This window comes from uncultured Gilvimarinus sp. (genome assembly GCF_963975215.1).
Lineage (GTDB): Bacteria > Pseudomonadota > Gammaproteobacteria > Pseudomonadales > Cellvibrionaceae > Gilvimarinus.
In genome coordinates this window covers 1-57,671 of record NZ_CAXBFW010000015.1, presented here as the reverse complement: position 1 = coordinate 57,671, position 57,671 = coordinate 1, and the positions used below count along the sequence as shown (strand labels likewise).

At 53.3% G+C, this 57,671-nt stretch carries 48 protein-coding genes (1 of these 48 running past the window's edge); 20 read left to right on the top strand and 28 right to left on the bottom strand.

Features of this window, described 5'->3' with window-relative positions; translation table 11 throughout:
- From AAC019_RS11165 to AAC019_RS11150, 4 genes are all read left to right on the top strand, one after another.
- A protein-coding gene (locus AAC019_RS11165) for a TonB-dependent receptor (protein ID WP_339898961.1) crosses the window boundary here: on the top strand, positions 1 to 1,333 show its final stretch. Its footprint begins 1,493 nt before the window's first position; only the last 1,333 of its 2,826 coding nucleotides appear in the window; its start codon lies off the left edge, out of view; its stop codon occupies positions 1,331 to 1,333.
- 69 nt (positions 1,334 to 1,402) lie between these two features.
- Positions 1,403 to 3,004: a discoidin domain-containing protein gene (locus AAC019_RS11160; protein WP_339898960.1), complete on the top strand. Its 1,602-nt coding sequence runs from the start codon at positions 1,403 to 1,405 to the stop codon at positions 3,002 to 3,004.
- A gap of 100 nt (positions 3,005 to 3,104) precedes the next feature.
- Positions 3,105 to 5,639 (top strand): family 20 glycosylhydrolase, encoded by a 2,535-nt coding sequence (locus tag AAC019_RS11155; protein WP_339898958.1) that lies wholly within the window; start codon positions 3,105 to 3,107, stop codon positions 5,637 to 5,639.
- 42 nt (positions 5,640 to 5,681) lie between these two features.
- Entirely contained in the window at positions 5,682 to 7,241 is a 1,560-nt protein-coding gene (locus tag AAC019_RS11150; protein ID WP_339898957.1) for a sulfotransferase, read from the top strand.
- A 4-nt stretch (positions 7,242 to 7,245) separates the two neighbouring features.
- On the opposite strand, the gene AAC019_RS11145 is transcribed toward AAC019_RS11150, so the two are convergent.
- The 5 genes from AAC019_RS11145 to AAC019_RS11125 all read right to left on the bottom strand — a co-directional run bounded on the left by AAC019_RS11145 (position 7,246) and on the right by AAC019_RS11125 (position 14,380).
- Positions 7,246 to 8,376, bottom strand: a complete 1,131-nt coding sequence (locus AAC019_RS11145) for a helix-turn-helix domain-containing protein (protein WP_339898956.1) — start codon at positions 8,374 to 8,376, stop codon at positions 7,246 to 7,248.
- Between the two features lie 180 nt (positions 8,377 to 8,556).
- Positions 8,557 to 9,966, bottom strand: coding sequence for a multiheme c-type cytochrome (locus tag AAC019_RS11140; protein WP_339898954.1), 1,410 nt, complete (start codon positions 9,964 to 9,966; stop codon positions 8,557 to 8,559).
- 232 nt (positions 9,967 to 10,198) lie between these two features.
- Positions 10,199 to 12,775, bottom strand: coding sequence for an EAL domain-containing protein (locus AAC019_RS11135; protein ID WP_339898953.1), 2,577 nt, complete (start codon positions 12,773 to 12,775; stop codon positions 10,199 to 10,201).
- A gap of 158 nt (positions 12,776 to 12,933) precedes the next feature.
- Positions 12,934 to 13,872, bottom strand: a complete 939-nt coding sequence (locus tag AAC019_RS11130; RefSeq protein WP_339898952.1) for a prolyl oligopeptidase family serine peptidase — start codon at positions 13,870 to 13,872, stop codon at positions 12,934 to 12,936.
- 28 nt (positions 13,873 to 13,900) lie between these two features.
- Entirely contained in the window at positions 13,901 to 14,380 is a 480-nt protein-coding gene (locus AAC019_RS11125; protein WP_339898951.1) for an Lrp/AsnC family transcriptional regulator, read from the bottom strand.
- A 255-nt stretch (positions 14,381 to 14,635) separates the two neighbouring features.
- On the opposite strand from AAC019_RS11125, the gene leuA reads away from it, so the two are divergent.
- From leuA to AAC019_RS11110, 3 genes are all read left to right on the top strand, one after another.
- Positions 14,636 to 16,330 carry a 2-isopropylmalate synthase gene (gene leuA, locus AAC019_RS11120; RefSeq protein WP_339898949.1) on the top strand — a complete coding sequence of 565 codons (1,695 nt, stop codon included), beginning with the start codon at positions 14,636 to 14,638 and terminating at the stop codon, positions 16,328 to 16,330.
- Between the two features lie 186 nt (positions 16,331 to 16,516).
- The gene (locus AAC019_RS11115) at positions 16,517 to 17,833 is read left to right on the top strand and encodes a GGDEF domain-containing protein (RefSeq protein WP_339898948.1); all 1,317 of its coding nucleotides are present in this window, start codon (positions 16,517 to 16,519) and stop codon (positions 17,831 to 17,833) included.
- Positions 17,834 to 17,900: 67 nt separating this feature from the next.
- Positions 17,901 to 19,046, top strand: coding sequence for a pectate lyase (locus AAC019_RS11110; protein WP_339898947.1), 1,146 nt, complete (start codon positions 17,901 to 17,903; stop codon positions 19,044 to 19,046).
- Here AAC019_RS11110 and AAC019_RS11105 read toward each other — a convergent pair.
- Genes AAC019_RS11105 through glyQ form a run of 4 tightly spaced genes read right to left on the bottom strand, consistent with a single transcriptional unit; the run spans position 19,015 to position 23,416 of the window.
- Positions 19,015 to 19,809, bottom strand: a complete 795-nt coding sequence (locus AAC019_RS11105) for a lysophospholipid acyltransferase family protein (RefSeq protein WP_339898946.1) — start codon at positions 19,807 to 19,809, stop codon at positions 19,015 to 19,017. The two genes, AAC019_RS11110 and AAC019_RS11105, sit on opposite strands and share 32 nt — an antisense overlap.
- 8 nt (positions 19,810 to 19,817) lie before the next feature.
- The gene (gmhB, locus tag AAC019_RS11100) at positions 19,818 to 20,384 is read right to left on the bottom strand and encodes a D-glycero-beta-D-manno-heptose 1,7-bisphosphate 7-phosphatase (protein ID WP_339898945.1); all 567 of its coding nucleotides are present in this window, start codon (positions 20,382 to 20,384) and stop codon (positions 19,818 to 19,820) included.
- Positions 20,385 to 20,388: 4 nt separating this feature from the next.
- Positions 20,389 to 22,467 (bottom strand): glycine--tRNA ligase subunit beta, encoded by a 2,079-nt coding sequence (gene glyS, locus AAC019_RS11095; RefSeq protein WP_339898943.1) that lies wholly within the window; start codon positions 22,465 to 22,467, stop codon positions 20,389 to 20,391.
- A 1-nt stretch (position 22,468) separates the two neighbouring features.
- Positions 22,469 to 23,416 carry a glycine--tRNA ligase subunit alpha gene (gene glyQ / locus AAC019_RS11090; protein ID WP_339898942.1) on the bottom strand — a complete coding sequence of 316 codons (948 nt, stop codon included), beginning with the start codon at positions 23,414 to 23,416 and terminating at the stop codon, positions 22,469 to 22,471.
- Positions 23,417 to 23,621: 205 nt separating this feature from the next.
- On the opposite strand from glyQ, the gene AAC019_RS11085 reads away from it, so the two are divergent.
- From AAC019_RS11085 to AAC019_RS11070, 4 genes are all read left to right on the top strand, one after another.
- Positions 23,622 to 24,566 carry a lipid A biosynthesis lauroyl acyltransferase gene (locus tag AAC019_RS11085; protein WP_339898940.1) on the top strand — a complete coding sequence of 315 codons (945 nt, stop codon included), beginning with the start codon at positions 23,622 to 23,624 and terminating at the stop codon, positions 24,564 to 24,566.
- A 117-nt stretch (positions 24,567 to 24,683) separates the two neighbouring features.
- Positions 24,684 to 25,421: a RimK/LysX family protein gene (locus AAC019_RS11080; protein ID WP_339898939.1), complete on the top strand. Its 738-nt coding sequence runs from the start codon at positions 24,684 to 24,686 to the stop codon at positions 25,419 to 25,421.
- Positions 25,418 to 26,944, top strand: coding sequence for a UUP1 family membrane protein (locus AAC019_RS11075; RefSeq protein ID WP_339898938.1), 1,527 nt, complete (start codon positions 25,418 to 25,420; stop codon positions 26,942 to 26,944). Before AAC019_RS11080 ends, AAC019_RS11075 begins: the two co-directional genes overlap by 4 nt.
- The gene (locus AAC019_RS11070; RefSeq protein ID WP_339898937.1) at positions 26,944 to 27,900 is read left to right on the top strand and encodes an alpha-L-glutamate ligase-like protein; all 957 of its coding nucleotides are present in this window, start codon (positions 26,944 to 26,946) and stop codon (positions 27,898 to 27,900) included. Before AAC019_RS11075 ends, AAC019_RS11070 begins: the two co-directional genes overlap by 1 nt.
- Before the next feature lie 14 nt (positions 27,901 to 27,914).
- Here AAC019_RS11070 and AAC019_RS11065 read toward each other — a convergent pair whose 3' ends face one another.
- From AAC019_RS11065 to def, 13 genes are all read right to left on the bottom strand, one after another.
- Positions 27,915 to 29,000: a DUF748 domain-containing protein gene (locus tag AAC019_RS11065; protein ID WP_339898936.1), complete on the bottom strand. Its 1,086-nt coding sequence runs from the start codon at positions 28,998 to 29,000 to the stop codon at positions 27,915 to 27,917.
- A 160-nt stretch (positions 29,001 to 29,160) separates the two neighbouring features.
- Positions 29,161 to 29,538: a DUF3465 domain-containing protein gene (locus tag AAC019_RS11060; RefSeq protein WP_339898994.1), complete on the bottom strand. Its 378-nt coding sequence runs from the start codon at positions 29,536 to 29,538 to the stop codon at positions 29,161 to 29,163.
- Between the two features lie 56 nt (positions 29,539 to 29,594).
- Positions 29,595 to 29,948 (bottom strand): VOC family protein, encoded by a 354-nt coding sequence (locus AAC019_RS11055; RefSeq protein ID WP_339898934.1) that lies wholly within the window; start codon positions 29,946 to 29,948, stop codon positions 29,595 to 29,597.
- Positions 29,949 to 30,045: 97 nt separating this feature from the next.
- Positions 30,046 to 30,603, bottom strand: a complete 558-nt coding sequence (locus AAC019_RS11050) for a hypothetical protein (protein ID WP_339898932.1) — start codon at positions 30,601 to 30,603, stop codon at positions 30,046 to 30,048.
- 10 nt (positions 30,604 to 30,613) lie between these two features.
- Positions 30,614 to 31,363, bottom strand: coding sequence for a class D sortase (locus AAC019_RS11045; protein ID WP_339898930.1), 750 nt, complete (start codon positions 31,361 to 31,363; stop codon positions 30,614 to 30,616).
- A gap of 256 nt (positions 31,364 to 31,619) precedes the next feature.
- A complete protein-coding gene (gene ahpF, locus AAC019_RS11040) occupies positions 31,620 to 33,206 on the bottom strand; it encodes an alkyl hydroperoxide reductase subunit F (protein ID WP_339898929.1) in 1,587 nt (528 codons plus the stop codon).
- Positions 33,207 to 33,295: 89 nt separating this feature from the next.
- Complete coding sequence (gene ahpC / locus AAC019_RS11035; RefSeq protein WP_339898928.1) at positions 33,296 to 33,862, bottom strand: alkyl hydroperoxide reductase subunit C; 567 nt, start codon at positions 33,860 to 33,862, stop codon at positions 33,296 to 33,298.
- Positions 33,863 to 33,996: 134 nt separating this feature from the next.
- On the bottom strand, positions 33,997 to 35,439 hold the full coding sequence (locus AAC019_RS11030; RefSeq protein WP_339898927.1) for a sulfatase: 1,443 nt from the start codon (positions 35,437 to 35,439) through the stop codon (positions 33,997 to 33,999).
- A gap of 59 nt (positions 35,440 to 35,498) precedes the next feature.
- A complete protein-coding gene (locus AAC019_RS11025) occupies positions 35,499 to 36,944 on the bottom strand; it encodes a TrkH family potassium uptake protein (protein WP_339898925.1) in 1,446 nt (481 codons plus the stop codon).
- Positions 36,945 to 37,004: 60 nt separating this feature from the next.
- The gene (gene trkA / locus AAC019_RS11020) at positions 37,005 to 38,390 is read right to left on the bottom strand and encodes a Trk system potassium transporter TrkA (RefSeq protein WP_339898923.1); all 1,386 of its coding nucleotides are present in this window, start codon (positions 38,388 to 38,390) and stop codon (positions 37,005 to 37,007) included.
- An 81-nt stretch (positions 38,391 to 38,471) separates the two neighbouring features.
- Positions 38,472 to 39,776: a 16S rRNA (cytosine(967)-C(5))-methyltransferase RsmB gene (gene rsmB, locus AAC019_RS11015; protein ID WP_339898922.1), complete on the bottom strand. Its 1,305-nt coding sequence runs from the start codon at positions 39,774 to 39,776 to the stop codon at positions 38,472 to 38,474.
- Positions 39,773 to 40,744: a methionyl-tRNA formyltransferase gene (gene fmt, locus AAC019_RS11010; protein WP_339898920.1), complete on the bottom strand. Its 972-nt coding sequence runs from the start codon at positions 40,742 to 40,744 to the stop codon at positions 39,773 to 39,775. Before fmt ends, rsmB begins: the two co-directional genes overlap by 4 nt.
- Positions 40,745 to 40,804: 60 nt before the next feature.
- Positions 40,805 to 41,311: a peptide deformylase gene (gene def, locus AAC019_RS11005; protein ID WP_339898918.1), complete on the bottom strand. Its 507-nt coding sequence runs from the start codon at positions 41,309 to 41,311 to the stop codon at positions 40,805 to 40,807.
- Between the two features lie 168 nt (positions 41,312 to 41,479).
- Between def and AAC019_RS11000 the strand changes: the two genes are divergently transcribed.
- On the top strand, positions 41,480 to 42,523 hold the full coding sequence (locus AAC019_RS11000; protein WP_339898917.1) for a LysM domain-containing protein: 1,044 nt from the start codon (positions 41,480 to 41,482) through the stop codon (positions 42,521 to 42,523).
- A gap of 61 nt (positions 42,524 to 42,584) precedes the next feature.
- A complete protein-coding gene (gene dprA, locus AAC019_RS10995; RefSeq protein WP_339898916.1) occupies positions 42,585 to 43,700 on the top strand; it encodes a DNA-processing protein DprA in 1,116 nt (371 codons plus the stop codon).
- Between the two features lie 21 nt (positions 43,701 to 43,721).
- On the opposite strand, the gene AAC019_RS10990 is transcribed toward dprA, so the two are convergent.
- Positions 43,722 to 43,871, bottom strand: a complete 150-nt coding sequence (locus tag AAC019_RS10990) for a hypothetical protein (protein ID WP_339898915.1) — start codon at positions 43,869 to 43,871, stop codon at positions 43,722 to 43,724.
- 299 nt (positions 43,872 to 44,170) lie between these two features.
- Between AAC019_RS10990 and AAC019_RS10985 the strand changes: the two genes are divergently transcribed.
- The 3 genes from AAC019_RS10985 to aroE all read left to right on the top strand — a co-directional run bounded on the left by AAC019_RS10985 (position 44,171) and on the right by aroE (position 46,640).
- The gene (locus AAC019_RS10985; protein ID WP_339898914.1) at positions 44,171 to 44,740 is read left to right on the top strand and encodes a Sua5/YciO/YrdC/YwlC family protein; all 570 of its coding nucleotides are present in this window, start codon (positions 44,171 to 44,173) and stop codon (positions 44,738 to 44,740) included.
- Positions 44,741 to 44,805: 65 nt separating this feature from the next.
- The gene (gene hemF, locus AAC019_RS10980) at positions 44,806 to 45,723 is read left to right on the top strand and encodes an oxygen-dependent coproporphyrinogen oxidase (protein ID WP_339898913.1); all 918 of its coding nucleotides are present in this window, start codon (positions 44,806 to 44,808) and stop codon (positions 45,721 to 45,723) included.
- Between the two features lie 77 nt (positions 45,724 to 45,800).
- Complete coding sequence (aroE, locus tag AAC019_RS10975) at positions 45,801 to 46,640, top strand: shikimate dehydrogenase (protein ID WP_339898912.1); 840 nt, start codon at positions 45,801 to 45,803, stop codon at positions 46,638 to 46,640.
- Between the two features lie 52 nt (positions 46,641 to 46,692).
- Here the strand turns inward: aroE and AAC019_RS10970 are convergent, their stop codons facing one another.
- The 4 genes from AAC019_RS10970 to raiA all read right to left on the bottom strand — a co-directional run bounded on the left by AAC019_RS10970 (position 46,693) and on the right by raiA (position 52,324).
- Positions 46,693 to 47,829 carry a glycoside hydrolase family 19 protein gene (locus AAC019_RS10970; protein ID WP_339898911.1) on the bottom strand — a complete coding sequence of 379 codons (1,137 nt, stop codon included), beginning with the start codon at positions 47,827 to 47,829 and terminating at the stop codon, positions 46,693 to 46,695.
- 389 nt (positions 47,830 to 48,218) lie between these two features.
- Positions 48,219 to 49,835, bottom strand: a complete 1,617-nt coding sequence (locus tag AAC019_RS10965) for a hypothetical protein (RefSeq protein ID WP_339898910.1) — start codon at positions 49,833 to 49,835, stop codon at positions 48,219 to 48,221.
- A 92-nt stretch (positions 49,836 to 49,927) separates the two neighbouring features.
- Positions 49,928 to 51,829 (bottom strand): alkaline phosphatase PhoX, encoded by a 1,902-nt coding sequence (locus tag AAC019_RS10960; RefSeq protein ID WP_339898909.1) that lies wholly within the window; start codon positions 51,827 to 51,829, stop codon positions 49,928 to 49,930.
- A gap of 159 nt (positions 51,830 to 51,988) precedes the next feature.
- Positions 51,989 to 52,324, bottom strand: a complete 336-nt coding sequence (raiA, locus tag AAC019_RS10955) for a ribosome-associated translation inhibitor RaiA (RefSeq protein ID WP_339898907.1) — start codon at positions 52,322 to 52,324, stop codon at positions 51,989 to 51,991.
- 191 nt (positions 52,325 to 52,515) lie between these two features.
- Between raiA and AAC019_RS10950 the strand changes: the two genes are divergently transcribed.
- The 4 genes from AAC019_RS10950 (at position 52,516) to AAC019_RS10935 (ending at position 57,408) form a co-directional block, all read left to right on the top strand.
- A complete protein-coding gene (locus tag AAC019_RS10950; protein WP_339898906.1) occupies positions 52,516 to 52,935 on the top strand; it encodes a secondary thiamine-phosphate synthase enzyme YjbQ in 420 nt (139 codons plus the stop codon).
- Positions 52,936 to 53,159: 224 nt separating this feature from the next.
- Entirely contained in the window at positions 53,160 to 53,936 is a 777-nt protein-coding gene (locus tag AAC019_RS10945; protein WP_339898905.1) for an SDR family NAD(P)-dependent oxidoreductase, read from the top strand.
- An 84-nt stretch (positions 53,937 to 54,020) separates the two neighbouring features.
- A complete protein-coding gene (locus tag AAC019_RS10940) occupies positions 54,021 to 54,884 on the top strand; it encodes an SMP-30/gluconolactonase/LRE family protein (RefSeq protein ID WP_339898904.1) in 864 nt (287 codons plus the stop codon).
- Positions 54,885 to 55,002: 118 nt separating this feature from the next.
- On the top strand, positions 55,003 to 57,408 hold the full coding sequence (locus AAC019_RS10935) for an EAL domain-containing protein (RefSeq protein ID WP_339898903.1): 2,406 nt from the start codon (positions 55,003 to 55,005) through the stop codon (positions 57,406 to 57,408).
- Here AAC019_RS10935 and AAC019_RS10930 read toward each other — a convergent pair.
- Positions 57,405 to 57,671 (bottom strand): fumarylacetoacetate hydrolase family protein (locus AAC019_RS10930; protein ID WP_339898902.1); only part of this gene is annotated, 267 nt, incomplete at its 5' end. The two genes, AAC019_RS10935 and AAC019_RS10930, sit on opposite strands and share 4 nt — an antisense overlap.

The window sequence follows — 57,671 nt, the reverse complement described above, 5'->3', positions numbered from 1 at the left end:
AATCCGTCGTATGTACCATGGTTTGGCCACCCGGCAGGAAATTGACTACGACAGTATCGTAGAGGGTGTTATGCACTCTGGGGATAATTTCGGCGGGCTTAACGCTGATGTTTATATGATTAATCCGGAAGCTTACCGGGAGTGGATGGCGGAAAACATCGACGGCCGGACACAGGCCAACACACCCACCGGTATTGCTTCAAAAGAAGCCTTTTTGGCTAACAACAGCAGTTGGGATGCCGTTCGTTCGAACGACTCCTATCAAATTGAAGAGAGTGTCACCTCGGCTTACTTAGAGGTAGATATCGATACTGAGTTGTTCTCGATGCCCTTGTACCTATCGGGTGGTGTGCGTTATAGCGCCACCGATGTTGAGTCCGATGGTACAACACAGGTTCTTGAGTCACTTGAGCGTGAGAGCACATTGCCAGGTGAACCACCTTCGCCCTGGCTAGTACAAAACTACGCCGATGCGGCGGGCACTGCCGTGACAATCGACAGCGACTACGACAACTGGTTGCCGTCGATCAACGCGACCCTTGAGGTTACCCCGGAATTCTACATTCGTGCGGCCCTAAGTGAGACCTTAACGCGCCCAACCTTATCGGCGCTGGCGCCTTACACAACCTACCAAACCACAACAGTTTCTACCCGTACTGCGATGGGGGGCAACCCCAACCTGAAGCCATATAAGTCGACGAACTACGATGTATCGTTTGAGTACTACTATGGTGATTCGAATATTCTGTCGTTGGCACTTTACCAAAAAGACATTAAAGACTTTATTGTGCGCTACTCAAGCCCGGAGACGATTCCGGGTATCGAAGTCGAAGATCCGTCTTGGCGTGAGTTTATGGTAACGCGGCCACAAAACAGCAAAACGGCCAAGATTGAAGGTGCCGAGATTAACGTAACGCATTTGTTTGATAGTGGTTTGGGTATTACGGCCAACTATACGTTTGTTAACAGCAGCGCGTCGTTAAGTGAGGCCTCGGATGCCGAGCAGTTTGCACTGCCAGGTTTAAGCGATACCGGAAACCTTTCGGTTTTCTACGGCCAGGGTAATTTTGAAGGACGAATCGCTTACAACTACAGAACTTCATTTCTTGGGTTAGTGTTTAACGGCCCTGCCAACGAGCCGGTTCATTACGATGATTACGGTACTCTGGATTTTAGTGTCAATTACGATTTAACCGATGTGCTAACACTGTTTGTTGAGGGCATTAACATAACCGGTGAAACCGTGAATAAATACGGCCGCTACGAGAACCAGTTTGTTGGCTACGAAGATACCGGCGCTCTTTATACCGTTGGCGTTCGAGCTAATTTCTAACGCTTTATCCTCGCTTTGACCCGGTTTTTACCGGGTCTTTTTTAATTAAAATCGAATGAGGTATACACAGTGAAGCTATTTGGTAGGCTTTCCGGGCCATTGCTACTGGTAATCTTCGCGCTTATTTCTTTTCCCTCCAAAGCTGAACAAACATCGGCTTTTGTCGGTGGAAATTGCGTCGATATTAATGGGATGTATGTTGCGTTGGGAAATGGCAGCAGCGGCATTCTAGGAAACTTCAACAAAGAAACAGAGTTGCTAACCTTTGCCAGGAACAATGGCATCAACTACCTAATTTTCTACAACTTAGAAGGTATGAGTAATGTTCAGGGCCGGGAAGACGACCTTGCTAACCTGATATCAAGAGCGAAAAACTATTTTGGCGTACAGCAAGTCGCTGCCGCACTAGGGGCGGCAGCGTCAGCGGATGAAATTGTCAATTACAACAGCAACCGGTCAAACGAAGAGAGAATTGATGTTCTCAATCTCGAGTACGAGTTTTGGCACGGCAGTGATAGGGCAGCGTCCTTTCAGAATACGCTAAATATACTGAGCTATTTCTCCACCGTTGCTACACAACACAACCTTGAAACGGAAATCTATATTGGCTGGATAACAGAGCAAGAGGGCGCGAGCCTAGCAGACGCGGTAGATCGGGTACTGGTACATTATTACCGTCAAAATGATCTGAATATTATCAACTATGGTTTAGACCGTCTGGAATATTTAGCCTCTGGTAACAGCAGCGTAAAAATAGCACCGATATTCTCTAACGAAGGCCCCGAAAACACCGGTGATCCAACCGGTTACTTTATGGGCCCCTGGCTTGAAACTCACTCCATTGATCAGCCGTTTAAAACATGGCTGAGTGAATATCAGCAACTCGGCGAGCAATGGCAGCAAAATCTAGAGGTTATGGGTAGTACATGGTTTTTGTACAACTACTTTGCAGATATTAATAGCACCGCGGTCAATCATATAACCTCTAACCCTACAGGAGCTGAGGTGTGCAATGGTGATTCAGTCGATTTGACGGTAACCAGCTCTGCTGTAGCAAAAGATATTGGTTGGTTCAAAGATGGTGTGTGCCTCACGAATGGCGGCTCTTATCAAAATGCCGATAGCTCGGTGTTATCTATTACTTCGATTGGCACGGAGCAATACGGGAGCTACAGCGCAAGGGTTGTGAGCTACGACACAAGCAACCCAACGAGCCAGGTTTCGCAGTCAGCTAGTGTATCTAAAGATCCAACTTGTGCAGCTTCTACCACTAATCTGGCGTTAGGTAAGCCGGTGATTGCGTCGTCTTATATCGCAGCAGGATACGAGCCGGGCAAAGTCGTTGATGGTGTGACGAGCAACAGTCGTTGGGCCAGTGAGTATCAAGGTGATCAGTGGGTTCAGGTTGATCTTGGTGGGGTATTCAGCCTGTCTCAGATAGACATCATTTGGGATGCTGCGTATGCGTTGAACTATCAAATATTGGTTTCTTTGGATGGTGCTGGTTGGTCTGAGATATCGAGCATTAGCGCCAACCAAAACCTTTATAACAGTTTTCAGTACCAGGGTACTAACGCTCGTTATATTCGTGTTCTGGGAGCGCAAAAAGCGCTGCCACAGTGGGGCTATTCAATGGAAGAAATTGAAGTTTACGGCGACCCTGTCATCTGAGATTCCGGCAATAACACGGATACCTGTTATCGAACAACTAACAGAGGCTCAGCGGTTAAGTGAGCCTCTGTCACATCACACTCTTTGGCTAGAGATTAATATGAAAACTATATTTGCCTTTATCGTGGCACTCTTCACCTCTGCATCAGTGTTGGCTGTAGACTTTCAGGAGTTTACGGAGCAGGCGGAGTTTAAGTATGGCGTCATCAGTAATTTTGAAGACGATGGAAAATTCAGTGCTTTTTTTGAAATTAACAATCTTTCAAGTGTTGATCTAAAGGCCAGTAATAAATCCTGGACAATGTACATTCACTATGTGCGACGAATTACCGACACTAAATCTGATCAAGTGAATATTGAGAGGGTGCAGGGGGATCTGTACAAAATAACACCCACAAAAAACTTCGCGGGATTACCGCCAGGCGAAAAAATTAAGGTGGAGTTTGAGGCGAGGGGGCATATTGCAACCTACAGCTATATTGTTCCCAATGCTTTTATGGTGGACGACAATGGCAATAGCTATGTATTCGCCAGTACCCATACCAGCAACCCTGCCGATTACACCTACCCGTTGCTAAAGCCCGAGCAGTACTTGCGCTTTGACCAACCGGCACGAGATAACTTTGCGGTGTTCGATGCCGAGAAGCGTTATGAGTTGAACAAAACCAATCCACTCAATAAATCGCAAACCCACATAGTGCCCACCCCCCGTGAAGTGCATAGCAGCAGAGGTGAGGCGAGTATTGATGCGGATTGGTCCGTGTATCAAGCCGGTGGCCTTGGGTTTGAAGCACGCTACCTGGTAAGATCGTTAGAGTTCTTGGGTGTTGTACTTCCCATAGAAAATAACGAATCGGGTGATAAAAAAATTCGCCTTATCATTGATGGTAAAATAACCGAAGAAAACGGCTACGAACTCAACGTTAAGAACAACAATATTGATATTCGTGCGGCCGATACCACAGGGATATTCTACGGCGTACAAAGCCTGCTTAGCTTGGTACCTTTTACCGAGCAGAGTAGCTCGATAAAGATCCCGGCGGTGCGCGTATTTGATTCGCCGCGTTATTCGTGGCGAGGTATGCATTACGATATCGCGAGAAACTTTCACGGTAAAGATGCGATCTTAACGCTGTTAGAGCAAATGGGGCGCTACAAGCTCAATAAATTACACCTTCATGTGACTGACGACGAAGGCTGGCGCATTCAAATTCCGGGCTTAGAAGAGTTAACAGAAGTCGGCTCAAATCGTTGTTTTGATCTAAAAGAAAATAGCTGCTTGCTAACGCAACTAGGAAGCGGGCCCGACAAAGACAATCCGGGAAGTGGTTATCTGAGCGTTGATGATTATATAGAGATCGTCCGCTTTGCCAATGATCGTCATATTGAGGTGATTCCCGAGATTGACATGCCCGGTCATTCCCGTGCGGCTGTTGTGGCAATGAAAGCTCGGTATCGTAAGCTCAAGCAACAGGGCAAGGATGAGGCGGCCGCCGAATTTCTGTTATCCGACCCCAATGACAAATCTGAATATCTAACGGTACAGAGCTACAGCGACAACTCCGTCAATGTTTGTATGGAGTCAAGTTACCGCTTTATTGAAAAAGTTGTATACGAGCTGCAAACCATGCACCGTAAAGCTGGCACCAAGTTATCTGTGTTCCATATGGGGGGAGACGAGGTTGGCAAAGGCTCCTGGGAAAAATCGCCGATCTGTAATGCGCTTATTAATAGTGAGGCAAATGGCATAGCCGGAGTGGATGATTTAAAACCTTACTTTGTTAAGCGTTTTGGTGACATTACCGCCGAGCGCGGATTGAGTTTGGTTGGCTGGGAAGATGGGTTGATGTACGATAAAAATAACCCTTTTCCCCGCGATAATATTGCCAATAAGCAAGTTATTGCCAATGCATGGGATAATATCTGGGAATACGGCATTGCTGATCGTGCTTACGTATTGGCAAATGCAGGCTACGATGTGGTTTTGTCATCAGCAACGCACTTGTACTTCGATCACCCACATCAGCCAAACCCCTATGAAGATGGTTATCACTGGGCGGCGCGATACACCGATCTGAAAAAAGTGTTCTCGTTTATGCCGGGCGATCTCTATGCCAATGCGCGGATGACATTTACCGGAAACCCCATCGAAAACCTCGATAAGCTGGTGGATAAAGTTCACGTTGGATTGGATAACCCCGAGAGAATTCTAGGGTTGCAGGGTCAGTTGTGGACTGAGGTGGTACGCAGCCAGTCGCAAATGGAGGCAATGGTGTTTCCACGGCTTTTGGCGCTTGCTGAGCGGGCTTGGCACAAGGCCGCGTGGGAGAGCGAAGAAGACGACAATAGTTTTGCGGGCGACTGGGAGGGCTTTGTATCGTCTCTGGTGTTTAAAGAGTTACCCAAGTTAAGCCGTATGGGCGTTAATTTTTACTTACCGCCGCCAGGGTTAAAGAAAATATCTGGCCAGGTTTTTATCAACACTGAATTGCCGGGCCTTGAGGTTGAATCCAGCATTGATGGTGGACAACACTGGAATAAAGTGACGAAATCATCTGTAGAGTTTGATTCCCGGGCTTTGTTTCGCTCCAGGCTAGGTGGCCAAACCAGTCGTGCGACGGGCCTATCGCTATAGTTGTAAACTAATCTATAGTTGTAAGGCAATAAAGGTATTACTGTGGAAATCGAGCGCTTACTATCAAACGCAAAAGATGCCCTGCAACAAGGGCGTGATGAGCAGGCTTACAGTTTATTGGGGCAGGCACTGACGCTCGATTCCCGCAACGCCGAAGCTTACTACTTATTAAGCTATATCGCCCACAAGTATAAAAACTTTTTAAAAGAAGTTGAGTTGCTGAAAAGCTGTATTCAGCTGAACGGCACAAACCAATACTATGTGGTTTATTTATGTCGTGCGCTGACATTGGTGGGAGAAAAAACGCAGGCTATTTCGTTTCTGGATCAGCTTGATCTTGATAGTATCAAAGAGCTCGAACTAATAGACGTGATCGCCTCTTGCTACAACCAATTGTCTTTATACAGGCATGCGTGTCACTGGTTTGAAAAACTAGTAGCACTGGATGGGAGTCAAGCATCAAACTGGTTTAATCTTGGTGTTTGCTATAAATACTTTGGTGAGTTTGAAAAATCGAAGCAGGCGTTTGAGCGGGCTATCGCGTTAAGCCCGGATTACTATAAAGCCTACGCTGCATTGGTTTCGCTCGGAAGTCGATATAATCAGGGTGTGTCGGTAACCTTTTTGCAGGACCTGTTCACATCGGCGTCTGATGCTGATAATAAGCTGTATCTCGCCCATGCGATCGCAAAAAAAATGGAAGAGTCTGGCGATTATAAGGCATCGATGGAGGCTCTCAGAAGCGGTAAAAAGCAAAAGCACGCCCTTTTTAAAGCATCCATTGACAGCAATATAGCCATACTAAAGCACATTGCCGGCGCACCCGCGCAAACGGTAGCGAAAAAAACGGGTAAACCGCGGCATATTTTTGTTGCTGGCATGCCGCGCACGGGTACGACGTTAGTAGAGCGAATTTTGTCATCTGCCGCTGATGTTGCAACCGGCGGAGAGCTCTACGACTTTGTTTCTGCTGTGAAAAAAGTAACCGGGAACTCTGGCCCCGATTTTTTATCGACCGCAACAACCCGTGCGTTAACGCAGAGCCAATATCGGCAAGTGGGGTTGTTGTATCGGGAAGCAGTCGCTTATCTTTATCGGGATGCTGACGTGCTGATCGATAAGCTGCCGTTAAATGTACTCTATACACCGCAGATATTATCCTCCCTGAACGATGCCGTGGTTATTTGTTTAGACAGGCACCCGCTAGACACCATTGTGGGTAATTTTAAGCAGCTATTTAGCTTTGATGACTCTGCCAACGGCTACTCATTAAGCTTGCTGGATACCGCGACTTATTATGTTAATTTTAAGCGCATTATAGATAGATTTAAATCGCATTACGGCGATCGGTTCTACATCGTCAACTACGAAAACCTAGTGAATAATCCGGCCGAAGAGGCCGAGAAGCTGTTTGATTTTTGCGCGATACCGTGGGATCCATGCTATTTGCAGGTTGAAAAAAACGCTCAGCCCGTGGCAACCGCCAGCTCTGTTCAGGTGCGCAGTAAGATCAACACCAATTCGGTAGGGCGGTGGCGGCACTACGAGGAGTGCTTAACTGAGGTAAAAGCTGTTTTAGCAAAAGCGGGTGTTTATGGCTAACCGGTTAATTCGATTGGCTGATCATTTTTTTGCGATACTCGGTGGGTGAGTCGCCGGTCAGTCGTTTAAAAAACCGCTGAAAAGAAGACTTACTGTTAAAACCGGACTCCAGCAGAATATCCATCACCGACATATCCAAATGGCGCTCATCGGCCAGATAGCGCTTCGCTTCTTCTACTCGGTAGGTATTAATAAACTCAAAAAAGTTTGTACCAAATACGCGGTTTATGGCAAACGATACCTCGCGATAAGGCAGGCCGATACTCTCTGAAAACTGTTCTACGTTTATATTCGACTTTAGGTAGAGTTTGTCTTCCTTTATACCGGCCATAATTTTACCGGTAATATTATCCAGGCTCTCTGTTTGGCTATCATTTTTTTTGCGTTCTACTTTAGCCGTTGTAATTGACTGAGAAAATGAAACACTAAAATAATACAAAGAAACGAGCAGGCAAAAATTTATATAGTTATCGGTCACCCCAAAAGGAAGCCGATAGAGCACCGCCAATACACTTAACATAACCGACCAAATACCCGCCCCGATATAGGCAATGGTTAGCAGGTAGAGCCAGATAATAGCCCGTTCGTTGACGGCAGAGTTTTGGGTAAGTACGGTTTTATGATAGTTGCGAACAATAAAGAATCCGTAGGTAAAGTAAAGCAGCGGAATAATCTTTACCAACCACCAAACGGTATCGATGGCGCGATAGGTGGTGCTGGATATGCCGAATGTATCTAGCCGTAATAACGGCGTATCGATCTGAAACGCCATAATAAGAATGAAAACGCCTATAGACGGCAGAAGGTGAGCAAGATGCTCTCGCTGCAGTGAAAAGTTCTCCTGAGTAATGCTGGATACATACAAGACCAGTATTGGTCCTTTAAGAAGCATAAAGGTGGCGTAGAAATAAGGCGTTATATCATCGATCAATTCGGTGGTTGGAAGGTGTAAATTCCATACCAGAAGAATCCCGATGTCTGAGATGGCAATGGCGGTAAAGAAGCTTGCCAGAAGATACTTTGAGAGTTGATTGCGGGTAGAAAACAGAGGTTGCGACAACGCGAGTACGATACTTAAACCGATGGAGAGAACCAAAATCACATCGTTTAGATTGAAGTAGAGAGTTGTCATCATGGTCGTGTTTAACCTCACCGAATTACCGCTAAATTGTATCATGTATAGCGGGATAAAAATGGCGGATAAAAACCGATCGATTACGTTGCGCGTGTTAAGTTTGGATTGCGCAGCCCCGGTGCAAAGAGTGCACACAGGGGCTGGCGCGCGGCGCTGCTGGATAAGCACGCCATCAGCTGGCTAGTGGTTTGCTTCGCCGTTTTTTAGAGCCAGCGGCGATGGCTCGCGTTGCAGGGGTATGTTGGCGTTAAGCGATGTAATCGTCTCTACCTTTACCTCTAATGCATTTTTACCCAATAGTTCGTCGGCGAAGGCCTGAGAAAACGGCCAATAGTTTACATCGGCAGAAATCGATACCGGGCCTTTGATGTCGTTTGGTATTTGGATGTGGTAATCGACTAACTCATGGCCTTTGGGCAATATGCGATTGTCGGACATGATGTGGGTGATACGCCAGACCTCAACCTCTACTTTCTTACCATTTTTATCGCCCATGCGAACCATAAAGTTTTTTGTTCCGGGCTCGGTTTTGCCGTCTTTTATCGCACCTGAGCGATAAAAGGTTTTGCCGCTGCCATCTTTTAGCTGGAAATCCACCCACACCTCGCGCCCTTCGGGAAAGCCTGTGGGTAGTTTGTGTCCGGCACCGGTGTTTGTCACTTTTAGGGTTATCTTTGCTAGCGCCCCAGGTTGTATACGCTTGGGCGTATCGACAAGTTCGATGGTGGCACTAGATTGCAGTAAAGCACGGGCACGTTTGGCGTTATCGGTGTGACCAAAGTGTTCCAGTAGGGTCGTGTTGCCGCCTGCAAACCAGTGGGTAGCCCGGTCGCTGCGTTCCGGCCCCATAATAGCGCTTTTCCCTTTTACGGGCTTCATGTGGCAGTCCTGACAACTGATACCGGCCGCCCGATAGGGGCTTTCGTACCACTCATCGTAGGTGCGCTCAACCGGGACGCCGTTTAGTGGGTGTGTGACATTGTGGCAGGTGGCGCACATCTGCGATTCAGTATGCAGTGGTGAATAAGCGGTTTCGTGGTAGGGCGATTGTGCATCGCGCCGCGGGCCGTATTTAATGCGCTGCTCACCCGCATCGTTGAGCACATAGGCGCCGTTATCGATACCGCTGATGGCGTTGATATTGTGGCAACTCTCGCAATCGACTCCGGGTAGATCGGTTACAGGGTTATTGATATCCGGTGGCGATTGGTTATCGGCTCGGGTAACTTGCCCGGTAAGTAAACCAGTAGGCGTGTGACAACCGGTGCAAAAATTATCAAGCTCGCCGCCACTTGCCTTGCTCGCGCGACTGAGCAGAGCACGATAGATAGGGTCATCCCAACTGTGTGACATCATCGATGAGTTCCACTCTTTATAGATATCGCTGTGACACGCGGCACACACCTGGGCGTTGTCGAAGCGGTGCTCGGGTATTACCTTACCGGTGGATGTCGTTGCCCGATGTGGGCCAAATAAGGGGGTTAAGGCTTCATCGATAATACGTTGTTCTATGGCCGTGCCGGCATTGGCAAATGCCGCAAGACTTAAAGTCAAAATGAGTCCAAGTTGCAATAGCTTAATCAGGTGCATGCATAACTCCGTTTATTATTTTTACTGACGTGCTGTCAGAATTAATTTATGGCGTATGCATCTATCAAGGCGACAATATTTTTTGCTGAAGAGGTTATATTAAGTACCAAAATAATCAATACTTTTTGGTATTTAATATTATCACTGTGCGTTACAGCACGAATGATTACGCGTTAACGCCGTGCAATAAGGGGGTCTATGTGACTATATGCTGTAATAATGCAGCCAAGCGTTAAGGTGGGGTATTTTTTTGTTGCGTAATAAGCGTCGTAAATGCCTCTATCGGGAGTGGCTTACTGAAGTAATACCCCTGTCCAAAGTCGCATTGCCAGAGGCGTAAATAGTTAAGTTGCTCGAGCGTTTCAACGCCTTCGGCCACCACCTCCAGGTTAAGCTTATGAGACAAACCAATCATAGTTTCGGTCAAGGCTTCGGGCGTTTTGTCGATTCCCAGCTTTTTAATAAACGACTGATCTATTTTAATAATATCGATGGGGAATTTCGTTAAATAGCTCAACGACGAATACCCGGTACCAAAGTCGTCGATAGCAATCGTGATTCCTAGTGTTTTTAGTTTGGTCAGCACCCACATAATGCGATCGGACTCTTCAATTAAAAGCCGTTCTGTAATTTCTACCGTGATGTCAAGTTCAGCTGCAGCGCGCGTTATAAGTGCCAGCCAGCGGTCCAGTGAATCATCTTTGCTGGAAAACACCCGGGGTGAAACATTAATGGATAAAGCAATATTGCAATTTAGTTGTTTTGAGAGACTACTAAGCTGCTCACTGGCTGTGGCTAATACAAATCGATCGATTTCATTAATGCGGCCAGTTTCTTCGGCCAAGGTAATAAATTCATCTGTTGGAATCTGTTGGCCGTTTCTAAACCAGCGAACCAAAGCTTCACATTTATACACTCGGTTTTCGGTTAGATCGACAATCGGTTGATAGTAAACGCTAAATTCATGGTTATCGATGGCGGTGACCAGTTGGGTACTTAGCAGATGGCGCTTTTCGGAAATAATCTGCATGTTTTTAGTAAAAAATTGCCAGCCGTTTCGGCCCGATCGTTTTACGCCGTACATGGCCTGATCGGCTTTTGATACCAGTGACTCCACGGTGTCTCCATCGTCCGGATACATGGATATCCCCACACTGGCCCCGCAAAAAACATGATTCGCGTCAATGCTGTAGGATTGGCTTACCGCTTTAATAATCTGCTCTGCAATAGACACGGCAATTTTAGCGTCCTGAATATCGTGCAATACAACAATAAATTCATCGCCGCTGTATCGTGCTACGGTGTCGGTTGCCCGAACGCAGGCTTTAATTCGTCCGCCAACATTTTTTAAAAGCTTATCGCCGACAGCGTGCCCCAGGTTGTCGTTGACCGGCTTAAAGTTATCGAGGTCGATAAACAAAATTGCTAAACGGGTGTGGTCACGCTGAGATTTGGCAATAGCTTTACTTAGCCTGTTTTGAAACAAAAGCCGGTTGGGTAATCCGGTAAGTTGATCGTAGATAGCTTGTTGTTGGATTTTTTCAGTGAAGCGTTTTCGCTCGGTAATATCCTGCATAGAGCCAAGTACTGAATAGGGTGGGGCGGTGTCTTCAAGAGGCTTACCGATTATTCTTACCCAGCACTTACCTTCTTTTGGGCAAATAAAATTTAACTCGATATCAAAGGGGGTGCCAAGGCTGGCTCCGGTCACTGCTGCGCTTAGGGTTTTGGCTTGATTGGCCTCAAAGCGAGTCAGTAATTGTGGTAATGTGGGCGGAGTCGAGTGGTACTCCATCCGTAAAACTTTAGCGGTTTGCTCGCTCCATAGTGAGATAATCAATTGATCTTTAACCGGGCTTAATTGCCAGCCGCCCACCAGGGCGAGCTTGCCCACTTCTCGCAGCAGGGCTTCACTTTTTTGCAGTGTGCGCTGATAGTGCGCGTCGCGACGAAATTGTCGGTAGCGCGATACGATGGCAACAAGCAGAAGCAGAGCGATAATAATAAAGGCGCCGCGCAGTACCCATACCACATTGTTCTTTTCCCACCCTATGGTTGGGCGGCCCGCCAATTGCCAGCTTCCCGGGCCGACGTTAATGGAGGTGACTATGCTGCGCGGATCGTTAAATACCTCTTCGCTGCCAAAAAACACCTCGCCGCCGGGGCCTGTTGCGTTGCGTCCGCGAATCGCGATCTCAATGGTGAGGTTGTCATCCAATAGCCCGGCCGCTTGATAAAGATCGGCGGTTTTCATGGGCGCTGAGACGATGCCCCAAAACGCATCTTCGCGGGTAAATACCCCGACCCGACCAATCACGGCTTCTTCCCCCTGAACCAACATAAGCGGCCCGGCGAGGTGAAGTTTGCCTCGCTGATTAAGCTCTTTGATAACCGTCATCTGCTCTGGTACATCGCGGTAATTAAGGCCGATTATTTCTCTTTTGTCGGTGGCGGGATAAAGATAGCGAATCACTAAGTTGGGCGCGGCCGCCAAGCTTTTAAGTAGCGGCTCCTGGCGAAATATCGTTGCGGCGTAATCTTCAAATTCAGCTTGAGAGAGGTTGGGAAACAGCCCGATATGAGCGGCCAGGCCGCTAATCAGGGATAAATTATTATTGATGGCGCCGGATAGCTCTGCGGCGTGGGCATTTAGCTGTTGGGTAACCTGTTGTTGTTTGTCGCTGATGGCCGATTCATTGAAATGGCGCTCGAGCATAATTTCGGTTGTGGCGGCGGCCAGTAAAAGAGCCACACACATAGAGAGTGCCCATTTTGCGGCTGGATTGTGTGTTAAGTTTTCCAGCTTCATAGGGCACTTAGCCGATTAAGTAAGTGAAAACATAAGCATCGCCAGATCATAGGCTTAATATAGCGCTTTTTTCCTCCTTTTACAGTGGTAATAAGGGCCAGTGAGGCCGCGCGGCGGGAGAGGGAAAGCTGGCTTCCGTGCCGGGTTTGTCGCCGGTATTAACGGCGGTGGGATAATAGCCATTGGTAAAAGTCATCACTGCCGTACACCCTGCGCCAGGCGTCGTGGCCCATGTCTTCATGGGTGGTAAAGCGCACGTGGGTGTGACCTAACTGCTCCAGGCGGTTTAATCCGGGGTAAAAGTACTGAATGGGAACTGTGTGGTCGCGTCCGCCGGCAAACTGCCAAACCGGAATTTGGTGTTTAGCGATAGGCGCTATATAGGATGGGTGGCCCCAGCCGACTACCGGAGCGATGGCGGCAAACAGGGTAGGGTGCTGACTGGCAAACCACCAGGTGCCAAAGCCACCATAGCTCATTCCCGTTAAGTACAGCCGGCTTTTATCGGTGCGAAAGTTATTCTGCACGGTGTCGAGAATATGCAGTAAATCTTCTTCTACTTTATCCCAGCCCTCCGGCAACAATGGCGGTATCAGGCTCATGTCTACCTGAGACGGGACTCCGGTCATAGGTTGTGGGGTGGCGAAGTAAGGGGCACGAGGCGGTGTGCCCTGCTCAAGACGCTGAGGAATTTGGCTGGGTGAGCGGTTGTCGATGTAGCTAATGCCGCGTTTATCCATACCAAACATATGCAGTTGCGGCGAAACAATAATAAAGGGCAAATCTTTTTTCTGGATCCAGGCTTCGTACAGGGGGCCGTGTATCAAGACATAACCGAGATCTTCTTTGCCGTTACCGCGCTCGCCGTTGCCGTGTAAAAACAGCATAACGGGCCACTCTTTGTCGGGCTGGGTGGCATAGCCTTCAGGTAGGTAGACAAAAAAGTCCCGCTCTTTTTGGTCGGCTTGGCTGGTGTAACTGATACGGTTAAGTACCGGCTCGGCCGACGCGTTGCTGGTCGTAGATGATGTTGCAGCGCTGCTGTAGGCTCCGATTAACAGTAAAGGTAGGGCGAGCAGTCGGGTAAAGCGGGTCATAGTAGCCTCAATTATTATCTCTGTGTGTTTAGGCTTTGTGCGAAATAGGCAGAGCGGTGGAACGTATGGGTGATTTAAGTACAAACGACGATTGTACACCGGTCACCCCGTCAATTCGCGTTAGCTTGTTGAGCAAAAATTGTTGAAAAGCGTCCATGTCCGCAACAATTACCTTTATTTGATAATCTGCCGATTGACCGGTGATCAGGTGGCACTCCAGTACCTCGGGGTAGGCGGCAATGGTGTTTTCAAAATTTTCAAACCGCTCAGGGGTGTGTCGATCCATACTGATCTGAATAAGCGCCGTGAGGTTTAGGCCCAGTTTGCGGGCGTTAAGCAGCGCCACATAACCGTCGATTAAGCCGTCTTCTTCTAGTTGTCGCACCCGGCGCAGGCAAGGCGATGGCGACAGGCTAATAGCGTCGGCTAGCTCTTGGTTGGATATCCGACCGTCTCGCTGCAGGCGCTCGAGAATCATTCCGTCATATCTGTCGAGTTGCGTGACCACAAACACATTCCTATTAAAATTCTTTGAGTGTCCACTATAGCGCAATAATATGCTAATAAATGTAAATATAACGTTATTTTGGCAATCATCTGCTGCTTGCTTGTGGCTACACTGTGTCTATCGGTAGCGAAAGCAACAAATGGCCACAAGCCAGTTGCTAAAAGGCCACAAGCCCGACGCCAGAGCAACGTGGGCGATCCCTACAATCGTGTAAACGTCAGCTACCAAAATCTATCCTTATCGCCGGAGAACACCATGTTAAAGCAGCCCTCTACCAAATATCGCGCATTTGCGCCGGTCGCCCTGTCTGATCGTCAGTGGCCGAATAACGCCATCAGTGCCCCTCCGGTGTGGATGAGTACCGATCTGCGCGATGGCAACCAGGCGCTGATTGACCCTATGTCGGTGGCGACAAAACTTAAGTTTTTTAAGGCGTTGGTTGAGATGGGTTTTAAAGAGATCGAGGTGGGCTTTCCCTCGGCATCTCAGACCGACTTCGATTTAGTTAGGATGCTGATTGAAGATAACCATATTCCCGACGATGTCACCATCGAGGTGTTAACTCAGGCGCGTCAGGAGTTGATTGATCGCACCGTGGAATCGTTAACTGGTGCACGGCGTGCCATCGTCCATATGTACAACCCAACGGCGCCAGATTTTCGTGAGATCGTGTATCGCACAGACCAGGCTGGGGTAAAGGCTATTGCCGAGCAAGGTACACGATGGGTGCAAGAGGCGACAGCTCGCTACCGGGATACCGAGTGGGTTTATCAGTACTCGCCCGAGGTGTTTTCCGGCACCGAGCTGCCCTTTGCCAAAGAGGTGGTGGATGCGGTCTCGGCCATTTGGCAGCCAACTCCCGAGCGTAAAATGATCGTCAACTTGCCGGCCACCGTAGAAATGTCGACGCCCAACACCTACGCCGACCAAATTGAGTGGATGCACCGCCATTTAGCGCGGCGCGACAGTATTGTATTGAGCGTGCACCCGCACAACGACCGCGGCACCGCCGTTGCCGCCGCCGAGTTGGCAGTAATGGCCGGTGCGGACCGGGTAGAGGGCTGTTTGTTTGGTAATGGTGAGCGCACCGGCAATGTCGACCTGGTGACCCTGGCGCTTAATCTTTACACTCAGGGTGTCGATCCGGGCCTGAATTTTGGCCAGATCGATCAGGTGCGTCAGCTGGTCGAGCAGTGCAACCAGTTGCCGGTTCATCCACGTCACCCCTATGCCGGGGAGCTGGTGTTTACCGCTTTTTCGGGCTCCCATCAGGATGCCATTAAAAAAGGTTTTGCTCAGCGTCAGGAGGGTGATTACTGGCGGGTGCCTTACTTGCCCATTGATCCGGCGGATCTCGGCCGCTCCTATGAGTCGGTGGTGCGGGTTAATAGCCAATCGGGCAAAGGCGGGGTGAGCTTTTTGTTGGCTCAGGAATACGGTCTGGATATTCCGCGGCGCTTACAAATTGAGTTTAGCCGAACTGTGCAAGCGCACTCTGACAAGACCGGAAAAGAGGTGTCCAGTGGCGATATTTTTGCCCTGTTCGAGCGCGAGTACCTGCAGGTAAATACGCCCGTGGCTTATTGCCACAACGAGCAACACAGCCGCGATGACGAAGTGTCTATGGCGCTGGAGGTGAGTGTCGCCGGGCAAGCTCAGCGTTTGCTGGGGCAGGGTAGTGGCCCGGTAGCGGCCGCCGTGGCGGCATTACAGCCGTTGCTTGACGAGCCTATCAGCGTTATTGACTATCACGAGCACGCCATCAGCGGCGGCGGCGCTAAAGGTGATGCGGTGAGCTACATTGAGCTGCGTTTTGGCTCAAGCGAGCCAGTATTTGGTGTGGGCCGCGACGGCAGTATTGTGGCGGCTGCCATTAAAGCCTTGATCAATGGTGTGAACCGCTCTGTTGCGGGTGCTGCGGCAGCTTCACTGGTGGCAAAATCGGCTTAGTTAGCGTAAATTAAGTAATAGCTGCGGGGCAACCTAAAGCCTCGCAGCGCTATAAAAATGAGACGCATGGTTTATTGGCCTACTGGCATTGCTTTATTAAAACGATAGTAAAGCGATGCTTATAATCAGCCGCTGATTGGCCGTTAGGTTGGGTAAACGGTTATTCAAACAGGGGATGCTTTATTTGTGAGTCCACAACGTGTACCTCTAACGTTACCCCGCTGGCTATTGCTCGCCTCGCTATTTCTGACCTTGGCCGCGCTCTTCGGCCATCAATATATTCCGTTACGAACCCTTAACCTGTTACCCGATGCCGACGCTACCCGGTTTATTTACGCCGATAGCGATGCGGGCGGTGGAACCCGGGTCGAGTGGGTGGACTTTGACAAAAACGCATTGCGTTGTACCCGCGATGCGAGCAAGCCCTCGTTATATTGTGGCTTTAATTTGGCGCTGAGTGACGACTTTACTCGCGGCATCAACATTTCTGACTACGTCCAGCTGAGCATTACCATGGTGGTTAACTCGGCTAACCCCCGCCTGTCGATTTTTATGCGCAACTACAACCCCGCGTACAGCACACCAGAAGATGGCAATAGCGCACAGTACATCATGTTTAACGTACGGGCCGAAGATATCGCGCCAGAGCTGGTGATTGGTTTAGATGAGTTTCGGGTAGCCGACTGGTGGCTTGAGGCCCGGGATGTGCAACGCGAATATACCAAACCCGAATTTAATAACATTACCCTTATCGGTGCTAATCTGGGCAGTGATCTGCCGGCGGGTGATCACGAGCTTGAAATTAGCCAGATACGCTTGCAGGGCCCCTGGATTTCGGCAGAGCTGTGGTATCAATTGGTGATTGGTATCTGGCTGGTGATTGGGTTTGGTTTTGTATTGCTGCAATCGGCTTACTATGCCAGCCAGGCAAAGGGCAGTGAAAGACGCTACCAGTGGCTTAAATCACGCCACCAACAGCTGCGCTATCAGGCGGAAAATTTAAAGGATATGGCTCAGCGCGACAAACTCACCGGCCTGCTTAACCGCCATGGGCTGGAGTTATCGCTTGAGGGGCTGGTACGCGATGGCGCAGTGCCGGTGGCAATACTGTTACTGGATATCGACCACTTTAAACGAATCAACGATCGGCGCGGCCACGACCAGGGCGATAAAGTGCTGATCCAGGTGGCGACGACCCTCACTGAGAATACCCGCTCGGGTGACCTTGTGGCGCGTTGGGGGGGCGAAGAGTTTTTGGTTGTGGTTGAAAATATCGAGCCCCGGGAGATTTACGGCCTAGCGGAAAAAATACGCACCCGGATTTTTGCGCAAGAGTACGGCGCTACCCACCCGCCGCTCGTGGTGAGCACCAGTGTGGGAGCGGTGCAGTGGCGCCCCGACGAGACCTTTGAGCAAAGCCTGCAACGAGCCGATGAACTCTTGTACAAAGCTAAAGAGTTGGGGCGTAACTGCTCGGTGATCGATCAGCCACGTCCGGATTAGAGTTTACAATCTGCCCGTGGAAGCGTGGGTTAGGTTACAATAGCGCGCAACCTTACGACCAATTGCTATGCTAACCCTATTGAGCGCAGCTTTGATTCACATTCGCACTAGTGCACTTATCCTGTTACTGATTCTCGGCGCATGTAGCCATCAGCCTCCGGTGTATCGCCCTGTGGCGACCGATGGGTTTGAGCGGGTGCTTGAGTTTTGGCAGCGAACCCACCCCGGTGAAACGGTCGATCTCTACAGTCAGGAGCAAGTCCTTGCAATTGCCAACAACCTGTTGCTGATGCAGCGCAACAGTGGCGGCTGGCCGGCGAATATCAACCCGTTTCGCAAGCTTAGCGGTGATCAGCGTCTACAGTTTTTAAAAGATCAAAACGCGCGCGATGCGAGTTTTGCCAACGCCAATATCTTTCCGCAAATTTTTTACTTATCGCATGTGTATTTACAGACGGGCGATGTCCGCTATCGTGACAGCGCTAAAAAGGCCTTCCGTCTGGTTATGGCAACCCAGCTGTACAATGGTGGTTGGCCGCAGCAGGCACAGGTTATCGAGGGCGACGAGGCAACCATAAACACGCGCGCCACCATTAATGCGCTACGCTTTTTGCGCCGGGTAGCCGCCGGCGAAATGCCCTACGGCTATGTGCCATTTGATGTGCGCCGGCAAGCTGCAGACAGTGTGCGCAAAGGTGATCAATTATTATTGCGGCTGCAACAGGCACACGATAGCCGGGCCAGTATCTGGGCGTCGGCGTACGATTTAAAAACTTCACAGCCCGCCGCGGTTAATAAGCAAGCGGTGGTGGCGCTCGACCCTGAAGTGAGTGTGGCTATCACCCGATACTTTATGCAGATAGAGCGGCCGCCCGCCGAGGTTATTCGGGCGGTGACGGGGGCCGTCGACTGGTTTAGCCGCAATACCTTACAGCAGGCGCAATTGCGCACAGCGGCTAAACGGCCGGCGTGGGCGCCTAAATATTCTCGCGCGGCATTGCCGCGTCAGCCGGTGTGGGCCGAGTACTACACAGTCGATACCAGCCGGCCGTTGGTGGACAGAGCCAGTGGGCGCCCGGTTGCGCCCTATGTTGCCAGCTCGCTGGCAGCAAACAAAGCGTGGTACGGCAGTTGGGCGCGGGGTTTACTGCAAACGGATTACCCAAACTGGCAAAAGAAAGCTATTCCGCCCGAGGGGAGTCCGACACTGTAGTGGATCGGTTTTTCTCGCGTTGCCACGGGGCGTAGATACCATCATCCCGGCCCAGCGGCAGCTGTTCGATTTGACTCTCGATCCAGGTTTTTACCTCTTCGGTGAGGGTTTTACGGTCGCGTCCCTCGGTGGCGATGGCATCGCCGATTACGACAGAAATTTCACCCGGATATTTTAAAAAATGTTTGTGCGGCCAGCACTCGGCGGCGTTATGCGCTATGGGTACAACGGGGCGGCCGGTGGCGCAGGCGATGTCGGCGCCACTGCGGGCATAGTTGCCAACCGTGCCTAACTTCATGCGTGTGCCCTCGGGAAACACCAGTACACTAATGCCTTGTTCCAGGCGTTCAATACTTTTTGTTTTAACGTCTTTTAGCGCCTGTAAGCGGTTGCGGCGATCGATGGCGATCGGGCGCATGGAGGCCAGCCCCCAGCCAAAAAACGGAATGCGCAATAACTCTTTCTTTAAAATAATACTGACCGGCGCCAGCTGATACTGCAAAAATAGGGTCTCCCAGGTGCTTTGGTGCTTAGCCATAATCACCACGGGGTGGTCTTTGCGGCGGCGCTGGTCGATTACCTTAATGCGTATGTTGCAGCAGACTTTTAACCACCACATGACAAATCGATTCCACAGGGTGACCGCGCGCCAGCGCAAAGGGTAGGGTAAAACAGGCCAGAGTATAACGCTGATTGTGCCGGCGATAATGCCAGAGCCGTAGTAGCCGGTGTTAAACAGTAGGGTGCGCAGGTACAGCAACATCAGACATCCTATTCAATAATTAACTCAGCCGCGGCGGCCAGATCGGCGACCAGGGTTACCGTTTGGCCCGAGAGACTATACTCCGGGTTATCGCCGTCGCTCTGATCGAGTTGGGCGCGGGTGGCAATGCCGTTGCCGGTTTCGACCAGAATTAAGCGGCAGCCTTTCGCGAGGCCGGTTTCTAGGTCTCGCAAGCTATCGCCGATAAAAGCGACGCCCTCGGCACTGGTATTGAACTCGGCCTCGATGGCATCCACTAACCCGGGCAGAGGCTTGCGACATTTGCAATTGTCGTCGGGGCCGTGCGGGCAGTAAAAAATGGCCCCCAGCTCGGCGCCTTCGGCCTCCACCAACTGGGTGAGCTTGGCGTGCATGGCTTCAAGATCATCTAAATCAAAATAGCCGCGCGCCAACCCGGACTGATTAGTGGCGACCACTACCGTGTAGCCCGCCTTATACAGGCGGGCTATGGCGGCAATGCTACCGGGTAGGGCAACCCACTCGTCCGCACTGCGAACATAGTTACCGGTGTCTTGATTGATGACGCCATCGCGATCGAGAATCACCAGTTTCATGCTATTACCCTTTTGCCGGTGCGAGTGCTGAGATGTCCGCTACCTGTAAAAATAACCCACGCAGTTGCGCGAGCAGCGCCAAGCGGTTGTTTCTAAGCGCCTGGTCGTCGGCCATCACCATAACATCATCAAAGAAGGTATCCACCGCAGCGCGCAAAGTGGCCAGCTCCGCCAGAGCATCGGCGTAGCGTCGCTCGGCAAACAAGGGGGCTACCCGCTGCGCTTTGTCGGCTACGGCTTCGGCCAACTGTTGCTCGGCGGGCTCGGCCAGCAGCTTGGTATTGACCTCGCTCGCCGGTGCCTCCTCAAGCTTGCTTAGGATATTGGATACCCGCTTATTGGCGGCGGCCAGCGCCTGGGCCTCGGGCAGTTGCGCAAAAGCGTCTACGGCCAGTACCCGGGTGTTAATGTCTACCGGGTGGCTGAGCTTTTTGGCGGCAACCGCGAGATAAACTTCGGTGGCAATTTGGTCTTCTTCGTACCAGGCGCGAAAGCGCTCCAGCATATAGGCCAGCGACTCTTCGACGGTACTGGCGGCGTCTTTGATGTTGTCGCCATGGCCGGTCGCGGCACGTTTAAGCAGCTCGCGCAGATCGAGGTTGATGTCTTTTTCGACCATCAAGCGCAGCGCCCCGAGGCTGGCACGGCGCAAGGCGAACGGGTCTTTAGAGCCGGTAGGCTTTTGCCCGATACCGAAAATACCGACGATGGTGTCGAGGCGGTCTGCCAGAGCGATCAGGGTGCCCGTCTGGGTGTCGGGCAGCTCGTCGCCGGCGTATTTGGGTAGGTATTGCTCTTTTAAGGCGCTGGCGACTTCCGGGTCTTCGCCGTCGTTAAGGGCGTAGTAGTAACCGGCAATGCCCTGCATTTTGTCAAACTCCAGCACCATCTCGGTAACAAGATCGGCCTTAGAGAGTTCGCCGGCGCGTTTGGCTTTGGCGGCGTCGGCGCCAATGTCTGTGGCAATGCTGGCCGCTAGCGCGGCAATGCGGTCGGTCTTATCTAAAATGCTGCCCAGCTTGGCCTGAAACACAATCGAGCCCAGGCGCTTACGCTGTGATGCCAGTGTGTGCTTTTTGTCGGTCTCAAAAAAGAAGGCGGCGTCCGATAGGCGTGGCCGAATAACGCGCTCGTTACCATCGATGACTTGCGTGGGGTCCTGCGACTCGATATTGGCAACCGTTATAAAATAGGGCTTTAACTGGCCGTTGTTATCCACCACGTGGAAGTACTTTTGGTGCTCGGCCATGGAGGAGATCAAAGCCTCGGCCGGCACTTGCAAAAAGCGCTCTTCAAAGCGGCCGGTGAGCGCCACCGGCCACTCCACCAGGGCGGTAACTTCATCCAGCAGGTCTTCGTCGATAACCGCCGTGCCATCAATGGCCGCGGCTTCGCGGTTGACCTGATCGATGATCAGCGCCCGCCGCGCGGCCATATCTACCTGCACGTAGGCGGCTTTCATAATCTCGACGTAATTGCCGGGCGAATCGATGCTAATGACTTGGTTGTGGTGAAAGCGGTGGCCGCGGCTGTCCCGGCCACCGCTCAGGCCTAACACTTCAGCCTCGACCACGTCATCGCCAAACAGCATCACCAGCCAGTGGGCCGGGCGAACAAATTCAGTGCGCTTGGCGCCCCAGCGCATGCGCTTGGGAATAGGCAGCTTGGCCAGCGCCTCTTGCACGATACCGGCGAGTAAATCGGTGGTGGGTTCGCCGCCTGCCTCTTGGTGCGCTACTAGCTTATCGGCTTTGCCGTCGTTCTCGGTGGTTAGCTCGTCGATGGCAATGCCGTTCTTTTTGGCGAACGCCTCGGCCGCACGGGTGGGTTTGCCGTCGGCATCAAACGCCACCTGAGCCGGTGGCCCCCAGTTGGTCACCTGACGCACCGGGGTGGCCTCGGCTAACTGCTCGACAACCAGAGCGAGACGCCTTGGCGAGGCGTAGCTGTTAATGGCGCTGTAGGGCAATCCGGCGTCGTCCAGCCCGGCTTTAACACCAGCGGCCAGTGCCGCCAGTAGGTTCTTTAGTGCGGTGGGTGGCAACTCTTCGGTGCCCAGTTCCAATAAAAAATCACGGGACATGTTATTTCTCCTCCCCGGCTAACAACTCCGCGCGCAAATTGGCCGGTGCGAGCGGAAAGCCCAGGGTTTTGCGGGCGTCAAAATAGGCCTGTGCCACGGCGCGCGCCAGGGTGCGCACACGCAGGATAAAACGCTGGCGCTCGGTCACTGAAATGGCGTGACGGGCGTCCAGTAAGTTAAAGGCGTGTGAGGCCTTCATGACCATCTCGTAGGCGGGCAGTGCCAGGCCGGCTTCGACCAATCGCTGGCTTTCGCGCTCGCACACATCAAAGGTGTGAAACAAGAACTCGACGTCGGCGTGCTCAAAGTTGTAGGCCGACATCTCTACTTCGTTTTGGTGGAAGACATCGCCGTAGGTCACCTTGTTGCCGTCCGGGCTGATGGTCCAGGTCAGATCAAAGATCGAGTCGACGCCCTGCAGGTACATGGCAATCCGCTCCAGACCATAGGTGATTTCACCGGTGACCGGGTAGCACTCGATACCGCCCACTTGCTGAAAGTAGGTAAACTGAGTGACTTCCATGCCATTGAGCCAAACCTCCCAGCCCAAGCCCCAGGCGCCCAATGTAGGGGACTCCCAGTTGTCCTCGACGAAGCGAACATCGTGCACGCTGGTATCGATACCCAGCTCGCGCAGCGACTCCAGATACAAATCCTGAATATTGTCCGGTGAGGGTTTGAGTACTACCTGAAATTGATAGTAGTGCTGCAGGCGGTTGGGGTTTTCACCGTAGCGGCCATCGGTGGGACGGCGACAGGGTTGAACGTAGGCGCTGTTCCAGGTTTCGGGGCCGATGGCGCGCAAAAAAGTGGCTGGGTGAAAAGTCCCGGCGCCCACTTCCATATCCAGCGGTTGCAGAACAACGCAGCCCTGGCGGGCCCAGTATTCTTGCAGGGCGAGGATCAGCCCCTGAAACGTACTAACATCAGCTTTTGGTCGTTCGGACACGGTGTTTTGCCTCCGGGCAAGTGCATGTAGATCGCGTGGTGACGGTGGCTATTGTGTGTGTGGTAACAGCCAGCGAGATCGTTGGAACCACGCAAAGGGGCGAATTATAGCGTCAGTACTGGCCTATTGGTATGGTGCAAGACCAAAGTACGGGGTATTGGGCGCAAATTGGCAGGGAAAGTGACGGCATTGTGCGCGGAAGTAGGTGTCAGAGCTTTTCGTTTTTGCTCAGTTTCCGGTAAGCTTCACCACGATTTTTACTGCTGTGGGGTTACGGCGCTTGAAAGACACGGTGTTATTGATCGTATTAAAGCTGGTGGGTAGCTTGCCACTTTGTGTGGCCCGCGCTCTGGGTATTTGTGTGGGGTGGCTGATGTGGTGCACGGGCTCGCGCGCCGCTGAGGTAACCAAAACCAATCTGGCGCTGTGTTACGGTGCTTTAAGCGATGCCGAGCGCCGGGAGTTGGCGCGTCAAAGCGTGCTTGAGGCTGGTCGTCAGGCGTTTGAGATACCGGTGGTCTGGCGCCGCTCGGATGCCTGGGTTCGGCGCAAGGTAAAAGCCACCCACGGCGGCGAGCTGCTGCGCGAGGCACTGGAGCGCAAATGCGGTGTCATCATACTGACCCCTCATTTGGGCAATTGGGAAGTCGTGCCGGCGATAATGACATTGTATGAGCACCTGGCCATTTTGTACCAGCCACCCAAGGGCGAGGTGTTACACCGCTATTTGCAGCAAGTTCGGCACCGGCCGCGTACCAGCCTGGCGCCCACCAACGCTCGCGGTGTGGCCACCTTAATTAAAACGCTGCGGGCCGGTCAGCTGGCGGGGATCCTACCCGATCAAGTACCCGATCCCGGGAATGGTGGTATAGAGGCGCCGTTTTGCGGCGAATCGGCACTGACTATGACGCTGGTGCACAACCTTATTCAGCGCACCGGTTGCGAGGTTCTGCTTACCTACGCCCTACCGGTTAAAGGCGGTTTTGAGGTGTTTATCAGTCGTTGCGACGAGCAGATCTACAGCATTGATGCCCGGGAGTCGGTGGCAGGATTGAACACCAGTGTGGCGCGGGCTGTGTCTACCGCGCCGGCGCAGTATCAGTGGGAGTATAAAAGGTTCAAAGGACGTGAACAGGGAGAGCCTTATTAGGGGCTGTTGTGGCTAAAAAACCGAATGGCTGGAGCCTGCAGGCGTATTTAACTGGCACGACAGACCCTGGATTAAAAATAGTGGGTATGACTCGCTTTCATTGTACAGGTCAATAAGATGTATCGACGTTTCTTGCTAGTGTTGTGTGTAGCTGCCGTATTGTTAGCGGGCTGCGCCAGCGATTACCGTGTTGTGCAAACCGAACAGTTCGACATGCTCAACCAATGTGCGGTAGCGGCTGAACAAAACCATCAGCAGTTGTTGCAGCAACAGCAGCAGTTAGCCGGCCGTGTGGATGAGGTGCTGCAGCAATTGGCAGCCCAGCAAACACCGCCCCCATCACCACCGCCACAGTGCCCGGAAGTTAGGTATATTGCCTCGCCACAGAACAGCGCGCCGCGAGAGCCCCGCGACGCGGCGGCCAAGCAGTTGGTGGGTGCTGTCGAGCAAGTGCGCTTTGAGGCATTTGGCGTGACTTTGCCGGCGCGTATTGATACCGGCATTGCGACGGCCGTGCTGGACGCGCGCGACATCCAGGCCTTTGAGCGCAATAGTGAAGAGTGGGTGCGCTTCACCATAGCGCCGGAGACTGGCGAGCCACAACAAATCGAGCGCAAACTGACGCGTATGGCAAGTGTGCCGGTCGCCAACGGCGACGCGAAAAAGCGGCCGGTGATCTCGGCGCGTTTTACGTTAGGGCGGGTATCGCAACAAGGCGAGTTTATCTTAATGGATCGAAGCGCGACCGATTATCCGGTATTGCTGGGCCGGCTCGCCCTGCGTGATGTCATGATCGTGGACGTTAGCCGCGAAAACCTGGCACCGGTGCGCGACGAACAAGGTGATAGCCAATGAAAATGCAGCGCTTGCCGTTCTATTTAATGATACTGGCGCTATTGGTAGCCGGGTTTGGCACCGCCTGGCTGCGCCACGTGGAAACCGATGTGCCGTTAATGCCGGGCGAACAAAAACCCGTGTGGTTAATTGAAGCAAGAATAGATTTTTTTGCTCAGGGTGGTGAAACGACAGTACGGTTAGATTTGCCCGATGTGACCCCAGGGTTTCGTTTGATTCGCGAGCAAGCCGCGTCGTCTGGCTACGGTTTTGCCGTACTCGATGATAACAATAACCGTCGCGCCGAGTGGACTCGGCGCAACGCCGCAGGTTATCAAACCCTGTATTACAACGCGCAGTATTTACCGGCAACGCGCAGTGCCGTAGAGGCGCCTGAGTCTGCGCAAATGGCCCCTGAGGTTAGCGAGGTTTTTTGGGATGAACCACAGGCGACTGCTGCGCGGGAGTTGTTGCGCGGTGCGTTATCGCGCTCGACCACACCGGCCAGCACGGCCCGGGAAATTCTCAAACTGCTCAACTCTAGCTCGCCCGATCAAAATGCCGAGCTGTTATTAGCGGCTGCGCCCGGCCGTGCCGATCTGTTGGTAAACCTGCTGAACCAGTCGGGCGTTGCCGCGCGCACCGTGATGGGTTTGTACCTTGAGGACGCCCGCCGTCGCCAAAGCCTGACACCGATGGTTGAGGTTTACACCGAGGATGGCTGGGTTGTGATTAACGCCGAGACCGGCGAGCAGGGACTGCCAGAAAACTTACTTTTGTGGTCGCGTGGTGAGGCGGCACAGTTGGATGTGATCGGCGGCGAAAATTCGCGCCTTAGCTTTTCTATGATCCGCCAAACCGTTCCCGCCATGGCGCTCTCTAACACACAGTTTAGCGATAATATTTTTAGCCTGCTGGGTGTGTACAGCCTGCCGATTGAAGAGCAGAGCATGTTTAAGCTGTTGTTCTTGTTGCCGCTGGGTGCGTTGGTTGTGGTGTTTATGCGGGTGGTGGTCGGGCTTAAAACCGCGGGCACCTTTATGCCTATTTTGATTTCATTGGCGTTTTTACAAACCACGCTGGTGCCCGGGCTAATCAGCTTTATCCTTATTGTCGGGCTGGGGTTGTTGTTGCGCAGTTATTTGTCATATCTCAACTTGCTGTTGGTGGCCCGTATTGCGGCGCTTATTGTGCTGGTTATTTTTCTTATCGGGGTTTTGTCGTTAGTGGGTTACCGGCTGGGCTTTAATGCCGGTATCACCGTCACATTCTTCCCTATGATTATTATTGCCTGGACCATCGAACGTATGAGCATCCTTTGGGAAGAAGAGGGCGTGCGCGAAGTATTAACTCAGGGTAGTGGTAGTTTATTGGTGGCGGTGCTGGCTTACTTGCTGATGAGTGTTGGGGTGATTAACCATTTAAGCTTTAACTTCCCCGAGCTTAATCTAGTGATACTTGCGCTGATTTTGGTGATGGGCCAGTACACCGGTTACAAGTTATCCGAGCTGTATCGCTTTCAATCGATGCGGGCTGATGACTAATGTTGATTAGCCCTTTTAAACTTAAGCGTTTAGGCATGTTGGGCATGAACTGCCGCAACCGCGATTTTATTGGCCGTTACAATGATCGCCGCCTGTACCCCTTGGTAGACAATAAATTAAAAACAAAATTATTGGCCGAAGAATATCAGGTGGCGACGCCACAGTTGCGCTTTACGATTCGGGAGCAGCATCAAATCGCCCATGTGGGTAATTTATTAAAAAGCCTCAATGGGTTTGCCATTAAGCCGGCGAAAGGGTCGGGTGGTAAAGGTATTTGGGTAATTACCGGCCGCGATGGCGATAATTTTGTAAAATCCTCTGGTGCGGTTATTACCCTGGAAGATATCCGTCGCCACCTAAGCAACACTCTCGCCGGGCTCTATTCTTTGGGCGGCGCAAACGACGAAGTGCTTATCGAAGATCTCATTGAGTTCGATGATTGTTTTAAGGACTTTTCTTTTGAAGGCGTGCCCGATATTCGGATCGTGGTGTTTCGCGGTTTTCCGGTAATGGCGATGCTGCGCCTGGCGACACGTGCCTCCGATGGTAAAGCCAATTTACACCAGGGGGCGGTTGGGGTTGGTATAGACCTGGCCTCTGGGCGAAGCTTAAACGCGGTACAGTTTGGCCGGCCGGTGTACCAGCATCCGGATACCCAGCGCGATTTAAGCGATATTAATATTGCCGATTGGCACGGCATGTTGATGTTGGCATCGCGCTGCTACGACATGACGGGGTTGGGTTATATCGGCGCTGACATAGTGCTGGATGCGAACCGGGGCCCCGAGCTGTTAGAGCTTAATGCCAGGCCCGGATTGGCAATACAGGTTGCCAATGGGCGTGGCCTGCTGCCTCGTTTGCGTCATGTTGAAACATTAAAAGAAAAACACTTCCCCGATGCGCTTAGCCGGGTTAATTATGTTCAAGAGCGCTTTGCGGCAGAAACATTACTTTAATTTTATAGCACCGATTATTTATTGTCCGGCGACTCGCCTTGTTCTTCAGCTTCTTTAGCATCAGCTTCAGGCTCTGAGGTTAATGGGGTGATGTTCTCGTAGCGAGAGTGTAACGCATCAATAAACGCGTTGTGTACTACCCCTGCTACCGCTTGCCAGGAGCTGATGTCGGTGTCTTCCAGCGAGCCACTAATATCAATTTGCGTACCGAGCTTATTGCTCTCGAGGTTGGTAAAAATGGCGCTGAGCAAACCCCAGCCCGCTTCCCACAGCAACTGTAAAGGGTTGTCGCCTTGCTGCTCGACATCTTGTGACCAGCTGGCAATGTTTACATCCTGAAACAGCGGTTTAAGGTAGCCATCCAGCTCACGATTACGAGCACTTAATTCGAAAAATATCTGCCCGTGACCCGATTTAAAATCGATGTTGGCGTAGGCACGTGCAAAGTCGTTAAGCCGGTTGATACGAACATTTTTAGCATCGGCGGCAAATTCAAAGTCGTTAAAATCAAACGGGTCAAAGTCGGCCTTTGCCGTTAGTGGGCTGTCGCCAAACAGTTGCCCGGTTAGTGAGGCACTGGCTACGCGTCGGCCGTTGGCGTCTTTTACATTGGTCAAGTTAGTGAGTTCGGCATCAATTTCTTCGATAGCGATGTTAACGGTGGGGGTGGTATCCAGGTTTTGAAAACGGATAATGCCATCGCGTAGCACCAATTTGTGCAGCGTCACGGGTAAGATTTCTTCAAACACACTGAGCCAGTTGGTGCCTTCACCGGTTTGTTTATCCTCTTTTTGCTTGGCATCGAGAAAAGTTAGCTCGGGTTTTGTCAATTTTACACGGGTGAGAATTTCGCCATTGCGCAACCCCTCCCAGCTTAACGCGATAGCGAAGGTTTCTACGGTAAAAAAATCCACCGGATTGCGGGGGTGGTTGCGCTTAATCACCATATCTTTAAGCTGGTATTCGCCGTCAATTAAGCCTAAATCGACATCGGCAACATGGCCGCTGTAGGCCCCCATATCGTTTAAAACACGGTAGTTTAAGTAGTGTTTGATAATAAATGGCGCGAGTATGTATAAAATGAGGAGGAGCGCAATCAAGCTGAGCCCCAGCCATTTGGCGAACGTTTTTACCTGATGAGCATGTAAGTGCATGGGTTGCCGCTATTGGTTAACAGTGTCGGTTGCCGCGTGTGCAAACGATTAATAACCATAAAGCTAACAACAATTGTGCCAAGCGACGCTTATGAGTGTTTTGTTTTTACCAATACTGTTTATCCTGGTGGCGCAACCAGCCGTGAGGGTGACGGTTATGTGGGGCTTTGTGGGTCCAGTGCAGTACCCCGCCTTTGGCGTTCCACTCGTATTCGCCGTAAAACTCGACCGTATCACCTTCGCGCAGGTTGGGTATGCGGGGCGCTAAATCAATATTGTGAGCAACCAGAATGGTTTGCTGCGCATTTACCTTAAGAATAAAGCGCTGGTGACGAGAGCCTTTGACGTCGTCTCTCAGTATTTTTGTCACGATTCCGCTACCGCTTAGCTGAATATTACTAAGTTGCTGTTGCCAAGCCTGATAAAGCGAATCGTTGTCGGTGGCATGCGCGGCAGACGGTGGCTCACAGGCACAACAGCACAAAGCGATAATAAGAGCCCGAATAACGACGGGGACTTTTATCTTTGGCGGGACTTTAATCAAGACTCAGACCAAATAGCAAATTCGCTGCCGCCGGGCTCGGTAAAGTGAAATCGGCGGCCGCCGGGAAAGCTGAATATATCTTGCTTGATGGTGCCACCGGCCTCGCTAATAACGGTGCGCGACTGTTCCAGGTTTTCGCTAAAAAATACAATAAGCGCAGCGCCATAATCGGTGTTGCTTTGCAGCTTAGATAAATAAATTCCACCCTCTATAGCGTCGTTGCTAAAAGCGGTGTACTCGTCACCGTAATCGGTAAATCGCCAATTGAACACTGATTGAAAAAAGGCTTTGCTTAACCTTAAGTTTGCTGAGGGAAATTCCAGGTAGTTAATATTGTGATGAAAGGCCATTGTGGTTTCCCCAGATAGTCGTTAAGCCGCAAAAACGTATGGGCCGGCGGGAATACAAAAGCCGGGTGGCTGCCCGAGCAGCCACCCGAGAGCATAATTACGCTTTAGCCTTGCGACGGCGAATAGCGGTAAGTGCCAGACCGAGCGAGCAAGCTAAGCTGCCAAGCAGCGCCACCAGAGGCAAACCTGAGGCAGTAGAAGGCAAAGCCGTGTAGGCTGGTGCTGGCTCTTCAACACGTTCTAACTCTTCGCTATCGTCCAAATCGGAAACCAACGCAAAGCGATCGGTTGGGATATATACCTGCATGGTTGAATCGCGGGTTAGGTCGTGAATACTGCGCTCGCGGCCATCTAGGTCGATTTTAAAGTCGCGTGGTAAGTTTTTAGTTTGGAAGGTTTCGCCGTACTCACCGTCCTGATGCAAAAACTTGATGCGCACCTGATCGCCCACTGAGCGAACAAATTTTGCGTCTAGCTCAACATACTCTTTGCCATTGCGCTCGTGGATACCCTGACAAGCCTGGGCAATTTCAGGGTACTCGGCAAGAACGCCGGGCTTCCAGGTTACTTCTGAACACTCCTTTGCCATAGCCGATGAACTGGCCGCAATAGCAACTCCTAAAACTGTGGTCTTGATGATGGTAGATGTCTTCATAGTATTTTCCTTAATGTAGTTGCGCCAAAGAGTCTTCCGTGGCCGTAACAATAAACCGTTGCGGCGCACTTCCAACAAAGTAAAACGGGTAACAGGTTATCAGTGTAATCTGTGTATGTTTTGTCGGAGCTAAAACTTCTACGTGGGATGGATCGACAATTTGCAAATGACTAACCGTGTATTCGCGCGGCCCCTCTAATGTAGTCACTTTAATTTTATCGCCCACGGCCACGTCTTTTAAGCCGCGAAAAAAGCTGTCGCGGTGACCGGCAAGGGCGGCATTCCCGGTGCCGTTAAGCGGAGCGGTTTTATTCAACCAAGAAATCCCGCGGTTAAGATTATGGTCATTGGCGCCGACGTATACCGGTGCGGAAATATTCAGTTTGTCTATTTGTAGCACCGCAATTGCCGCGTCGCCATCGTCTTTAACCTGTTGGTATTGCTCGATGCGAGTTTTGCTCCACAGGCTAGTGTCCAGTTCATCCGGTAGTGCCATTGGCTCGCTGGCTGTGGGCCCGGCTTTTAGTAGCTCAGTTGTGTTGTCGGTTTGCGCCACAGTAAGGGTTGTTGTATCGGGTTGCCGGTGGCTCTGGGCCGACGCTAAAAATTGCGTCACATCCCGGTCGGCCGCGTAACTGCGACCGGTTACAGAAAAAATACTGTAGCCCAATAGCAATAGCCCGACACCCCACAACAGGGCTTCACAGGTCTTATACAGCGCAGGGGCTAACCTCGCTGAGCGATTGGGGTGGTTATCCATAAAGTGGTCTTTACCGGGCATTTACTAAAACAGAGTTTTAATTAACGTAGCACAGTTTAATAACGGGCTAAGACGTTTTTATGAATAATAGACCGATATCGGCGGAGTAAAAGCCGAAAGTGGTTTTGTGGCGTAAAAAAGTACAAAAAAGATTATTAATGCGAAAAACTGTGCGCGTATTATCGCTTTTTGGCGTATTAAGTTTTATTTGCGCGGCTACGTCCATTTAGCCGCTTTGGAGGGCGGGTGCGTTCAGTTAACCGTTGGCGACAAGCGCGGGTGCTTCGTCCTCGACGGATTCGCGAATTAAATGGTCAAACGCGCCCAGTGCGGCGGTAGCACCGGCCCCCATCGAAATAACAATTTGCTTGTAGGGGACGGTGGTTACATCTCCGGCGGCAAATACGCCGGGCATGGAGGTAGCACCTTTGGCGTCGATGTGAATTTCGCCCTGACGGTTTAATGCAATGTCACTCTCCTGCAGCCACTCGGTGTTGGGGACTAAACCAATCTGGACAAATACCCCGGCAAGCGCAATGGTGTTCACGCCGTTATCGGGTTGCGCGCGATCGATATAGTTAAGTCCGGTCACCTTGTTGCCATCACCGATAATTTCGGTGGTTTGGGCGCTGCTGATGATGGTGATATTGGCCATCGACCGGGCTTTGCGTTGCAGTACCTCATCGGCGCGCAGGGTATCGCCAAACTCGAGTACGGTGACATGTTCGACAATACCGGCCAAATCGATGGCCGCCTCAATGCCCGAGTTGCCGCCGCCGATAACGGCCACGTGCTTGCCTTTAAAAAACGGGCCGTCACAGTGTGGGCAGTAAGCAACCCCGCGAGTGCGATACTCTTGCTCGCCGGGCACACCCAGCTCGCGCCAGCGCGCACCGGTGGCTAACACCACAGAGCGGCTGCTTAATGTGGCGCCGCTTTGCAATTGCAACTCTATTTGCTCGCGACGAGTAATACTGGCGGCGCGCTGCTCGGTAATAATGTCTACGCCGTATTCTTTAACGTGTTGCTCCAGACTGGCGGCGAGTTTAGGGCCTTCGGTATAGGGCACAGAAATAAAATTTTCGATGCCCATCGTGTCCATCACTTGCCCGCCAAAGCGTTCGGCGAGCAAGCCGGTGCGAATACCCTTGCGCGCGGCGTAAATAGCAGCCGCTGCGCCAGCGGGGCCGCCGCCTACGACCAGTAAATCGTAGGGGTCTTTGTTGTTAAGTTGCGCCGCTTTTTTCTCGGCGCTGCCGCTATCGAGTTTTTGCACAATCTCGGTCAGGCTCATGCGGCCCTGACCAAAGTGCTCACCGTTTAGATAAACGGAGGGAACCGCCATCACCTGACGCTCATCGACCTCGCTTTGAAACAGCGCGCCATCAATCATCACATGGCTGATGTTGGGGTTGAGGTTGGCCATTAGGTTCAGCGCCTGAACAACGTCGGGGCAGTTCTGGCACGACAGCGAAATATAGGTCTCGAAGTGGTAGTCGCCTTCGAGTTCGCGAATTTGTTGCAGAATGTCTGGATCCGCTTTAGACGGATGGCCACCGGCTTGCAGCAGTGCCAGTACCAAAGAGGTGAACTCGTGGCCCATGGGGATGCCGGCAAACTGTACCCGGGGCGTTTCGCCGGCGGGGGCAATGGATAAACTTGGGCTGCGTGTCGCAGCCTGCTCTTTGACCGTAATTTTGCCAGACAGTGCGGCGATTTCGCTTGCCAGCGTGCCCAGCTCTTGTGCTTTGCTTGAGTTATCACTGGAGACACTGAGCTCAATCGGTTTGACGATATTTTGTAAATAGGTATCCAGTTGTTGTTTTACATTGGCGTCTAACATCGGTGTGTCCTGTAATAATTCGGGTTTACGTTGTTGCGGTAGGTATGCGGGCAACTGGCCCAGTGCCGGTTACCCGATGTGTGCTGAGCTTAGATCTTGCCGATCAAGTCCAGCGATGGCGTCAAGGTCTCGGCGCCTTCCTTCCACTTGGCCGGGCACACTTCACCTGGGTTGGCGGCGATGTACTGTGCCGCTTTGATTTTGCGCAGCAGCTCGCTGGCGTCGCGGCCGATGCCGCCGGCGGTAATTTCAACGATCTGCACTCGACCTTCGGGGTCGACCACAAAAGTACCGCGATCGGCGATGCCTTCTTCTTCGATCATCACACCAAAGTTGCGGGTCAGGGTGCCGGTCGGGTCGCCAATCATGGGGTATTGAATGGTACCGATGGCATCCGATGAATCGTGCCAGGCTTTGTGGGTAAAGTGGGTGTCGGTAGAGACTGAGTAAACCTCTACGCCCATCTGCTTAAAGGTCTCGTAGTTGTCGGCCAGATCACTCAGCTCGGTTGGGCAGACAAAGGTAAAGTCGGCGGGGTAAAAGAAAAACACGCCCCATTTACCCAGTACGTCTTTATCGCTAATGTCGATAAAGTCGCCGTTGACATAGGCTTTGGCGTTAAAAGGTTTCAGTTGGCTGTTGATATAACCGCTCATGGTATCTCCTCGTTAAGAATGTCAGCGTTGTTGCTGGGAACGAGATCTATACTATGAGCTTTATGTTATTTATTAAAATTATCTATAGTTATGGGTGTGATAGCTTTTTCATATTTGTTTTTCGGTCTTAATAGTTAGTCGTGATTTTTACCGCTGGTGCCAATGGGCCGGTTGCCCGTGCCGTTAACGCCGGTAAGTGAGTCGCCCAGCTCGGCGCGCATGGGCGCTGTTAAGGCTTTAATGGTGTCGACCACATCGGGGCGTTTATTGGCCAGATTGAGCTGCTCGCTCGGGTCGCGCTCGACATTGTAGAGTTGAATCTCTTTGACACTGGCCGAGGTGTAATTGGCCGGCTCACCACCCTGGCCTGGGGGTTGGCCGGCTAACGTCTGGTAAGCGTGGGGGTAATAGAGCTTCCATGGGCCATAGCGTACCGCCTGCAGTTCGTTGTCCCGGTAATAGAAAAAGTAAGCTTGTTGCACCGGCTCGGACTGCTCCCCGGTAATCACAGCCCAGGCATCTTTGCCGTCAATGGGGGCTTGGGGCAGTGCGGCGCCCGCCAAATTGGCAATGGTGGGCAGTAAATCAATTGCCATTAACGGCGTATTGCTTACGGTGCCCGCCGGAATTTGGCCGGGCCAGCGGGCGATGAACGGCTCGCGTACCCCGCCTTCAAAGCTGGTGCCTTTGCCCTCGCGGTAGGGCAGGGCAACACCGGCGTGGTCGCCGTAAGACAGCCAGGGGCCGTTATCCGAGGTAAAAATTACCAGGGTATTGTCGTCCAGCTGGTGTTTCTGCAGCGCACCCAAAATGGCGCCAACCGAGGCGTCTAACTCCATGATAACGTCGGCGTACAAACCTTTGCCGCTTTTACCGCGATAGGCATCGGAGGTAAACAGCGGAACATGGGGCTGCGGGTGCGCCAGATATAAAAAAAACGGCTGCGAGCGGTTTTGCGCGATAAAGTCGATGCTTTTGTCGGTGAGCTCTTGGGTGAGGTTGCTTTGATCGTCGAGTACCCGCACGGCTTGCGTGTTGTGATACAGCGTTAACGGATCGAAGTTAAAAACACTGCCTTGCAGTGGGTGGTGTGGCCACATGTCGTTGGAGTGCAAAATGCCGTAAAACTCATCAAACCCCTGGCGGTTGGGGGAGAACTCTGGTGCATCGCCTAAATGCCACTTGCCAAAAATTCCGGTGCGATAGCCGCGGCTTTTAAGCACCTCGGCCATGGTGGTTTCGGCCGGCGCCAGGCCTTTGCCACTGTCGGGCATAAAGGCGCCGGCAACACCGACGCGGTTGGGGTAGCTGCCGGTTAACAAGGCAGCGCGCGAGGCCGAGCACACAGGTTGAGCGACATAAAAGCTGGTGAGTTTGCTGCCCTGCTCGGCCATTTGTTTTAGGTGGGGTGTTTTCCAGGGCGAGCTGCCAAAGCCTTCAACATCGGCGTAACCGAGATCGTCGGCAAAAATAATCACAATGTTCGGCGGTGGCTCGGCCGTTGTGGGTGCTGCGTAAGCGCCCGCACACAGTAGGGTTAACAATGATGTTGTGAGCAGTGGCAGAAGATGACGCATCGGTTAGTACCTACATTATTGTTATCGTACGAAGGCGCGGGCTTTTTGGCGGTCGATGTTTACCGGCGCCAAAAGGCGGGTGTAAGCAGTACCAGCAGAGTAAATACCTCCAGCCGGCCGAGCAGCATGGCAAAGCACAAAACCCATTTTGCGGGGCTGTTAATATCGCCATAGTGAGCGGCAACCTCGCCCATACCGGGGCCCAGATTGGTAATACAGGCACCGACGGCCGAAAAGGCCGTGCGCAAATCCAGCCCGGTGGCAATAAGCATCAAAAACATCGCGGCAAACGACACCACGTACATGACAAAAAAGCCCCACACGGCCTCAATAACCCGGTCGGGAACGGTGATTTTGCCCACTTTTACCGAGATAACCGCGTTGGGGTGAATCAGCCGGTGGATCTCCCGCATGCCCTGTTTGTACAGCAGCAGTACCCGGATGTTTTTCATGCCGCCGCCGGTAGAGCCGGCGCAACCGCCCAAAAAGGCAAACAAAAACAGCAGGTAGGGCAAAAAGCTTGGAAAGCTCGAGTAGTTGCTGGCAAAGCCGGCGGTGGTCATGGTGGAGACAAAGTTGAAAATGCCCAAATAAAAACTGTCGTGGAATGAGAACGTCTTTGAGCTGGCGAGATAGGCTACCGTGATGACCGAGCCGATGACGATCCAGGTTATATAAAACTTCAACTCTGCATCAGCGATATAGTGAATGATGGATTTTTCGCGCCAGACAAAAAAGTGCAGGGCGAAGTTGATCCCGGCGAGCAACATAAAGACCGAGCAAATCATCATGATCGCCGGTGACTCAAAGTGCAAAATACTGGCATCGTGGGTCGAGAAGCCACCGTTGGCCACCGTTGAAAACGCGTGGCAAATGGCCTCAAACCAGTTCATTCCCGCCACTTTGTAGGCCAGAGTACAAGAAAACGTAAACACCAGGTATATGGTAAACAGGGCTTTGGCGGTTTCGGTGATGCGGGGGGTCAGTTTGTTATCTTTTACCGGCCCCGGCACCTCGGCGCGATACAGCTGCATGCCGCCGATACCCAGCATGGGCAAAATAGCCACGGCGATAACAATAATACCGATACCGCCAAACCACTGCAGTTGTTGGCGGTAAAACAAAATAGACGGTGGCAGGGTATCGAGCCCGGTAATCACCGTGGCCCCGGTGGTGGTTAAGCCGGATACCGACTCAAAAAAAGCGTCCGTCAGGGACAGGCTTAAACCATCGGAAAAATACAGCGGCACGGCCCCAAAGGTGGCCAGTACCAGCCAGAATAGGGCGGTAATCAAAAAGCCATCGCGGGTGCGCAAGTCAGCCTTAGAGCGATAAACCGGTAGCCAGATGGCCATACCGGCGCTGAAGGCGACAGCAAAGCCCCACAGAAAGGTCATATAGTTGTGGTCGTTAAACCACAGGCTCACCACAATGGGCAGCAACAGCGTCAAGCTGAATATCATCAGCAATACGCCCAGTACGCGCGCAATTACCGCAAAGTGCATAGCGGCTCCGCCGTAACGGTGATGGTTTGCTGTGGAGTTTGAGTCATGTACCTGCGCCCGTTAGAAAAACGTGAAGCCAACCTGAAAGAGCTTTTCGATATCGCGAATATGCTTTTTGTTGAGCAGAAACACAATGACGTGATCCCCCGACTCTACCACCACATCGTCGTGGGCGATGATGACTTCACTGCCCGATTCCGTCTCGCGCACGATGGCGCCAATATTGGCGCCCTGAGGTAGGTCGATGTCCTCTAGTGCGCGGCCGACTACCTTGGACGAGTTTTTGTCGCCATGAGCGATAAGCTCTATGGCCTCTGCCGCCCCACGCCTTAGTGAGTACACACTTACCATGTCGCCGCGGCGCACGTGTGTCAGCAGGCTGCCGATGGTGGTGGTCTGTGGCGAGATGGCAATATCGATGTCGCCGCCCTGCACTAAGTCGACGTAAGCCGGGTTGTTAATCAGCGCCATAACCTTGCGCGCGCCCAGTCGTTTGGCCAGCATCGATGACATGATGTTGGCTTCGTCGTCGTTGGTCAGGGCTAAAAACACATCGGTGTCTTCGATATTCTCGTCGCGCAAAAGATCCTGGTCCGAGGCGCTGCCTTCCAACACAATGGCGCGCTCGAGGTGCTCGGATAAATGTTCGGCGCGATGTTTGTTGTGCTCGATGACCCGCACGTTATAGCGGCCCTCGAGTTTGCGCGCGAGCCGCATACCGATATTGCCACCGCCGGCGATAATAATACGCTTGTAGGCGGTCTCCATGCGGCGCAGCTCACTGATAACGGCGCGAATATCGTTTTTACCGGCCAGAAAAAACACTTCATCGTCGGCTTCGATTACGGTGGAGCCGGTGGGCATAATCGCCCGCCCGCGGCGGTAAATAGCCGCCACCCGGGTGTCCACCGAGGGCATATGCTCGCGCAAAAAGCGCAGCTCCTGACCGATTAACGGGCCGCCGTGGTAGGCCTTAACCGCCACCAACTGCACTTTACCTTCGGCAAAATCCAGCACTTGCAGGGCGCCCGGGGTTTCGATCAGGCGAAAAATATAATCCGATACCAGCTGCTCGGGGCTGATCAACACATCGATGGGGATGGCGTCGTTGCAAAACAGTTTGTTGTTAGTGAGATAAGCGGTGGCCCGCACCCGGGCTATCTTAGTGGGGGTGCGAAACAAACTGTGCGCCACCTGGCAGGCGATCATGTTGGTCTCGTCGTTGTTGGTTACCGCCACCAGCATGTCGGCGTCTTCGACGCCGGCCTGAACTAACACGTCCGGATGCGAGCCGGCACCCGTTACGACACCAATATCCAGTCGGTCGCGCAGCTCGCGCAGGCGGGCGTTGTCGGTATCAATAATGGTGATGTCGTTCGATTCGCTGGCGAGGTTTTCTGCCAAGCTTGCGCCCACCTGCCCCGCACCGAGAATAATAATTTTCATAAACCTGCCAGGTTTGTCCGTAACGATTGGTGCGGGCTGAGCGCCGCAAGGCAAACTTTACCGCTTTTAGACGCCACTTGGCTACGCCGGGACGGCTTTTCTCAGCCGGGCGTAGTAAAAGCCGTCGTGACCGTCCGGCTGTGGCAGTAGTTGGCGGCCGTGGCTTTGGCGATGCCCCCAGGCCGCTTCGATCGGCTCTTCGCGGGCGCTTTCTGTGCGAGCCAAAAAGGCCGCAATAACGTCGCAGTTTTCGGCCGGTAAAGCCGAACAAGTGGCGTACAGCAAGATGCCGCCCTCGGCCAATGTGGGCCACAGGGCATCCAACAGCTCACCTTGTAGGGCGGCTAAACGGACAATATCGTCCGGGGAGCGCAACAGTTTGATGTCGCTGTGGCGCCGCACAATCCCGCTGGCCGAGCAGGGCGCGTCCAACAAAATCCGGTCAAACGCCTCGCCATTCCACCAATCATCCGGGCGTGTGCCGTCGCCGGCAATGGTGGTGGCGGTGACCTGCAGACGGGTAAGGTTTTCACTGACGCGGCTCAGGCGCCGCGGCTCTAAATCGAGTGCCACCATCTCGGCCAGTGCCGGTTGGCTCTGCAGCATATGGCCGGTCTTGCCGCCCGGCGCGGCGCAAGCGTCCAGCACTCGCTGGCCGGGTGCTAGCTCAATTAACGGGGCGGCCAGCTGTGCGGCTTCGTCCTGCACGCTTAGCACGCCCGCGTTAAAGCCGGGTAAGCCGGTGGGGTTGCAGGCTTGCTCGAGGGTAATGCCTGCCGCGCTGTGCGGGCAGGGCTGCGCCGCGATCGATTCGGCAGCCAGCTGGGCGAGGTAGTCCTCGCGCGAGCACTGGTTGAGGTCGACCCGCAAGGTAAAGGGTGGGTGGGCGTTGTTGGCGGCGATTATCTGCTCGACGCTGTCAGGCCACGCCTGGGTGTAGGCGTCCAGCAGCCAGCGCGGGTGCGAGCTGGTAAATTCTGGGTTGTTGGCCAGCGTCTCACGTAAAACCTCGCTGCCGCGCTGAAAGCGGCGCAGCACACCATTTACCAGCTTAGTTGCCCAGGGCTTTTTTAGCACCCGCGCCACAGCCACGGTTTCACCGATGGCGGCGTGATCGGGAATACGGGTGTATTCCAGCTGGTATAAACCCAGTAAGAGTAGCGCGGTGATGTCGCTATCTTTACTGCGCAGGGGTTTATCGAGCAATTGCCCGAGGTAGGCGTTTAGTCTGGGGTAATAACGCATAGTGCCGTAGCAAAGCTGCTGCACCAGCGCGCGGTCGGGCTCGCTAACTTTGCTTTGCCAAACTGGCAGGGCACTGGACAGTGAACCTTTGCCGCGCAGCAGCTCGGCGAGGGCACGGGCGGCGGCAACCCGGGGCTTCAAAGGGTTGCCTCTGGTTGCATAAACCCTTCACCGACGCTGAATAAGTTGGCGTTGCCGCGCAGTAGGTCGGCTACGGGTAGCGCGCGCTTGCCGGGCAGCTGCAGCTGGGTGAGTTGCAGCGAGCCGGTGCCGCAGGCAACGCGCAGGTAATCGCTGCCAATAGCGACGATGGTGCCGGGCGCCGCGTCGGTCTGCGGGCCGATATGCGCCTGCCAGACTCTAATGCGGGTATCGGGCGCTTTTTGCGGGCGGCAAAACGCCACCGGAAACGGGTTAAAAGCGCGAATTTTTTGCCCGAGGTGCTCGGCACTTTGGTGCCAGTCGAGCTCGGCCTCGGCCTTGGTGATTTTGGGGGCGTAATTGCTGAGCGCGTCGTCCTGCGCCTGGGCAACGGCGGTGCCACTGGCCAGCTGCGCTAACGTGTCGTTCAGGGCCGGGCTGCCCAGGGCCTGCAATTTGTCGTGCAGGCTGCCGCCGGTCTCCTCCGGGGTTATCTCGCAGCGTACTTTATTGAGCATATCGCCGGTGTCCAGGCCGACGTCCATTTGCATTATGGTCACCCCGGACTCGGCATCGCCCGCTTCAATGGCGCGCTGAATAGGTGCCGCGCCGCGCCAGCGCGGCAATAAAGAGGCGTGCACATTGATGCAGCCCAGGCGAGGAGTATCCAGTACCGCCTTGGGCAACAATAATCCGTAAGCAACCACTACCATAACGTCGGCGTTGTAGCTGGCCAGCAGGGCCTGGGCGTCGGCGTCTTTTAAGCTTAGGGGTTGGTGTACGGGGATCTCCGCTGCTAAAGCGCGCTCTTTGACCGGGCTGGGTTTAAGCTTTTTGCCGCGTCCGGCGGGGCGGTCGGGCTGGGTGTAGCAGGCGACCACTTGATGGGGGCCGGTGAGCAGAGTGTCCAGATGCGCGGCGGCGAACTCTGGGGTGCCGGCAAATATGAGGCGCAGCGGTGCGGTCATGGAGTTCCTTAATGGTAGACGGTTGATAGCGAGCCGATAAAACTATCGGCTCGCCGTCCGTTAGGCGCGGGCGCGATGTTGTTTTTCGAGCTTTTTACGAATGCGCTGGCGTTTGATCTGAGAAATATAGTCGACAAACAGCTTGCCGTTTAAATGATCCAGCTCGTGCTGAATACACACGGCCAGTAATCCGTCGGGTATTAACTCGAAGGGGTTACCGTCGCGGTCGAGCGCGTTCACCTTGACCTCAGTGGGGCGGTCGACGCTTTCGTAAAAGCCGGGCACCGATAGGCAGCCCTCATCGTAAGGGGCCTGATCTTCTCCCAGCACCGTGACTTCAGGGTTAATCAGTACCAGTGGCTGGCTTTGATCCTCGGATATATCGATGACCACGATGCGCCGGTGCACGTTAACCTGGGTGGCGGCGAGGCCGATACCCGGGCAGGCGTACATGGTCTCGAACATATTGTCGATTAACTCGCGTACGCTGTCGTCGACGGTCTCGACTGGCTTGGCGATGGTGCGCAGACGAGGGTCGGGAAACTCAAGTATTTCTAATAGGGCCATAAGCTTTGTGACAAACTTCTAGTAAAAGGGTAACAACCGCTGCTAACATGATGATCGCACAGGAATTACCCTGAGGTTAGATGCGCCTAGCGATTCGCTTCGCCAAGTGCAGTAAGCTATTATAACGACTAAACCGCTCAGGGCCGAACAAAAACAGGATCGGTTTCTATGAAAAAAATGATTTTTGCTGTTCTGGCGCTGTCGTTGTCGGTCGCCAGTCTCTATTCTTGGGCCGAATCGGCGGCCTTCAAGTCTGATTCACCGGATGAGTATGTCGTTGTGAAAGGCGACACACTGTGGGGCATCTCGGATATGTTTTTGCAGTCGCCCTGGATGTGGCCCGAGATCTGGCACGCCAACCCTGACATCGATAATCCGCACCTTATTTTCCCCGGTGACGTGGTTCGTCTGGTTTATATCGATGGCCAGCCACGCTTAACGGTAGATCGCACCGTGCGCATGGCACCTGGTGGCGACGCTAAACTGAAACCCACCATTCGTGTTATGCCATTAGAGGAGGCGATTCCGGCGGTACCGCTGGATAAAATCGCCACCTATCTGTCGCGCTCGCGCATTGTCATGCCCGACGAAATTGAGGGCTCACCCTATATGCTGGCCGGCCCCGAGCGCCGCCTGATTGTGGGTAAAGGTGACGTAGGCTACGCACGCGGCACCTTTGATGACGAAATCGACAACTACAACATCTTTCGCGAAGGCGAGAAATTTGTCGATGAAGAAACCGATGAGTTGTTAGGCATCCACGCGTTAGGTGTGGGCGGTGCCCGGGTCGATAACGTGCAGGGCGAGGTGGGTACTCTGATGATCACCCGCTCGTACGAAGAGATTCGCGCCGGTGATGTGCTGTTGCCAGCCCGCGAGCGTTCGGTTGACTCGATTTTTTACCCCAGCGCCCCTGACTTTCCTATCGAAGCCGAGATTCTGGCGGTTGAAGGTGGCGTGTCCAAAATTGGTAAAATGGACATTGTGATTATCAGTAAGGGTGATCGCGACGGTGTCCAGGTGGGCAACGTGTTTCAGGTGTATGTGCGCGGCGAGCTGGTGGATGACCGGGTCGCTGGCGAGCGCATTCAACTGCCCGATGAGCGAGCCGGCCTGGCGATGGTGTTCAGCACGTTCGACAAGCTCAGCTTTGCCATTGTGATGGAAGCTACCCGGCCCATGGCCGTGGGCGATGCTCTGCGCAACCCCTAATACTTTTTGATACACGCGGCGCTCCAACCCTGGGGCGCCCCATAGCAAGGATGCTGTGACTATGGATGGTCAAACCTCTCTCGCTTCACTTCTTACGTTATTACGCTTGCCCGGCCTCGGGGCGACAACCTACTGCGATATGCATCGCCACTTTGGCTCGACCGCAGCGATTTATAGCGCCGATGCCGCCGCACTTAAGTACTGGCTGGAACCTTCGAGCCTACAGTTGCTGCGCCGGGTGCGCGATGATCTTCAGCACGAGTGGCATGACGCGGTTGCCAATGAGCTCGCGTGGCTCGACGAGCATCCGGATGTGCGCGCTATTGCCTGGGGCGAGGATGACTACCCGAGCTTATTGGCGCAAATCTCCTGTGCGCCAGCGCTGTTGTACGTTAGAGGAGCGGTGGATGCTATCGAGCTGCCGCAACTGGCCATTGTCGGCACCCGCAACCCCAGTGCTGGCGGACGCAATAATGCTCACGAGTTTGCCCGCTATTTGGCCGCCGGCGGCTTTGCCATTACCAGCGGTTTGGCCTTGGGGGTAGATGCCTGCGCCCATCGCGGTGCTCTGGACGCCGGTGGTGTGACCATCGCAGTGCTGGGCACAGGCATCGATCGGGTATACCCGGCGCGACACCGGCAGTTGGCGGCGGAGATCGTCGCTAACGGCGGGGCACTGGTGTCGGAGTTTCCGCTGGGAACCGGCTCGACGGCCAGTAACTTCCCGAGGCGCAATCGCATCATTAGTGGTTTAAGCCTCGGCACTTTGGTAGCCGAGGCCGCGGTTAAAAGTGGCTCGCTGATTACCGCGCGCTACGCGCTGGAGCACGAGCGCGAGGTGTTTGCGATTCCGGGCTCGATTCATAACCCTATGGCAAAGGGCTGCCACGCACTGATTAAACGCGGGGCAAAGCTGGTGGAGTCGGCCGATGATATCGTCGAAGAGCTTGGCGGCGCGCTGGCGTTTAAGTCGCAACAGCTTGTGCCCGCGCCTGCGGTATCGTCGATGTCGAGCGCCGACCGAAAGCTATTGGAGCTAATCGGCTACGATCCCGTCAGTCTCGATACCCTGTGCCAGCGCAGCGGGTTGGAGCCGGGCGCACTGGCGGCGCAACTCATGACGCTGGAGCTTGAAGGCCTGGTGAGTCAGAGCGGCAGCTATTTTTGTCGCTGCTAAGTGGCAGGAGCGGGCCGCACATTAAGGCCGGGGTTCAAGCGGTAGTTCGCGGTTGCCGGCAGCGCGGGTGTCCGCTTGAATATGCCGATAAGCGTAATGGCCGAGATAACCCGCCATAACTAAAATAGCGGCCACGGTGGCAAGGCTCAGTAATAAAACGGTGTCAATCATAAGCTCGTCTCCTGCGGCGACGGTTGGGTGAGAGGTTGGGTGCGAGACGCTTCACGCGTATAACCTAAGCCTTATCATGCCCCCGCGGTAAAAAAGCGTATTGATCTAAATCAAGCGAGTCTGATTTGGCGCCTACAAGTGGCCAAAACTTGTACGATTACCCCGCAACATTCTTGTCAGCAGAGGGCTGTTACTGTAAATTTGCCCGCTTTTCCAGCGGAGTACTTCCCATGAGTAAGCCATTTGTTGCGACTTGGATGGGAGCGGGCTCTGCAAAAAACGAGTGAGTCAGTAAGTCTGTGAGTAAACCGACGGTTATACACGAGGTGGCAGCAGCGGCGCAGGCGGCAAAAACCGGCGGCGTCATCGCCTACCCCACAGAAGCTGTGTGGGGTTTGGGGGCTGACCCTAATAACCCCCAGGCTATTGAGCGTCTGCTGGCGCTTAAGCGGCGCGCCAAAGCGAAAGGCGTGATTTTAATCGCCGCTAACCTCGCACAGATTGAGCCTTGGCTAGCGCCTCTTGAGGCATCTGATCGGGATCGGCTCGTCGCCAGTTGGCCGGGCCCGGTAACCTGGCTCGTCCCTAACCACGGGCAAGCATCGGATTGGATAACCGGTGACTTTGAAACCGTTGCCCTGCGTGTCACCGATCACCCGGTTGCAAAGGCATTGTGTTTGGCTTTTGGGGGACCTTTGGTCAGTACCTCTGCGAACCCTCAGGGCCAGGAGCCCGCCCGCACCAGCGCTCAGGTACAGCAGTACTTTGGCGATCAGATTCAGGCAATTGCGCCCGGCCAGGTTGGCGCGCGCACTCAGCCGTCCGAGATACGTGACCTGCAAACAGGTAGAATACACCGGCCCGGTTAATAGCCCGGCGCGCAATTAGGTATTGCGGCCTCTGATAAAGGGGTCCGCACAGCGATGGAGCTAGCATGAGCCAAGATTCAAGTGCCCCGGACAAACACGCCGTAAAGCAGTACCTGCTGCAGCTGCAGGATGAAATTTGTGCCGGTTTGGCCGATATCGATGGCGGTCAGTTTGAGCAGGATGAGTGGGTTCGGGCCGAGGGTGGCGGTGGCCGCTCGCGGGTGTTGGCCGACGGCGCTGTCATTGAAAAGGGCGGTGTTAACTTCTCTCATGTGCACGGCACCCAGATGCCGGCTTCGGCCACAGCCCACCGGCCCGAGCTCGCCGGCCGCTCGTTTGAGGCGATGGGGGTCTCGCTAGTGATCCACCCCCGTAATCCTTACGCGCCTACCAGCCATGCTAACGTGCGCTTCTTTATCGCCGAAAAACCCGGCGAAGCGCCTGTATGGTGGTTTGGCGGCGGCTACGATTTAACACCTTACTACGGCTTTGTTGACGACTGTAAGCATTGGCATCAAACTGCCCGCAACGCCTGTGCGCCTTTTGGCGATGATGTCTACCCCCGCTTTAAAGCCTGGTGTGATGACTACTTTTACTTAAAGCATCGCAATGAGGCGCGCGGCGTGGGCGGTTTATTTTTTGATGATGTCAACGAGCTGGGCTTTAGTGACAGCTTTGCCCTAATGCAGGCCGTGGGCAATAGTTATTTGCCGGCTTATGCGCCTATTTTGTCCCGGCGCAAGGATACTTCTTTTGGCGAGCGCGAGCGGCAGTTTCAGTTGTATCGCCGTGGCCGCTATGTGGAGTTTAACTTGGTTTACGATCGCGGCACTTTGTTTGGTTTGCAAACCGGTGGCCGTACCGAGTCTATTTTAATGTCCCTGCCGCCGCTGGTGCGCTGGGATTACGATTGGCAGCCCGAGCCACAATCAGCCGAAGCGCGATTGACGGAAGAATTCTTACCGCCGCGCGACTGGCTTTAATAACAATAATTGAACAGCGTAAACGTTCGGTAAACTTTCTCTGGTAGGTTTGCCGCTCGTTGACCAATAGGTACCCCATGAGTGATACATACGCCGTATTCGGCAACCCCATAGTTCAGAGCAAGTCCCCCGCGATTCATCGTCAGTTTTGCGAGCAAACCGGTGAGGACATGACTTACACCAAGCAGTTGGTAGAAGAGGGCGAGTTTACCAACGCGGCCAATGCTTTTTTTAAAGAAGGTGGCCACGGCTTAAATATCACCGCACCTTTTAAGCAAGATGCTTTTGCCTACGCGACCGTCTTAACTGAACGAGCCCAGCGCGCTGGGGCCGTTAATTTATTGACCCGCCAGATGGATGGCTCGGTGACCGGAGATACCACCGACGGCATTGGCATGATTAACGATATGCTTAACCTGGGTTGGGAGTTGTCGGGCAAGCGGGTATTGGTGCTGGGCGCCGGTGGCGCGGTGCGCGGCGTGCTGGAGCCTTTGTTGGCGCAAAACCCCGGCGAGTTATGTATTGCCAATCGCACCGCCAGTAAAGCTGAAGAGCTGGCGCGGGATTTTCACGAGTTGGGTTCGGTGTGTGGATCCGCTCTGGAGGCATTAACGGGCAAACAGTTTGATGTGGTCATCAACGGCACTTCGGCCAGTTTGCATGGCAGCTTGCCACCATTACCGGACGATTTACTGGCAGCCGACGCGGCTTGTTACGACATGATGTACGCCGCCGAACCGACGATTTTTATGCGCTGGGCCACGGAGCATGGTGCGGCGAAGGTAGCCGATGGCTTGGGGATGTTAGTGGGGCAAGCGGCTGAGTCATTTTATGCCTGGCGCCACATTCGCCCAGAGGTTGTGCCGGTGATTACCCAGTTGCGGCAAAAAATGAGCGACGCAAAAAATAAGCAGTAAGAAACCTACCAATAAAAAGTACCCGCCGCGCGCGGCGGGTACTTGATCTGTGTTAGCAATCTAAATTATTGCCGGGTGTTGTGCCCAGTATCTGAGTAAAGTCGAGATAAGTATTAATCCGGCTTTGCACTTGCCCTGGGTTACCGCCATTACACTCAAGCGATCCGTTAATGGTGCGAATCGTCTCGCCAAAGCCATTGCCGTTAACCATCGAGGTATGCGCCGGGCGATAGCCTGCGCCGCTTTGGGTCATCCAAAACCAAAGCGCTGTGCGCCATGCGGTTGTCGGGTTTTGCGCAACCTGATCGGGGTTAGACCATAAATCCAGACCCAGCGCCTGACCGGCGGTGCAGTAATTGTAGTTCCAACTTAACTGAATTGGGCCGCGGCCGTAATACTTTTTACCCGGCGCGCAGACACCACAGGCGGTGGAGGTACCCGAGCAGTAAGTTCCCTGAGCAATCTCGTTGATGTAATAAAGACCACTGGTTTCGTGCGAGAAGTTAGCCAGTGCAGCGGCAGCCTCACGTTTTTTCGTGGTGAGGTTGCCGCTGGTGGCAAACGCCGGGAAAGTGGCGGCGGCGTTTACCAAGCCCGCGTAGGTATAAAACGTATTGCGGTTGGGAAACATCTGATTGAATTGCGCTTCGCTGACAATTGCCGAGAAGCCGTTGCCACTGGGTACCGACGAGGAACTACTGCTGCCGTTACCACCGGGGCAAGACTGGGTGGGGTTCCAGAACCAGGTGCTGATGGTCGGGTCGTAGCCGGGGTTATCGTGTTCGGCAATATAATAAGAGCCGTTGTAGATGACGACATCGCCGGTGTAATACACAGCCGATGACGACCATTGCGGACAGGTGCCGTTGCCCGCGGAGGATGAGCTGGATGAACTGACAGACGAAGAGCTAGAGCTGCTGGATGAGGAGTTACTACCGCCATTACAGGCGCCTAGCTCGTTCCAGGCATTGCTCCAGGCCCAGCCGTCTCCGGGCGCGTAAGGCCCGCCGACAGAGCACCAACCACCGACGCTACATTGATACGCGGTGTTGTTGTTTTTAACGATCGCACCATTGCCGTATGAGCTGCCATCGGCATATTGCGGTACGCTTGAGCAGTTGTACGCGAGCGCCTGCTGCGCCCCCAGTAGGGCAATGACAAACAGCGCCATTTTGCTAAATGTATTCATAGTGACGTCCTTTCTGTGCATAGGGTTTATTGTGATACCGCTCGGTTTGAGCGGGCTTTCACCACACCGCTATTACGCGTTTCCATACAACAGTTTAAAGACGGTGGGCGGGCGCCTAAACATGGATTCTGCGCTGACTTTTTTCAGCTACATCTTTGCGGTTATCGTCATGTATAGCGTTATGGGTAAACAGTTGCGCGAGTTAAGGTTATTGTCAGGTGGACTACGCGCGGCCTTCACCGGGTGAGGGCAGGTTTGACCATAGGTGAGTTAGACAACGTTGTCAATTTTACCCTGACAAGAGTGAGATCTAATTCAGATAATCAGTGCGTGGCGGGGAGATAAATAGGCAAACAGCGTAAAAGGAGGGGGCATGGCCCCCTTGAAGATCAGTCCCAATCTAAACGAATATCCCAGCCGTAGCGGTGTTCACTAGCCAGCGGTGCAATAGCCGTGTCGATGGTTTGGTAAACATTATCGGCCGGGGTCAGCACTGCATCTCGCCCAAACAAAAAGCTCTGCTCCTGCACGATGCGGTAATAGGCCTTGTTTAAATCTAACGCTCGCTCCGGTGACGGAGTAATTAAATCGTACAGAGTGTCTTGCGCCGCAACTTTTTCATGCTTAACGGTGCCTTGCTTGTCAAACCAACGTTCAAGCATTTCGGCGTTTTGGCGAAACTCATCGCCGCCGCCCACGCGCTCCAGGTAGGTTAAGTACTCGCCCTGAGTTTCGCCTATGTTAGGTGCATCGGTAAGGGACTTTAAATCGATATAACCCCAGCCGCTGGCCCCCGGTTTTTTGCGCGCAAAGGCAAACGTTTGGTCGATGGTGGTGCCGATGGTTTTGTGGCAGCCCATGCAAAAAAATTGTTCTTGATCATTTTGTCTGCGCATGGCGCCGCCGGCATCTTCGATAAAGCCCCACAGTAGCCAGCCCATGCCGTTGCTCATGCCGCGGTCGTTGTGGTTAACCACGGCGGGCAAGTTGCCAAAATGTTTTTCTTTGGCTTCGCGGTAGTAGCTGTTTACTAAGCGCTCTTTGGGCATAAAAGTGTCTTTGCGCATGTAGCGCACTTCTTTCATGCGTTTGGCGTTAGTAATGCCGCCGTTAGCGTCGATGCCTACATAGCGCACTGTGTGCAAAAATTCGGTGCCCTCGGGATAAAGCATGTGGGCCACGCTGATGTCTTTGGCATCGCCAAAGTAGTGAGTAGCACGTGCGACGGATTGCACGGCTGAGTCTAACTGCCCGTCGGCATTAAAATCGATGCCGCTAGCGGCTTCATCTAGCGCAATACTGGGCAAGTGGTCTTTATCGACGATGGCCATTTCTACCAGAGTTAAGTTGGCAAAGTACACATCGCGTGAATACTGCCCGTCGATTTCGCTAAAGGCATCGGGCAGCCGAATCATCACATCATCGGTCGAGCCGTTGGTGGGCCAAAAAGTGCTGGGCACGGGTTTATAATTAAAGGCAACCCAGCGGCTGTCGTCGCGCGCTAAGCCGTTTTCATCAAAGGCGGCGGCGCCGTCGGCGAGGTTTTTAATAACCGGTGCGCGACCGCTCCAGGCGTCGGTTTGAAACCAGGCTGCCAGCGCAGAGTAGTTATCCTGATTGATATAGTCACGCATAAACTCATCGCTGATGGCGTTAATTTCTGCGCTGCGGTTTTTAAATAAATTACTCCAGCGGTTGGTGTTGCCAATATCCGAAAAGTCGTAGGCGCCCTGTAAAAAACCATCGTTCATGATGTTGGGGCGCGAGCGGTCATCGCTGTAACTTTGATGGCAAATATAACAGGGGTTATTTTTACCCTCGGTTTTGGTATAGCACTGGGGCGGAATAACGGCCTCGGGGTTATAGGTAATATTGTGAGTTATGTACTCCTCGGGCGCGTGCACGGGCTCGGCGTCGGCGGTTTGGGTCAGGCTTTGCGGGGTTTTGTCGCAGCCTGTTAACAGCGCAGCCACAATACAGAATAGGGGGGTCAGTAATCGGGTCATGGTGTTGCCTATGGGTACTGGATATTGCTATCGCATAAACGAAAAAAGGAGCCGCGGTGCGGCTCCTGTAACAATCAATTATTGTTGTTCAATTAATCATTAACGCTTGGGTCGTACATCCACATGGTATTGTTCTCCTGGAAGCCGTCTTCGCCGATAATCAGGCGACCGTCGTCCAGAACAATCACATTGTCCGGTTGTGACAAAGCGTTTACGTCGCAGCGCAGCGCACCGTCCAGAGTAGAGCGGTAGGTAGAACCCATAACCACCGGCTCAATGCGGTTGGTGCTGTAAGCGTCGGCGCCGCTAAGCAGCGGCATACGGTAAACACCACCACAATCTTTTACCCGTGGTGACAGCTGCATATCACCTTCGTCGTCAATCATGCCGTTGTCCATATCGGCAATGGCAAAGTAAACGTAGGCTTGCGATACATCTTCACCGGCAACTAAATCTGTGCCTTCAACCGCTTCCTGGGCGCGTTTTTGATTGGCGTAGATACCTTCAAACTTGCGCCATTCGGCGGTGGCGCCTTTCGCGCGAGCGGCTTTGCGTGACTCCAAAAACGCGATGCGATCGTCCATCGCCATGCCCGCTGTGGTGCTGCCGCCACCGTTGGCAACGCTTGGGTAGTTGGCTTCTCCTGCGGCCCATGCTTCGGCATCGGTGTCGGTTAGGTAGTTACTTTGACCTTCGACAAAGTCGTCGGTGGTGATGTCGTCAAAGTCGGCGATCCAGCCGTCGATGGTGGTGTTGTCGCTGTGGGCCAGCTCGATCCACTCAATGTCAAAGCCTGTGGTCAGTGGTTCAAAGCTGCCCGCGTCCTGGGTGAGCTTGGCGCCGTACAAGGTGCCCGACGAAAGGTCGGCGGCGGTATCGGCGACAAATTTAAACAGGACGCCGTCGGTGTCATCCTGTGACAGGTAAACGGTTTTTTGGTCGGGCATCACAATCGAGTTTTCGTGCTCAAAGCGACCCAGCGTGTAATGCTTAACCGGCACGGGGGTGTCGCTGGTGGGCTCGGTGATCTCGACGATGTAGTGATAGCGATAGGTGTTGGGGAAGCTCGAGGCGCCATCGGCGTCGGTGGCGGTGGGGTCGATGTACATGGCCAGCGCATCGCGGCTGGTTTGCAACGAAGGATCGTTCCACTCTTCGGTGCTGTCGCCCTGGTTGCCCCACTCCTCAGAGGTGAGCGGTGTGCCCCAGGGGGAAACCGAGCCAAAACAATTGGCGATGGTGCCGTAAATGCCAAAATCGAGCATTTGTACGTCATTGCTGTCGACCGACCAATAACCGGTGCTGGCGTTTTTGTTGAGCTTTAAGCGGCTCATGCCACCAGGAATTGACTCCCAGTTGGTGAACAGGTAACCCTGATTGTCGCCGGTGGGGACAAAGCCGTTAAAGTCGGGGTCGTCGATGGAGGCGACAACCGTCGATTTGTCTCTGGCCAGAACTGTGCCCAGCCCCTCTGGCATAGCGCCGCCAAAGGTATCCATGGTTTGCGCGATGACCTGATACTCGCCGTAGGCAACCTGAACGGTCTGACGCTCTTGCTCGGTGTCAGGCACGCCGACCGAGATCAAGTGTTTCGGCAGTTGATTGATATTGACGCCAGCTAAGACCCCAACCGTGCCGTGGTTAAAGGTTTTACCGTCGGCGTCGGTGGCGCTGTTGGCGCTATCGGGGTGCTGCACGTTAAAAAATAAGTCGCCGTCTTCGGTGGCAAAAGCACCGGTAACCTCGGCGCCCGCTGGCACAGTGGCCAGGCGGGTCAGGCCGGGAGTCATTAGGCTGGCGTTGCCGCCGCCACCGCTGCCGTCTGAGCCATCACTACCGTCGGCACCCGCAGGGCCCTGCGGGCCTTCGGGGCCGGCCGGGCCCTGAGCGCCGGTGGCGCCGTCGCTACCGTCGTCGCCATCACAGGCGGCCAACGCCATAACACTTAGCATTGCCAGTGCCAGCTTTCCTTTACCATTTAGCCGAAACGTCATTGTGTTCTCCTCAATCAATAGTTATTAGCACGGTTTAAGTGCCAACACGTTAGAGGCGAAAAATGACGTTAAATATCAGCTTCGATGACGTTTCTGTGAAATTTTTGTAACAGGACGGCGGCGCTTGCCGCCACGGCTAAAGCGCCGTGGCGGTGAGGCTTACGAGGCCTCGTCGATGGGCTCTTGTTCGAGCTGGGGTTTCTCGTGGCGGTTAGATTTAACCGAGCCCTTGCGGTGCGCCAAGGCGGCTTCAAGCTTTTTGGCGGCCTGAGCAATGGCGGCGTACATGTCGTGGCTTGCAGCCTGGACCGCGACGGCGGCGCCCAGATACTGGGTGGTCACCTCGACACTTTGGGAGGCGCGCTCGACCGTTAAGGTCACAGATAGAGACTCCAGTTGGGGAAAGTGCGAGCTGACTTTGGCAAATTTGGTGTTTACAGATTCACGAATGGCGTCGGTGATATCGACATGGTGACCGGAAAGTTGGATTTGCATACACTGGATTCCTTGTACCATTGAAAAAAGCACTATTAACAACTGTACCGCTAATAATACGGCAGAAAGAGGCGGTGTTTTTTTACCAGCCTCTTGTTAAACATGCGCCCGAAACCGGTAAAATTCAAGCGCGAATGTCATAATATTTTCATGTACTTTTGCAGTGTGACAACAGAAACGGGGAAAACGTGATGTGGCAGCAAACCGAATTTAATCTGACGCCACGGGGGCGGGGCTTTCATTTGATTACCGACGAGGTAGAGCGCCAACTGCCCGATATTAGTCAGCTTCAGTGCGGCTTATTGCACCTGTTTATCCAGCATACCTCCGCGAGCCTAAGCATCAACGAGAACGCCGATCCAACCGTCCAGATTGATCTTGAGAGCCATTTTAACGAGTTCGTGCCCGAGCGGGCGCCCTATTATCGCCATGATTACGAGGGCGACGATGATATGCCCGCTCACATAAAAAGCAGTATTTTGGGTGCCAGCGTTAGCGTGCCGATTAGCGCCGGCCGATTAAACCTGGGCACCTGGCAGGGTATTTATTTGTGTGAGCACCGCAACCGCGGCGGCGCGCGTAAGCTGGTGGCCACCGTACAAGGAGAGTAAGTCATCACTAGCGCCCGGGGCTGCAATATACCTCAAATATTGAAAGGCAGGAGGTTGAGTTGGGCAAAACCGGGAGGGCTGAATTGCCGTGTTATTCGCGCCGGGGCATAGACGCATTAGCGGGCGAGCACAGTGGTGAGGATGACGCGCAGCATTTTGGGGCGCAAAACGTTATACTTTGCACCGCTTCGGATAATTCCGCACAAAGCCGTTAGAGGTAAACCATGACACAACCCACAGAGCGAACGCTCTACCCAAGCCTTCGCGGCAAGCGGGTATTTATTACCGGTGGCGCTACCGGTATTGGAGCCTGCATGGTCGAGGCGTTTTTGTATCAGGGCGCTAAGGTGGGGTTTGTGGATATAGCCGCTGACGAGGGCTCTGAGCTCTGCGCCGGGCTCGCGGCGCTCTACGCCGATGCTGTGAGCTTTCGCGCCTGCGACGTTACCGACGTCGCCGCGCTGCGCGCCAGCATTGGAGAGATGAGCCAGCAATTGGGCACCTTTAATGTGCTGATTAACAACGTTGCGAACGATAAACGCTGTGACCCGCGCTCGCTGGAAGACGCTAGTTGGCACAGCTCGCTGGCGGTAAACCTCGATGCGGCTTTCTTTGCCACCCGGGCTATTGCCCCGGGTATGGCCGAGTGCGGTGGTGGCTCAATTATCAACTTTAGCTCGATCAATGCACTTTACGGCCCGGCGGAAATGCCGAGCTACGTGACCGCAAAGGCAGGCCTGCTGGGGCTTACCCGCGCACTGGCCTCCGATTTTGCCCGCGATAACATTCGGGTCAATGCGCTGGTGCCGGGCTGGGTGGCGACCGACAAACAGCTTGGAAGGTGGCTGACCCCCGAGGCTGAGGCCAAATGGATGGAAAACGTGCGCTTGCAGCGCCGCTTAAAACCCGTGGATGTAGCCAATATGGCACTGTTTTTAGCCTCAGAAGACGCCTCCATGATTACCGGGCAGAAGTTTGTGGTTGATGGCGGGCGACTGTAAGAGTCCGTATGGCGGGCGCGTTAGTGCGGCGTACCGGCCCAAAACGATTGCTACCGGTAAAGCTGACGAGCAGAGTGTTTGGTTGTGCAGTTAGTCAATGAATTAGCCGTTGGCTGTGAGTTGGGCGAAAGTGTGCTGTGGCATCCCAGCGCGCAGTGCCTGTGGTGGACCGATATTCACGGCCTCACGCTCTACCGCTTTACCCCGCACAGCAATCAGTTAACCCGTTTTGGTGTGCCCGAGCGGTTAACGGCTTTCGGTTTTACCAGTGATCCCGGCCGTTTGATTGTGAGCTTTGCCTCGGGTATTGCCAGCTATTGGCCCGCCAGCTCTGAGTTGCAGTGGCATGCAAAGCCCGAGCAGGGGCTTGCCGGGCAGCGCTTTAACGATGGCCGGGTAGACCCCGCCGGGCGCTTTTGGGCCGGCACGATGAACGAGCAACAGCCCGATAACGCTAGCTCGGCGCTGTACCGTTGGCGCGCCGACTGCCGCCGCGAGCTGAGTGGCCTGCAAATTTCTAACGGCCTGTGCTGGAGCCCGGACGGCGCTACCGTGTATCACGCCGACTCGCCAACCCGGCGAATTACGGCCTACGACTTCTCGGCCCAAGGGCGCTTTAGCAACCCCCGCCTTTTTGTCGAAACCCCCGAAGGTGCCTACCCCGATGGCGCCTGTACCGATAGCCATGGCAACCTCTGGAGTGCCCATTGGGGCGCCGGAGAGGTGGTGTGTTATAGCCCGCTCGGTGATATTTTAACCCGCGTTAGCCTGCCGGTGTCGCAGCCGAGCTGTGTCGCTTTTGGCGGCCCGGATTATCGTGATCTATACGTAACCAGTGCCTGGGAGGGGATGAGCGAGTCTCAGCGCTTAGCCGAGCCCCGAGCTGGCAATGTGTTTGTGTATCGCGGCTTTGCCCAAGGGCGCGCCTGCGACTTTTATCGGCCATAGCAGATCCCACAGAGACATATTTCTTGTGTCATGGCGCATACTCTGTCATTGTTTTGGGCCTGGCTGCCGGGCGTAAAACAAGATCCGCTGGCCGAATAAAAACAACACAATACAATCTATGACCATCGAACTCTTGCAACGACTGTCTTATAAATTGGCGCGCACCAGTTTTTTGGTGGTTGTCGTGTTGGGGGTGTTGGTTGCGAGCTTGCAGGTTTATCTCGATTTTCGCACACACTATCAAGACATTCGCAAAAACGTAGAAGAAATTAGTCGGGTGAGTCGCTCGGCGGCGCAGCGCGCGGTTTTTTTACTTGATGAGCGCCTGGCCGAGCAAGTGGTTGATGGGTTAAGTGAGTATCACTTTCTCAATCATATTGCGATCTACGACGATCAGCACAAGCTAATGGCCGAATATCGCCAGCCGGTAAAAGCCAGTCAAACATTATGGTTGACCCAGCTGTTGGTGGGTGAAACTGAAACGTTTGAGTATGTCTTACAGGCCGATCCCGACACGCCCGCCGGCACCCTGCTGTTAGAATTGAATAAAGATCGGGCCCTGAGCCCGTTTTACCAGCGCGCCTGGCGAGTGCTGCTTACCGGTACGGCGCGCAATATTGGTATCGCTCTGGTGCTAGTTCTGGTTTATCACTTTTTATTAACCCGGCCGTTAGTCACATTGGCTACCCGTTTTGCGGCGTTGGATCAGAGCAAAGTGCCGGTCAATGCTATCCCCCATCTGCGCAAGCACGAGCAAGACGAACTAGGCTATATCGTTAATTCAGCCAACCGCCTGTTAAAAAACTTTAATGAAAAGCATATCGAGTTGCAGCATCAACAGCAGCAGTTGAGTTTGATCTTAGACGCCAGCCCCAATCAGGTATTTGCGGTTAATAGTGACGGCGAGCTGCTGTTTTATAATCAGGCCTTTAAGCGCTACTTTGGCGGTGTTTTAGGCAATAATTACTTTGCCATGTTGCGCGAGGCAGGCATAAAAGAGGCAGGGCACATTAAATCATTGGTCACCCGGGTGTCTCGCAAACAATCGCCTCTGTTTAATCGCCAGCAAGACTTTTCTGGTATGCGTAATGAAAACCACGTAACCCAGATGTCGCTTGTGCCTTTTGTGTCTGACCATATTGTGTACGTTATTGTGGTGCTTAATGATATTACCGAGTTAGTAGAGGCAGAACAGCGCGTGGAATATCTCGCCTATCGCGACACTCTCACCGGGTTGGCAAATCGCAATAAAATATTAGAGCAACTGCAGGAAGATCTGCACAAATGCAAAGCGGGTAATCGATACGGTGCCGTGTTGCTGATTGATTTAAACGATTTTAAGCGCATTAATGACACCATGGGGCACTCTTTAGGCGATGAGTTATTGCTGCATTTGTCGCAGCGCATGGCTAAGCGTGTGCACGAGCCCGAGACACTTGCCCGGCTTGGCGGGGACGAATTTATTTTAAGTATGCCGGACATATCCGAAAGCATAGAGGAGGCGCGAGCCCGCGCCGAGTACGTTGCGAGCCGCTTTTTAGAAACGATTGGCCTGCCGGTAACGTTAGGTAATCAAGACTTTTCCGTTAACGCAACCATTGGTATTGCACTTTATCCGGTGGGGGATGTTTCTGTTGAGCTATTGTTATCGCAAGCGGATACGGCGTTAAATGAAGCCAAGCGCAGTGCGATTGGTAACTGCCAGGTGTTTGAGCCGCAAATGGCAGAAGAGGTCAACCGTTTACTGCAACTGGAGTCTGATATTCGGGCATCCTTTCAGGAGCACGAGTTTGTTTTTTACCTACAGCCGTTAATCGATTTACACACCCGCTCTTTAGTGGGAGCCGAGGCACTGATTCGCTGGCAGCACCCGCTGCGCGGGCAAGTGCAGCCGGCGGAGTTTATAGGGTTTTTAGAAAACTCCGATATGATTAATCCGGTAGGCTTGCAACTGTTAGATGATGTCTGCCAATTTGTGCGGCAGTATAAAGAGGCTGGGCGCTTTCCGGCTGAGTTAAGAGTCTCGGTTAACATTAGCGAGCGGCAGCTTTACGATGCCGACTTTGTGGGCAAGTGCTTGTCGGTTTTGCGCAAATACAAACTGCCGGGCAGTTGCCTTGAGTTTGAAATTACCGAAGGTGCGGCGCTGCATAATCTCGATGAAGTTGTCGATAAAATGCGCAAACTGCAACACGAGGGGATTACCTTTTCACTGGATGATTTTGGTACGGGTTACAGCTCGCTAAGCTATCTTAAGCGATTGCCCGTTAACAAAGTGAAGATTGATAAATCCTTTATCGACGATATCACGATCGATCCGCAAGATGCGGCCATGGTCGCATCGATTATTGCGATTGCCCAAAATATGAATCTGATTATTGTTGCCGAAGGCGTAGAGACCGACGCCCAGGCGCAGTGGCTAAGTCAGTACGACGGTATTTTGATTCAGGGCTATTTGTTTGATCGGCCGCTACCGCCGGAAACCTTTGCGCAAAATTACCTGCCCGCGCTGCCGGACTTTTAAGGGCGCGTTTGCGCTACAACACACACCTCTAACTGGCAAAAACCATCGAGTGCTGCATGCATGATGTCTCCCGGCTTGACCGGGCCGACCCCGGCAGGTGTGCCCGTAAAAATTAAATCTCCGGGCGTTAATGTGATGTAACGCGAGATCTCGGCAACCATCTCGGGTATGGGCCAAATCATATCGCGCCAGCTACCCTGTTGCACTAGCGTCTCGTTAACCCGCAGGCTGAGGGTGTCGCTGGCCTCTAAATCGTGGTAGCG

Bases quoted from the DNA above. Each gene is read 5' to 3' on its own strand.
- AAC019_RS11155 (WP_339898958.1), top strand. From the start codon at position 3,105: ATGAAAACTATATTTGCCTTTATCGTGGCACTCTTCACCTCTGCATCA.
- AAC019_RS11145 (WP_339898956.1), bottom strand. From the start codon at position 8,376: ATGATGACAACTCTCTACTTCAATCTAAACGATGTGATTTTGGTTCTC.
- AAC019_RS11140 (WP_339898954.1), bottom strand. From the start codon at position 9,966: ATGCACCTGATTAAGCTATTGCAACTTGGACTCATTTTGACTTTAAGT.
- AAC019_RS11135 (WP_339898953.1), bottom strand. From the start codon at position 12,775: ATGAAGCTGGAAAACTTAACACACAATCCAGCCGCAAAATGGGCACTC.
- AAC019_RS11130 (WP_339898952.1), bottom strand. From the start codon at position 13,872: ATGACCCGCTTTACCCGACTGCTCGCCCTACCTTTACTGTTAATCGGA.
- leuA (WP_339898949.1), top strand. From the start codon at position 14,636: ATGTTAAAGCAGCCCTCTACCAAATATCGCGCATTTGCGCCGGTCGCC.
- AAC019_RS11110 (WP_339898947.1), top strand. From the start codon at position 17,901: ATGCTAACCCTATTGAGCGCAGCTTTGATTCACATTCGCACTAGTGCA.
- AAC019_RS11105 (WP_339898946.1), bottom strand. From the start codon at position 19,809: ATGTTGCTGTACCTGCGCACCCTACTGTTTAACACCGGCTACTACGGC.
- gmhB (WP_339898945.1), bottom strand. From the start codon at position 20,384: ATGAAACTGGTGATTCTCGATCGCGATGGCGTCATCAATCAAGACACC.
- glyS (WP_339898943.1), bottom strand. From the start codon at position 22,467: ATGTCCCGTGATTTTTTATTGGAACTGGGCACCGAAGAGTTGCCACCC.
- AAC019_RS11080 (WP_339898939.1), top strand. From the start codon at position 24,684: ATGTATCGACGTTTCTTGCTAGTGTTGTGTGTAGCTGCCGTATTGTTA.
- AAC019_RS11075 (WP_339898938.1), top strand. From the start codon at position 25,418: ATGAAAATGCAGCGCTTGCCGTTCTATTTAATGATACTGGCGCTATTG.
- AAC019_RS11070 (WP_339898937.1), top strand. From the start codon at position 26,944: ATGTTGATTAGCCCTTTTAAACTTAAGCGTTTAGGCATGTTGGGCATG.
- AAC019_RS11055 (WP_339898934.1), bottom strand. From the start codon at position 29,948: ATGGCCTTTCATCACAATATTAACTACCTGGAATTTCCCTCAGCAAAC.
- AAC019_RS11050 (WP_339898932.1), bottom strand. From the start codon at position 30,603: ATGAAGACATCTACCATCATCAAGACCACAGTTTTAGGAGTTGCTATT.
- AAC019_RS11045 (WP_339898930.1), bottom strand. From the start codon at position 31,363: ATGGATAACCACCCCAATCGCTCAGCGAGGTTAGCCCCTGCGCTGTAT.
- ahpF (WP_339898929.1), bottom strand. From the start codon at position 33,206: ATGTTAGACGCCAATGTAAAACAACAACTGGATACCTATTTACAAAAT.
- ahpC (WP_339898928.1), bottom strand. From the start codon at position 33,862: ATGAGCGGTTATATCAACAGCCAACTGAAACCTTTTAACGCCAAAGCC.
- AAC019_RS11030 (WP_339898927.1), bottom strand. From the start codon at position 35,439: ATGCGTCATCTTCTGCCACTGCTCACAACATCATTGTTAACCCTACTG.
- AAC019_RS11025 (WP_339898925.1), bottom strand. From the start codon at position 36,944: ATGCACTTTGCGGTAATTGCGCGCGTACTGGGCGTATTGCTGATGATA.
- trkA (WP_339898923.1), bottom strand. From the start codon at position 38,390: ATGAAAATTATTATTCTCGGTGCGGGGCAGGTGGGCGCAAGCTTGGCA.
- fmt (WP_339898920.1), bottom strand. From the start codon at position 40,744: ATGACCGCACCGCTGCGCCTCATATTTGCCGGCACCCCAGAGTTCGCC.
- def (WP_339898918.1), bottom strand. From the start codon at position 41,311: ATGGCCCTATTAGAAATACTTGAGTTTCCCGACCCTCGTCTGCGCACC.
- AAC019_RS11000 (WP_339898917.1), top strand. From the start codon at position 41,480: ATGAAAAAAATGATTTTTGCTGTTCTGGCGCTGTCGTTGTCGGTCGCC.
- dprA (WP_339898916.1), top strand. From the start codon at position 42,585: ATGGATGGTCAAACCTCTCTCGCTTCACTTCTTACGTTATTACGCTTG.
- AAC019_RS10990 (WP_339898915.1), bottom strand. From the start codon at position 43,871: ATGATTGACACCGTTTTATTACTGAGCCTTGCCACCGTGGCCGCTATT.
- hemF (WP_339898913.1), top strand. From the start codon at position 44,806: ATGAGCCAAGATTCAAGTGCCCCGGACAAACACGCCGTAAAGCAGTAC.
- aroE (WP_339898912.1), top strand. From the start codon at position 45,801: ATGAGTGATACATACGCCGTATTCGGCAACCCCATAGTTCAGAGCAAG.
- AAC019_RS10970 (WP_339898911.1), bottom strand. From the start codon at position 47,829: ATGAATACATTTAGCAAAATGGCGCTGTTTGTCATTGCCCTACTGGGG.
- AAC019_RS10965 (WP_339898910.1), bottom strand. From the start codon at position 49,835: ATGACCCGATTACTGACCCCCCTATTCTGTATTGTGGCTGCGCTGTTA.
- AAC019_RS10960 (WP_339898909.1), bottom strand. From the start codon at position 51,829: ATGACGTTTCGGCTAAATGGTAAAGGAAAGCTGGCACTGGCAATGCTA.
- raiA (WP_339898907.1), bottom strand. From the start codon at position 52,324: ATGCAAATCCAACTTTCCGGTCACCATGTCGATATCACCGACGCCATT.
- AAC019_RS10950 (WP_339898906.1), top strand. From the start codon at position 52,516: ATGTGGCAGCAAACCGAATTTAATCTGACGCCACGGGGGCGGGGCTTT.
- AAC019_RS10945 (WP_339898905.1), top strand. From the start codon at position 53,160: ATGACACAACCCACAGAGCGAACGCTCTACCCAAGCCTTCGCGGCAAG.
- AAC019_RS10935 (WP_339898903.1), top strand. From the start codon at position 55,003: ATGACCATCGAACTCTTGCAACGACTGTCTTATAAATTGGCGCGCACC.